Genomic DNA, 57,006 nt, shown 5'->3' with positions numbered 1-57,006 from the left:
CGCTGTGCTGGTAGAGCTGCTGCGCGGCCCAGACGGCCCGCTGTTGTTGGGAGAGCGGGGCAGCGGCCGTCATGATCCGCGCAGGGGAGCCCGTGCCGTAGTCCTGACCAGCTGCGCCGCTCATGCGGACACGTCCTGTTCGAGGACCGGCACGATCCCTCGTTCCGCGTACCGTGCGGACTCGTCGTCCATTGCTTGCCGTGGCATGAGTGTGCTTGCTCCCGTCCGCATGCTTTTGTCATCACGGGTCCGGCTCCGAGAACGGCAGTGGCAGGACCGGCGGTTCCTTTGTCTCTCGCGTGCAGTCCTCGCTGGCGCTCGGAATTCGTTGGCACTTTCCAGGGGAAAGGGAAGTCGCTTTTGTCGCGAGCAGCTCCGCAGTTCTGCGACTGCTCGATTCGGCAGCATCACCCGGCAGGTCTCCGCCGGTCAGCTGTCGAACTCGCCTCATGCGGAGAAGCGGAATCTCCCGAGGCCGTCCGGATGCCTTGGATCATCTGGGGCATTCTGCGGCCGGTGCTGGTCCGTACGACCGGCAGGCAGGATTTCTCCCGGTTGACGAGCTGGTTGCCCGGGCAGTACTCCGATGCCCGGAGTACTTGCCCTTTCGCACACAACCATGAAGGAAACCCGACGATGTTTTCGTGCATCGGTCGCCGGCGTTGTCGGGTGTGGACCCTGCTCATGTAAGTTACATCATGTGTCCATAAGGATTCAAGAGTTATGGTCAGGTGGCTATGGTGCCGCGAATGGCCTTCGGAGCAGCCGCTGCGCCCAATTCCCGGAACATCGGAAAGTTGTTCCGCGTCTTGAGTACCGCACTCGACCCGGAGCCCTCCCACCTCACCTAAGCCATGACGGCTTGGCAGGTACTCTCCACTGCCTCGGCGAGGAGCCGGAGTTCCTTGTCGGTGAGTGACGAGAAGTACGGTACGAGGATCGAGGTCGTCAGTCTCTCGGCCTCGACGCGCTGTTCCCGGACTTCAGCCGGGTCTCGGAACGGCCCCGTGTAGCCCATCCGTTCGGCATAAGCCGGGCCGGTGCGCGGGGGCGCGTGGGTGGCGGCGAGTATCGCGTCGAGCGGTGTCAGCCCGCAGGCCGCGATGGCGCTGATGTGAGCGGCGCCCCGCAGCTCCCGGATCACATGGGTCGTCAGAGCGGCCCGGCCCGGAAGTGAGTCCGGAGCCGGCAGCCGTCGCCAGCCTGCGAAAATCGTGCCGAGCGAGGCGGGAGCCGCATCGACGACCCGGCGGCCCAGTACGTCGACGGTGGCCAGGACGTCACGGTCGATGCTGCCCAGGGCTCGTTCCCCCCATGCCGTGATGATGTCCTTGTAGAGCACGGCGACCTGTTGGTGCGTCAGGCCTTCGGGGACACCGTGCCAGGCCTTCTCCACCTCCGCGAGCGGTTCGAAGGCGATGGCGGCCGCGGCGACCTCGGCCGGGCAACTGCCGAGTACACCGGCGCGGCCGACCACCCAGAACTGGGCGCCGGAGGCGAAGCCGAGCTGCACTCCACAGGCATCGGTCGAATCGGCCAGCATCCAGCGACGGGTCAGCTGCTGAACCGGTTCCTTGATGCGCTCGATGGTCTCGACGGCTGCTGTGGCGGCCATCTGCTTCCCCTCTCACTCGGCTTGTCGTTTCTCACTGGGTTCGTCGGGGACCACATGCTCAGGCCGGCGCGAGCCAGGCCTCCAGCACGCCCGCCAGACGCACCAGGTCGGCGACGGCGATCCGCTCGGTGGCCTGGTGCGCGAGCTCGATGGAGCCCGGGCCGAAGACCGCCAGCTCGTCGGCGAGTCCGGTGTAGCGCAGGGCGTTCGTTCCGAAGGGGGCGGTGGTGGGCTCGGTACCGGACACGTCCGCCAGGAACCGCACGAAGCCGCTGTCCGGGCGCTGGTAGAACGCGGGCGAAGCGGGTCTGCCATCGGGTGTGGTCGGCAGGAGCGAGGTGACCTCGCACGGCAACGGGCAGGAGGCGTGAGCGATCGCCTGCAGACGCTCCAGCACGTCAGCGGGGTCCTCGCCCGGTACGATGCGCCGGCCCACGGATATGGAGCAGAGATCCGGGATCACATTCGTGCCGGTGCCGCCCGAGATGCCGGTGACGGACACGGTGCCGTTGCCCAGTTCTGTGGCCGGCGGGAGGGCCTGCAGGCGTTCGTGCTCCGCGCCGAACGCCGCGATGACCGGTGCCATGGCCTCGATGGCGTTGGCCCCGAGGTCAGGACGCGCCGAGTGGGCCGCCGTGCCGTGCACCGTCACTTCGATGAGCACGAGGCCCTTCAGCCCATGGATGGGGCGGAACTCGGTCGGTTCCGCCACCAGCATCTGGTCGATGTGCAGGCCCTGCTGTTCCGCCCACGGCCGGAACCGGGTCGCGCCGAGCAGCCCTCCGACCTCCTCGCTGACCGATCCGACGAGCAGCAAGGTCGGAGCGGGCCGTAGCCCACGGCGGCGCCAGTCCGCGAGCAGGGCCAGCATGACCCCCATGCTCGCTTTCGTGTCCAGGGCACCGCGGCCCCATACACTGCCGTCCTCGACGCGTCCGTCGAAAGGCGGGTCGGTCATGTGCTCGACGCTTACGGTGTCGGTGTGAACGTCGAGCACGACGAGCCGCTCGGACCGTCCGGGAAACCGCCCGTACACATTGGGACGGCCGGGCAGCACCTCGTCCAGGACGACCTCGTCCGCTCCGTAAGCGTCGAACCGCTCCGCCAGCCGAAGCGCGAGGGCGCCTTCACCGACCGGCCCGTGCTCCTCGGCTCGCGGCCCGGCCTGCAGTGGGTTGACACTGGGGATCCGTACCAGCTCGGCGACCGACTCCGCGAGGGTCAGGCTGTCGATGCCCGTACTCCGCATCAATCGACCCCGAGCGCGTAGAGCCGGGCGGCGAAGTCGAACTGGGCCTGGGTGTCGATGTCGATGGTCAGGTTGGAGGCCTGGTGCCACATCGGCCGCGAGCCGACGAGCCCGAGCGTCGTGGCGACGTGCCGGGTCATGATCGAGCAGGTGAAGCCCAGTTGGTAGTAGGTCGGCAACTCCTGGGACGCACGGTGCCAAGCCCCGAAACCGAACCCCATCGGGTTGAAGTTTCCGTCGAGGAGGTACTCGCGCATCGGGTAGACCACCGTGATGGAGTTCGCGTCCTCGGGGTCGCGGCTCTGCCAGGCCTTGATCACCGCTTCGTGCTCGTCGAAGAACGGGTCCGTCGCGTGGCACCACATGACATCGTCGTCGTCGGGGAGCTGCTTGCAGACCTCGTTCACCACCGACTGGAACGGGTAGGAGTTCTCGGTGAGGTGCGCGGAGCGCGGCAGGAAGGACGCCCCGTACCGCTCGGCCACCTGGCGTGCCGAGGAGTCCTCGGAGGAGAGATACACGTCGCCCGGATCGGCGGCGACGCGGGTCAGCTTCGCCACGAGAATGTCCAGCAGGGACTTCCCGTGCGCGAATTCACGGTAGTTCTTGTTCGGCACCCGGGTGGACGAACGCTTCGCGGGAACAACGAACTTCATGATGTGCTCCTTACCGTGAGGCGGTTTCGAGGTTGTCAGGGATGTGTCGGCGGAGCTCTTCCAAGAGCGGCGGGGACACGGCAGTCAGCGGAAGCCGGCACTCCGGTGACCGCACCAGGCCCTGGCCGGCCAGCCACGCCTTGAGCGGCGCGGGATTCGGCTCTGCGAACAGGAGAGGGATCCAGGGACCGAGCTGGTTCCACTCGGCCAGGGCCGTCCGAAGACTGCCCTTCCGCAACTCGTCGAAAACGCGTACGAACTTCTCGGGGTTGATGTGTGCGGAGGCCAGGACGCCACCGGCGCCACCGAGCGCCACCGACGCGAAGAACAAGTGGTCCTCGCCGGCAAGGACGGCCAGCCGGCCGCTGCCCTCCCGCACCAGTTCGAGCGTCTGCTTGATGTCGCCGGACGAGTCCTTGACACCGACGAGGTGCGGGTTGCGTGCCGCCAGCTCGAACAACGAGTCGTTGTGGAGGTTCACTCCCGTGCGGTACGGAATGTTGTAGACGATGACGTCCCGGTCCGTCTCCGCGAGGACGGCGTCGAAGTGGGCGATCAGGCCGGCCTGCGTAGGCCGGTTGTAGTGCGGAGCCGTGAGCAGGTACCCGTCAGCGGGCTGGCGGTTCCGCCGCCGGACGGAGGCGGCCACCTCTCTGGTGTCGTTGCCGCTCACGCCGACGTAGAGCGGGAGCGTTCCGTCGAGGTACTCGGCCGTGAATGCGACGACAGCCGCGGACTCGTCGGGCGACAGGACCGGTGACTCGCCGGTCGTGCCGAGCAGAACGATCCCGGCGATCCCCGACCCCCGGTATCGGTCCAGTAGCCGTGCGATCGATGCGTAGTCGACTTCGCCGTCGTGGAAGGGAGTGACCAACGGCAGGTAGATGCCGTCGATCCGAGTGTGCCCCATCGTCATGTCACTGCCTCGTGAATAGGGTGGGTGCTGCAGGGAAGAGGCCGGGCGTTTCGCCCGTACGTCGTCAGGACAGGCACGTCAGACGTCGACGCGCGCATGCTCCGTGGTGCGCATCGCACCTCGGCTACGCACGGCGAAGTACCCCGCGACCGCCACGAGCCCTGTGGCAGACAGCCAGTACATGCCGGCCGTCACCTGCCAGGACAGCCCGGTGACCGTGACCACGGCCATGCCCAGCCAGGTGCCTGCGGACTCCGCGGTTCCCCAGGCCAGTCCGGCCGCACTGTACGCGGTCACGCTCGAAAGCCGTCCCCTGACCTCTTCGATCTCCGCGTCGTACATCGGGCCCCAGACCACTTCGGCCAGTGTGAACAGCAGAATCCCGGCGTACCCGACACTCACCGGAGACCCGAGGAGGGCCCCGAACAGCACCATGCTCAGCGCCATGACCAGATGCGCCCCCGGCAGCAGCCCCAGTGCGCACATCCGGGGGTGGCGCGCGCGCAGCCGTTGGACGACGGCCGTGACCGGAGTCTGCAGGATGATGATCAGTACGGCGTTCGCCACGAACAGCAGGGAGACCTGCTGAGGGTCCAGGGAGTCCGCGACGTAGGTCGGCAGCACCTCGAAGACCTGCGCGTACGCCACCCACGTGAGCGAGGTGACCAGGAGGAACACCACGAACGGCCGCAACGTCGGGCCTGCACCCGGGACTTCGGGCGCCGCGCCCGTCGGCCGCGCCACGGGGCGCGGCAGGAGGAGAGCCGAGATCGTAGCACCCAGATAGAGCACCACACCCGCGAGCGGCAGAAGGCCGGGCCAGTGGGTCAGGACCGCGCCACCGGCGGCTGAACCCAGTGCCGAGCCGGCATTGACCGCGAGATTGAGGTGGGAGAAGCCCCGCAGCCGCTGTTCGGCCGAGTACGCGGCGGCGACCAGTGCCTTCAGCGCCGCCGTCGCCGCCGAGAAGGACAGACCGAGGACAGCGGCGAGGAGCAGCCAGACCGGGAGCGAGTGTCCCGGGTAGCCGAGCATGGCCAGCAGTGTGCTGGTGGCGGTCACATACGCCACCAGCACGGAGCGGCGAAGTCCCAGCGCGGTCACCAAGCGGGAGACCAGCAGCCCGCCTGTTCTGCCGAAGAGCAGACAGCCGGCGACGACGGTTCCGCCCGCGGCGCCGCTCATGCCCCGGGTCTGCAGGAGCCACAGTCCGAGGAACGGAAGCAGGGTGAAGTACGCGGCGCTGCTGCAGCCGCGCACCAGGAGGAAGGCCAGGGTGACCCGGCGCGGGACCGTGTCGAGAGCCGCTGCCGACTTCACAGGCCCTCCGCGGGCCGGGATGACGCCTTCCAGGCCATGAGGGACGTACGCACCTCGGTGACCAGGCTTGCGGCCGCGCGGCTGGGCAGCTGTTCGGTCAGAGCGCCGAGCCGGTCGTCGGCGGCCCGGGACTCCGCGGGCGGATCGGAGGTGATGGCCCACAGAGGGCGGATGCGCGCACCGCGACGGCACTTCGCGTCGTAGGACTCGGTTCCCAGGTGGAGCCGGGTCAGGCCGTTCACATAGCAGTAGCGCAGTGGCGCGTACAGCATGAGCTGCGCATACTCGCTCGCCTCGCGCAGCCGGGGATAGTCGAGGCCGAGCAGCCGAAGGGCCAGCTCACGGCCGGTCCGGTAACACAGTGAAAAGCCGGTCAACCGGCTGCCGTCGAAGACCGCGAACACTACGGCCGAACGGTCGAGGTGCTCGGCCTGCCGGCGGAGGAAGCCCCGCAACCGGTCATCGGACATGTCGTGACCGTACTTGCGCTGCACCTGGCCGAGCAGGGGAGCGCCTTGTTCCCAGGTCTCGGACAGCCGCGACTGTCGCACTTCCAGGCCGCTCTCGTCGAAGCGCCGGATCTCCCGCCTGGCGTTGGTGCGCTGCTGTTTGACCGGCAGCGCGTCGATGTGATCGTCGAGTTCCCGGCCGACGAGGTCCACGATGCAGTCCGCGCCCAACAGCTGGACCCCGGGCGTCTTGCTCGGCTGTACGGTGCGGGCTGCCGCTACCACATGACGCGCCGCTTCCGACGGCAGATACGGCCACCACCAGCGGGCGCGTGCCTCCGGGACGTTGTCCAGGGCGGCGTTCAGCAGGACCGCGAGGTCGTCGGGGCCGCCGACCGCGGAGCCGGTATCGGGCAGGAGCACATCCGAACAGAACCCGCGGCGCCCACCGAAGAGCACCATGGGGCCTGGGGCGTCAAGGTGGCCGAGCACACCGGTAGGCCGGTAGTCCGGGTGGCCCTCGTCCGGATTCCAGTGTGCAACCAGGCCGGCGGCCGGCGCACCGCCACGGTAGAGGGCGAGATAGTGCGGATCCGCACCACCGTCCGAGTCCACGAATCGCAGCCAATCAGCGTCGACGTAGAACGATTTGTGGTCCGCCAGCCGATCCCACCCGGCGATCTGCCGTGGGTCGTCATGGTGTTTGAGGGAGGTCACGCGGCGCCTCCGGCGCGCGCTGCGGCCGGCCGGTCGGTCGCGGCGGCCGCCGCGACGAACTCTGGTAATGTGCACGGGCGTTGAGGGTAGGAATGACGATACGTCAGCCTGTACCGACAGCGATCCTCAACCTCTACCCCGGCTCGACCCCGTGGTGTACAACCGGTATGCAGGGCAGCCCCGTTGAGATACATGCCGAAGATCGTGCATGCTTTCCGCGCCGGACGCCAGCCAGTTTCAACGAGATCGAGATCACACTCGCGGTCATTGACGCCCGGTGGCGGTCGGGCTAGCTTCCGTCTTCATCCCTTTTTCCGCGCCTCCATCATCTGCTGTGTATTTCAGCCGTACCCACAGCGCTGAGATCGCAAGGAGCGACACGATCGCGCCGACACCTATGAACCCAGCCAGCTCACTCTTGCCGCTGCCCGACTTCTACGAGCGGGTACTCGTTATCACCGCTCATCCGGATGACGCCGAGTATGCTTTCGGCGGGACGATCGGGCGGCTGTGTGCCGAAGGCTCCGAAGTGCACTACCTCGTATGCACGGACGGATCGCAAGGGGGTGAAGATCCGCATGAGGCGTCCGCCGCACTGACAGCCATTCGTTATGCCGAGCAGCGAACCGCAGCCGAGCTTTTCGGCGTCGACAGCGTGACCTTTCTGGGGCTTCCGGACGGGACGCTGACTCCGACCCTGGCTCTGCGTCGCTCCCTCGTCGAAGCCATTCGTCGAGTGCGACCACGACTGGTACTCACTCATCAGCCCCTGCGCTCCCTCGAATACCCCATCGGCGCCTCCCACCCGGACCATCTCGCCGTAGGCGAAGCCGCGCTCGGTGCCGTCTACCCCGACGCCCGCAACCCGCGAGCCTTTCCCGAACTCCTGGCGGCCGGCCTCGGCCCGCACCGGGTGACGGAGGTCTGGGTTCCAGGGCACGAGCACACCGACTTCTTCGTCGATGTCGGGCCGTACCACGAGCGCAAGATCGCTGCTCTGATGTGCCACGCCAGCCAGTTCCGCACCTCCGTGGATCCGCGCGCTGATGTCGCATGGGTGGTCGAGCGCATGCGTGGCTTCGGTGACCGGGCCGGCTGCGGATACGCCGAGGGCTTCAAACGGATCGTGACCGACACGGCCACCGCTCCGGGGCCGGTGCGGGCCGGCCATGAGCGTTCGGGCGCCTCCTAGACGAAGACCGCCGGTCCGCCCCGTCGCGTGGGCCGTGCAGCTGTGTTACCGCCTCCTCCCTCCAAGCCAGAAAGAATGCTATGACCCGGCACGCCCTGGTTCTGTGTTCCCGTCGCCGCGCCATGCCTGCCCGGCTGTTCGGCGCCCCCGGCATGGAGCGGGTCTCGGTGATCACCGAGACCGGGCACCCGCACAGTTTTCCCTCCGGTGTCGAGATCACGGAGATCGCCGACATCCAGGACCCTGGCGAGGTGCTGAGTGCCGCCATCTCCATCGCCCACCGTGCCGAGATCTCGCACGTCGTCTCGCCCGTGGAATTCAGCCAGGCCGCGGGCGGCTATGTACGTTCCACACTGGGGCTGCCGGGTCTGGGGTATGACGCGGCTCTCGGTTTTTCGAACAAGTACGTGATGAAGCGGCGACTTCGGGAGGCAGGGCTGCCGGTGACCGATTTCGCCCAGGCTCTCTCCCTGGACGACGTACCCGAGGCAGCCGACCGCGTCGGATGGCCGTGCGTGGTCAAGCCGGTGTTCGGCGGCGGGTGCCTCGACATCGTCGTCCTGCAGAGCCGGGAGCATTTCGACGACTTCGCATCCTCGGCCCAGGCCGGTTCGCTCAAAGCCTCCCGCCATCCGCTGATCGTGGAGCGCTACGTTCCCATGGATGCCGAATTTCACTGCGACGCCGTGGTGCACGACGGAGTAGTGGAGTTCGTCGCGCCGTCACGGTACTTCACACCGCTGCTAGGCCAGATCGACAATTTCAGCGGCTCGTACTTCCTGCACGAGGGGCATCCCGATTTCGCTCCCCTACTGGACCTGCACGCCCGTACCGTCCAGGCTCTCGGTATGCGGTCCGGCGTGACCCACCTGGAAGTCTTCAAGGTGTCCGACGGCTTCCTCGTGGGTGAAGTGGCCTGCCGGCCGGCAGGCGGCGGCATTCCCGAGGCCCTCCAATTGCAGTATGGTATAGACATCTGGCAGGCGTTCCTCGATACTTCCATTGGGCGCAGGCCGCAGACCACGGTGCGGCGCAGAAGCGGCATCGTGGTGAACTCCGACTTCCCGACCAGGCCCGGACGTATTACCCGCATCGTTTCCGAAGCGGAACTCGCCGAGCTGCCTGGGGTCATCCGCGCCCGTATGACCATGGGCGTCGGCGATGTCATCTCGGAAGACCTGACTTCCTCCACCAGCCCGGGACTCGTGTTCTACGAGGCGAGCGACGAACAAGAAGTGCTGTCGCGTCTGGAGAACATACGCAACGTCTACTTCTTGGACGCGAGCCCCGTCTGAGCTGCTTCCTTCTCGCAGTTCTCGCTCGCGGCACCATTGATTCGCCGTGCCCGAATCAGGACACGACTGCACCGCGACAGTCGCAGCTCACTTCCTCATGCCCTCCTCGCCATGCAACACGGAAGGGCTATTCGCCAGAATAGTCACGTAGTGGCGTGACTCGATCGAGACCCAGCAGGGTGAAATCGGGTCCGCCACGGGTAAGCACAGGAGAGACGCACATGGAAATCAAGCCGAAGAACCCTGACTCGGAATTCGTTGCCGAAGTGAACGGCGTGGACCTGACCCGCCCTCTTTCGGACGACGAATTCGCCACAATCGACGCATCGTTCAAGCGCTACGCGGTTCTGGTCTTCCCTGGGCAGCCGCTCACCGACGAGCAGCAACTGGCCTTCAGTAAGCGGTTCGGTGCGCTGGAAACAGCTCCGAACTATGCCGGTAAGAAATTGCGGCTGCGGAACGAGTTCACCGACATCTCCAACCTCGACCACCAGGGGCGGGTCCTGGACCCTTCCGATCGACTGACGAAGTACAACCTGGGAAACCAGCTCTGGCACACCGACAGTTCGTTCAAGGCAACGCGGTCCAAGTGTTCGCTGCTGTCGGCGCGTGAGGTTCCGCCGAGCGGCGGAGAGACCCAGTACGCCGATATGCGCGCGGCGTACGACGCGCTTCCGGAGGAGCGCAAGCGTGAGCTCGACGGACTCGTTGCCGAGCACTCCATCGCCACCTCGCGGAAGAAGTCCGGGTTCAGCGAGTTCAACGAAAATATCGCCACTCAACTGCCGCCGGTACCTCAGCGGCTCGTCGACCACTACCCGGATTCCGGCCGTTCGAGCCTCTACCTCGCCTCGCACGCGTCGCACATCATCGGCTGGCCGGTCGAAAAGGGGCGAGCGCTGCTCGAAGAGCTGATGGAGTTCGCCACGCAGGAACGTTTCGTCTATACGCACGACTGGGCGGTCGGTGACCTGGTGGTGTGGGACAACCGCTGCACCATGCACCGCGGCCGACCGTACGACCTCGCACAGCGCCGGGTTCTGCACCGCACCACCGTGTCCGACACCGAGACACCGTTCGACCGCCCGACGGTGGTGAGGGCGTAGTGAGCCGGCCCGCCGGGGTGGTGTCCGCCCGGCGGTGCGAGACCGGCCGATGTCCGGTCTCGTCAGATCTCCGATCCGACGCAGGCACCTGCACCCGTGCCTGCCGCGACGTAGGGAATCGCACATGATCACCGCTGCGCGTACCGTCATCGTCGGCTGTGGCCACATGGGGCTCGGGATCGCCAAGGGGCTCCGTGGCGCATCCCCCGACCGCCGTTTGCTCGCCGTCGACATCAGTGCCGAGCGACGCGAGGAACTCGCGCGGAGCACGGATCTGCACGTCGCTGCCGAACTGGAGACAGCCGACACCGACCTCGTGGTCCTGGCCATTCCGCCACAGGATTTCGATGCCTTCGCCCTGGCCGAGCGGCACCAGTTCGGCCCCGGGACGCCGGTGCTCTCGGTCATGGCGGGACTGACCGCCGACTCGATCTCCAAGGCGCTCGGAACGTCCCAGGTGGTCCGTTCGATACCCAACACGCCTTCCGAAGTCTCCGAGGGCATGTCCGTCTACTACGCGGGCCCGGCAGTGTCGCAGGAAACCCTCGCGCAGGCGGACGAACTGCTCAGCACCATCGGCCGGGCTCTCAGAGTCGACACCGAAGAACTGATCGACGATGCCACGGCGATCTGCGGCGGCGGGCCGGCGTTCGTCAGTTACCTCCTCGACGCCTTCTGCCGGTTCGGTGTGGAACGGGGTTTCACCGAGGCCGCCAGCCGCGAGATGGCGTTCCAGGTGTTCGGTGGTACGGCAAAGCTGGTGGCGGAGGTCGGAAAACCGCCGATGCAGCTGTGCCGGGAAGTGATGACGCCGAACGGCACCACCGAGCGAGGGATCGCCGCGTTCGAAGCGGCCGGACTGCAGGGCTCCTTGCGGGCCGGGCTCTCTGCGTCCGCTCACCGCTCCCGCGAGCTGGCCCACCTCATGAGTGGGGGAGTAGAGCATGGGAAGACCGATGATTGACCTGCTGTCCGGCAGCGGAGACGCGGTAGCGGCCACCCCGTCCGCGCGCGACGTCTACGACGTACGCTTCGACCTCGGACACCACTTCCGCCTTTTCGACCGGCCTGGTGCGTTCCGCGTCAGCCCGGCAGGCCGCGCGCTCGGGAACCACCTGGTCCACCAATTGCGCGAGGATGAAATCACCGGCCGCATTCTGGAGGTCGGCACCGGAAGCGGCGCGATCGCGTTGCTGCTGCGCAGTATGGGTGCCACGTCGATCACCGCCACCGACATATCAGCCGCCGCGGCCGACACGGCCCGGCGGAACGAGCTCGCGAACTTCGGCGACGCGAAGATCGACTTCCGTCATGCCGACCTGTTCCCCGGGCCCGGCCAGGACGGCCGCTACGACCTCATTGTCTTCAACCCGCCCGGATGGCGGGCACCGTCCGACACGCTGAAGGGAAGACTGGAAGGCAAGCGGAACTTCCTCGACCTTGAGGCGATGTTCTACGGTGACCGCGTCCTGCTGAGGTTCTTGCGCCAGTTGCCGGACCACCTGGCGGAGGGCGGGCGAGCGGTCATCGGTCTGAACTCCTTGCTCGGCATCGCCGATCTCTTCGACTCCTGCCGGTCGGCGCACCGGCAACAAGGCGACGTCGCTCTCCACTCGAAGGTTCTGGAACGAACCGAATTCCCGCTTCTGTTCTACACGGAAGAGTGGCGGGAGGTGCGTGACTGCCTGCTCGCCCAGTTCGAGCAGGGGCGCCGGAACTATGCCGCCACCTACACCACCAAAGGTGACGACATCCACTGGTTCTACGAGATAACAGAGGTCACCGTGGAAGCTCTGACGAAAGACCTTGTGAAGAGTGTTCCCGGCCATGAGTGACACGATCACTCCGGCCGCGCGTTCCACCTACGACGTCGTGGTCATCGGCCTGGGCATCATGGGCGCGTCCACACTCTTCCATCTCAGCCGGCGAGGACTTCGGGTCCTGGGCATCGAGGCGCACGGACCGCTGCACGACCTGGGGTCCTCACACGGCCAGACGCGTATCTTCCGCCGCGCCTATTGGGAAGGCGAGATGTACGTCCCGCTCTTGAACCGCTCCTACACAGGGTGGATGGAGCTCGACGACGCGTCCGACGACAGGATCGCCCTGCGGACCGGCGGCCTTTTCGTCGGGCCTCCCGGTTCCCGGCTCATCGAAGGCTCGCGGGAGACCGCCCGGCGCTGTGGGATCCGGCACGAATACCTGGGGGCACGGGAGATCTCCAGGCGATTCCCCGCCTTCCACGTACGGGACGACGCGGTGGCCGTCCACGAGCAGGATGCGCTGATGCTGTTCGCCGACCGGGCGCGGCTGAGCTACCTGTCCCGGGCCGCGGCCAACGGCGCACACATCTGGTACGGCCAAGCCGTGCGTTCATTGCACCCCGAGGCCGGCGGACCCGTCCGCATACGCGGCGACGGCTGGCAGCTGAGCTGTGGCGCGACCGTACTCGCGGCCGGCGGATGGATCGGCGAGTTCCTGCCCGAAGAACTCGGCGACCTGGTGACGCCGATGCGAGTGCCCGTCTACGAGTTCGAGGTGGACCGACCGCGTGCTCGGGATCACCTGCCCGACCGGTTCCCGGTTTTCCTCTACGAGGATGACGAAGGAACGCTTGTCTACGGGTTGCCCAAGTGGCAGGCGGTCGGGGGCGGTTTACGTGTCGGCTTTCACAACCGGCAACTGTCACCTCAGAACGTCAATGACGCCAGACGTCCGCCTACCGATGCCGAACGAATGGACCTGTGGCGGACCATCAGGGGCCTCCTGCCCGGAGCGCAGTACACCGGAAGAGGAACATCCTGTGTGTACACGATGTCGCGTGATCAAAGTTTCCTCATCGGCCGATCACGTGAACTGGACGGCGTCTTCTACGCGAGCGCCTGCTCGGGGCACGGATTCAAGTTCGCTCCGGGCGTCGGCGACATGCTCGCACAACTCGTCACCGACGGGGAATCGGCAATAGACCTTTCGGCGTTCACCCCCGAACGCTTCCGGGCACCTGTTGAGGCGAGCCCGTACTGAAAATCCTTCCTTGCGCCCCGTGGGAATCGGGTGGCTCAAGCAGAAGGAAGGTGATGTGACAGGACAGGGCCCCTGACGCCGGTGTCGTGAATCTCCCTCACGCACCGGTGTTCAGAGGCCCTGTCGGCTCGTCGTCCGTCCATGACCGCGACCCGTCGATGGTCTCGTGGCCGCTCGACTCCCTGGTGCCGCGGGGCCGTGGCGCTTTTCTGTCAGCCACGCCCCTCGGCACGGACACGTCTTCGACCACCCAGTACCTCGGGCCGGACCACCTCGCACAGCCGGCTGGGCGATCCGCCGCCGGGAAGGGGAGAGCCACACTTCGACGGGAAGGCCGGCACCTGCCCGTCGACCACCGCTACCAGCCCCTTCACCGTGTCGGTGTTCCGCTCGTGAAGCGGCGTAGGTAGGCCGTGTTTCTGGCGTGGAGGAAGTCCAGCAGTACGCCCGGTTGTTCGGCTGCCGACTCGGGCACCCAGACCCACATCTCCCGTTCCTCCACCGTGGCTCCTCGCTGAGCCTTGGCCTCGAACCCCTCCAGCCCGAGCCGCACCGTCTCGGCCCCGCGCTCAATGGCCGTGCGAATGGGGTGGTAGAAGCAGGACCAGGGATACGACGGACCGCGGTCCGCCACGTCGTAGTCGCAGCCGTAGGCCATGAAGAGGCTGCTGCGCCGGCCCAGCAGGTGCAGCGCACAGGCGATGAGCCGGCCGTCACGGTGCACGGCAGGCACCCGGACCGCGTCCGGCAGCGCCTCCGCCAGTACGGTGCGAGCCCGGCGGATAGCCTCCGGGTCGGGTTGGCCACCATGTTTGGCCAGCGTCTGCGCTTCCAGAACGGCGATTCGCTCCGCGTTCGCGACCAGGTCGATCTCGCCGGTCGACAAGCCCGAGGTGAGGAGTTGCTGTTCCTCCTGGCGGTACCGGCGCCGGCGCCGGCTCGGCAGCCCTTCCAGGTATGCGTCGAAGGTGGTGCGGCCGTGCAGGTGGAAGGCGGAGGCTGCGGTCGTCACCGCGCTGTGGAATCCCTGTTCGGCCAGAACGCCGCGCAGCAGCTGGTCGCCCGGCCGAACGTACGGGAAGACCACGGCTCCCGCGCCATGGTTCAGCGCTGCCGACCGCGCCTCCTGGACGAGCTGTCCCGTCACGTGCTCGGCTGCGGCGGCGTCCAGCCCCGGGTCCAGGATCACCTCGCTGCTGTCGAAGCCCCTGATCACGTAGCAGCTGCCGAACCGCCGGTCGAGTACGCGCCAGATGGGCTCAGCGTCATCGGCCGGCGCCGCCTGTCCGGAGCCGGCGAGATCGCGATGAGCGCGGCGCGCCCCTTCGGCATCCGGTTCGTCCTCCGCGAGCCGCAGCACGCTCTCCGAGCCGATGAACTTCCAGGGGTGGCTGGCCAGTCCGGTGCGGGCAGTGGTGAGGGCCCCGTGCAGGGCGCCACGCAGCGTGCCGGACACCCGCACGGTCACCACGAGGTTCTGTCCGGGCTCCAGGTATTCCCGGAAACGCAGATAGCCCCGGTCCGCATCGATATCGAGGTCTTGGGTCAGAGTGTCCCAGGCGTCTGGCGGTATCTCGCTCATGCTGTGCAGAACATCTATGGTCATCGCTAAGCAGTGTCCCTCGTCTGTCCGCCTGCCTGTCCAGGGCATCCGCTGCCGAGCCGGAAGCCCGGTACACCTTATGCGCTCGCGGCATCGGATTCCGAGAGCAAACCGAAATTCAGCGCCATGCACCCTAGTTGGAGTGCCCTGGCCGGGCGTGACCGATGGGCCGATGCGACCGTGCGGGAGAGTGCGGGCGCTCGGCCGTGACGCGTGGATGATGACGTGAGGATGCTGATCGGGCCGCTGCCACCGCTTCGGCCGGAGCGGTTGCGGGACCGCGCCCGGCAGCGGGCCGGATGTGTTTGCCGGGCCTCGTGCGCATTCTGCACCATGCCACGGCCTGACAACTCGCCCTCCGGCAGCTGGGGATCCATCCCGCGCCGCCGCGCTGCCCGGTGACAAGGGCTACGCCTCCGCCCCCTCGCCGAAGCGAGCTCCGCAAACGGTGCGCGCTGCCGGCCATCTCCCGCGAAGCACCCCGGACATCAAGGGGCTGGGCGCTGGAGGCGCCCGGAGAAACGCCGATCACGTTCGTGCTACGAACATAAAGGAAGGTGTCGCCGGGAATGGCTGACACGTACCCTTGCGGACCGGGCCGCCCAGGCGTTACGGGCAGCGCAGACATGGACGAGCCGTGTCATGATTCCAGGACCAGGCGTGGCTACAGCTCATATGCCCGGCTTGCCGGTTCACCGGTGCCAGGTTGCTTCTTCTGCCGCATCGGGCAGGAGGTTCGAGGCAACCGTAAACGCGAACTGCACGATCGTGTACGGGGGGAACATGCAGATGCCGTCGAATGGAACGCCCCAACCGGATACTCGGTGGAGGGTCGGCGACGCGTCTTGGGCGAGTCTTGAGCAGTGGGGCAGTTCCTTGTCACTCGCCACCCTCGAAGAGGAGGCTCATGCGGTTCAGATGAAGCTGGGCGAGATCCGGTCAGGGCTGGCGCAGCTTCGAGCGGTTCGGGAGGCCCTTGGCAAGAGCAGCGAGCATGGTGACGAAGTATGCCGGGTCACCGGACTGCACGAGATCAACGCGCTGCTCACCGCCGCCGCGTCCGACTGCCGCGACAGCCTGGCGACCGCTCAGCCCAGAGGGCCGCGGCGACCAGAGGTCCTGGAGCAGGCGCTGCCGAGAGACGTCGCGATGCTGGAGCGTGGCGTCCGCATGCGCACCCTCTACCAGCATACGGCACGGTTCAGTGCACCGACCCAGGCCTACGTGGAGAAGGTCACCGCTCTCGGCGGAGAGGTCCGCACCCTGGCAGAGTTCTTCGAACGGTTGATCGTCTTCGACCGAACCGTGGCCTTCATCCCGGACCCCGACGACCAGCATGCCGCCGTGATGATTCGGAACCCGGCGGTGGTGCAGTTCCTCATCGGGGCGTTCGACCGGGTCTGGCTGACCGCCCTGCCGTTCAGCTCGGCCTATGAGAGCCGCACGGAGGACGGAATCGTTTCGGCCATCCAGCGGTCCATCGCCCGTCTGCTGCTGCACGAGGAGAAGGACGCGGCCATCGCGCGGCGGCTCGGCATCAGCGAACGCAACTGCCGGCGCCACATCGCCAAGCTGATGCAACAGCTCGACGCTCGCAACCGGACTCACCTGGGCTATTTACTGGCATCGTCCGGCATGCTCACTCCTGAGGCCGGAGCGGACGACGAGACCGATCCGACTCCGTGAAGGTGCCGCCTCCGGGCGGCGTTCCGTTCAACACTTCCGACGGCCGGGTGAAGGGTTCCGGCACGCCGGTGAATTCCAGGGACGCACCCTCTTCCCCGCAGCTCTTCGTATTGCTCAGTGCGGCCAGCTAGGAGGTTCTTCCCTTGCCGGCAATGTGGAGGGGTGAGTCGAGGCAGGGGCGCATGGCCGGCTGACGGAGTTCGGTATTCGAGAATCAACGCCTTTTTGTCGAGAGTGCCGCCCAAGGCGTCGGCTGCAGTCGCTGTACGGCGTCCGGTCGTGAGGGTGAGCCAGGGGTCGCCACCAGTTGTGCCATCCAGATGGGGGAAAGCATGAGCGTGGAAACACTGGGCACGGGCAATGTCGCCGAGCTCAGGGAAGTGGGATTCGCGCGGTCCGCCGCCGAGGGCTTCCTGAGGAGAGGCGGCAGGCCCGAGTCCGACCTGCTCCGCAAGGAACTGTGCGAGCGGTACGCGGGTATGTCGGGGGGCCCGCCGGGCCGAACGCGAACAGGTGCCGCCGCTGCGGCCGGGCCTTCTACGTTCCATGCGGCGGTACCGACACCTGACTTCCGGTCGCGGGGGACGCCGAGCCGGACGATCCGGCCCCGCCGGACAGGCCTTGACGTCCGCTTCCCCGGCTTCCCTCGGCAGCATTCTGTCCCTGCTGCGTCCGGGAAACGTCCCCGGATCGGTTGCCTACCTGTCGTGGTGCATGACGCTGACCCATTCAGCGTCACCACGGCGTGCTAGGCCCTTCCCGCCGTGTCGATCGTGCTGTCCGTGTTCCGGGGCGACGAGATCCCGGGCACGCTCGGAGCGATCGGCGACTGGTCTCGCTGATCGGCGCCTGAGCGGCGGCCAATCGGCAGAGCCATTGATTACGCAATTCCGTTCCTGCACCGACGCGAGAAAGAAGAGACGCACGATGCTTGCTCGATGCCCCTCTCCGGCCACGTCGCAACCTGCGGTCCGCCCCATGTGCCCCTCGGCGTCATCCGTGAGCGACGACGACACCGGCTGGGGGTTGATCGGCGCTCCGGTACCGGGGGCGGATCCCGCAACCGCTTCGCCACGGTGACGGACGCGCTGTAGCCGGCGCGAGGACCCGCCGAACCGCCCTGCCCCGTCGACCTGGTCGGCGGGGCAGTCGCGCTAGGGCGTTTCTGATGGATCTCCGTGGGGGACGGAGCGGCGTTCGGTGCGTGCGCTCGGCGTACGGTGTGAAGGGTCATGTGGCGGAGCCACCTGTCCCTTTGCGCCGTGCGGCGAGGGTGCGTGCCGGGCGTCGCGATGCCGCGGAGATCCATCAGAAGCGCCCTAGGGGCCTGAATGTCCGGGATGTGGTCGGACGCGGTGCATTCCCGTCACGGTCGCGCACAGCAGCAGCGAGGCCGGTGGCCATGATGACGGCGCGTGCGCCCCGCATGAATCCGGCCACGTCGCCGGTGAAGCGGATCGCGATGGGGCTCGGGGTACGAGCCGCGTAGCCGGCAAGCGAGAAGCCGTCGAGCTCCGTGCTCTTGCCGGCCCCGCTGGACGCTGGGGCGACTCCAGGTCGAAGGGGCCGTCGTGGACCGGTGCGACGAGCGGGAGATGTACGTCTTCCAGCCTGCTCGCCCGTCAGTCCCCTGTATTGGGGACCGCGAACCGTGGGGGCGGTCAACAGCGCTGGTTGAAGCGGCCGTTGGGGAGGCGAGTGTATCCCGTCGGGGGGGGGTGCGTCGGTGGGACGCATGGCATCCGGTTTCGGCGGGGATCCCCCGGTTTATGCCAGTGGCCTATCCCTGTCGGTCCCAAACATGATCCCCACTCTGCCTGGCCGACCGAGGGGGCCGGGGCAAGACTGGCCCCGCTGCTGCGTGGAGCTGTCGTACGTACCGCGCGGCAGTGGCGGGTCAGCACGCCACCACCAGGAGATGACATTGCACGCGAACGTCCTGTTGTTGCACGTCATGAAGAACGTCCTGCCGGACCATATCCGCACAGCCGACGAGATCGGTCACCTTACGGTGATCACCGAGCCGGGGCATGTGCAGCAGTACGGTGCCGACGTGGACGTCCATGTCGTCGAGAGTGTGCAGAACCTGGAGGTGATGCGGGCGAAGGTGCTCGAAATCCTGCGCGAGCGCCGCATCGACCGTATCTTCGCCCCGTTCGAGCTCGGCCAGTCGGCGGCAGGGTATCTCCGCTCGTACTTCGGTCTGCCCGGTACCGGCCTTGACGTGGCCAACAACTTCTCCAACAAGTACGCGATGAAGCAGCGTCTCGCAGCCGGCGGACTGCCCGTCGCCGACTTCCGGTTGGCGGCCGGGCTCCACCAGGTCCCCGAGGCGGCCGATCGGCTGGGCTGGCCGGTGGTGATCAAGCCCGTGATCGGTGGCGGTTCCATCAACGTGAGCGTCATCGACGGGCCCGAAGACTTCGAGCGGTTCTGCCGGACTCCAGCCGCCGAGCGCATCCGGGCGCTCCCCGTGCCGCTGCTCGCCGAGCGGTTCGTGCGCATGAGTGCCGAGTACCACTTCGACGCGATCGTCGAGGACGGCCAGGTCCTCTTCTCCGTCGGCTCCCGCTACTCCTCGCCCGTCCTCGCCCGCGACAGCTTCCTGGGCTCATGCATCCTTCCGGCCGACGACCCCAACCGCCGGCGCATGACGGAGCTGCACGCGCAGGCGGTGAACAGTCTCGGGCTGGATTCCGGTGTCACGCACATGGAGTTCTTCGAGACGCCCGACGGTCTGCTCGCGGGCGAGATCGCATGCCGGCCCGCAGGCGGTTCCTTCCCCGAGTGCATTCGTATGCACACTGGTGTCGATCTCTGGCGTGCCTGCCTGGAGCTGCAGCTGGGGCTCACTCCGAAGCTTGAGCTGAAGGCCGAGGAGGGGGTGCTCGCCCACTGCCACCTCCCCGTGTCTCCCGGGCTGATCGTCGAGCAGACACCGGAGGAGGAGCTGGCCGCGTTGCCGTCCGTCGTCCGGGTCGACATGCTCCGGAGGAAGGGCGATGTCGTCCCGGCCCACCTGAATTCGGCGTCCGCCAGTGCCGTCGTCTATCTCCGGGGCGACAGCCCGGAGGAAGCCGAGGCCGCGATGCGGCGCGTCGTCGAGGCGTACCACATCGAGATCGTGCCGGAGAGTTCTTGACGGCGCGGCCCCGATCTCCGCGGATCAGCCCGTCACCTCCGGGTATTCCGTGACATTCGATATCGGCGCCTCGTGGCGGTTTCCACTGTCCTCCCGATCAGATCCTGCTGTTTGCTGATCGCTCGCAGGTCTCCTCTTCCGCCACGGGCGATGACGACATCGCTCCCGGGAAGCAGCGCCAACAGGCAGAACTTCCCACGGACAGTGATCGCGACCGTAACCCGCGGATCGCGCTCGGCCCACTCCTGCTTCGAAAGTGTCCATGCCGTACAGCCGAACCCCTGTGCATGCTCAGGTGGACCACACTCAACGCGCCGGACTTCGACTGGAGCCGTTCCCAGGCGTCTTCTACAACGTACGACGCCCTGGCGCGGCATCCGCTTTCGTCACCACCTCCACGAAGGTGGAGGAAGCGGTCCGGCAGACCTCCGACGTTCTTGCCACGCTCCCACCCCACCACGTTCTGCGCCTGGTCATGCCCCCCGAGGGCTCCGACCACACCGACTCCGGGCGCCTGCTGCGTGTATGGCTGTCCCGCGGAGTACTGCGGGTCGACACCCGCCCCGCGCTCTACGCGTACGAGCAGCGGGAGCCGTCCGGCGCGGTGCTGAGCGGCCTGATCGGCGCACTGCGCGGCGGCCCTCACTCGACCGACGGGGTGGCCCCGCACGAGGACGTCGCGGCGCACGCCGTGGACCGCCTCGCCACGATGCTCGCCGGCCTCCGAGCCGATGTGGAACCCCTGATGCTGTGGTATCGCGGCACGGGCACCGTGGCGTCGGTCATCGCCGCCGCCACCGAGCGCCCTGCCCTACTGGAGGCGATCACCGATCGCGGCACCGTGCACCGGTTGTGGCCGGTCACCGACGAGCGGGAGATCGAGGCCGCCCAGCGCGAACTGGCCGCGAGCCGGGCTGTGATAGCCGACGGGCACCACCGCTTCTCGGCCCACACCCAGCTGCGGGAGGACGCCCAGGCGCACCGCCGGCTCGCCGGTTTCTGGGACCACAGCCTGGCGCTTCTCGTCGACACCGAGCAGCACCCGATGACACCGCACGCCTTCCACCACGTGATCCGCGAAGTGCCTCTGGCCGGCGCGCTGGAACGGCTGGGGCCCGCGCATCCGTACGAGGTCTGCGAGGGAACGCTCGCCACCGCCCTCGCACGGCTGGCCGACCTCCGGGACCACCGGGTCGCGCTGTTGAGCGACGGCGAGCAACACTGCCTCATCCGTCTCGGGCCGACGTCGGCCGAAACGGATCTCACCGATGCCGAGGTGGCGAGACGTCGCCTCTTCCCCCGGCTGCACGGCAATGCGGCGACGCGCACCGAACGTATCGGTTCCGCCGCGCAGGTCGTGGCCGAAGCGGCCGATGTGGGCGGAGTCGCCGTACTGCTCAATCCGCCTGACGAAGCCGACATCCGACGCGCGGCCCTCGCAGGACGCCGACTTCCCAGAAAGTCGACCTATTTCCCGCTCAAGCCGCCGCTCGGCCTTGTCATGCGTGTGCACATGTCTCCAGAGCCGCAAACGATGAAAGAGGAACGATGTCCCACCCTTCCCCCGAACTGACCGCCAAGCATGAGGCCGTCCATGTCGTCGTGGCGCCTCCCCGCACCGCCTCGACGGCCTTCGCTCGGGTGCTCTGGAACAATCCGACCGTCGGTTACTACGCGCACGAGCCCTTCGAGGCCGGTTACTTCGACGGCCACGGGCCCGAACACGCCTGGGAATCCGTGCGGGGCGCCGTGGACCTGTCCGCCGTCGTCGGCGCCAAGAGCGGTGATTCCCTGCTGATCAAGGAGATCGCCTTTCAGGTCGGCGAACGCATCGGGGAACTGCTTGCCGTGGCGACCTCCGTGCCCGTCTTCCTGATGCGCGATCCGCGCCTGACGATCAGCTCTCGGCGTGAGGTGAAGCGCAGGGCGGGAAGTCCGCTGGAGTTCCCCCTGGACGAGACGGGCTGGCACGCGCTCGAACGGCACATCGCGCACTGCCGGGACAACGGCATCGACTATGTTCTCGTGGACGCCTTCGACTTCCGCTCCCAGCCGGCCTCCGTGATGAGCCAGGTCAGCGCACGCCTCGGCCTCGACTTCGACCCCGCCCAGCTCGTCTGGGAGCCGCGCCCGGACATGGCCTTGAGCAACCACCGCACCTCGGGCGTCGACCACTTCTTCACCCGTGTGCTGAACAGCAAGGGCATCGAACCGCCCGTGGAGACCGTCCCCGATTTCACGGAATTTCCCGAGGAAGGCGGCCTCCGGGCCCACGTCCGCTGGGCCGTGGACCTGTATCAGCACCTGCTTGAGGACCCCAAGCGGATCCTCCCGCGGTCCTGACGGGGGTAGTGCGCGCCATGCGGGTCGAGATACCCAGACGATGTCCCTCCACAGGCAGAGGTGGTTGAGCGCGACATGCCTACGATTCACTCTCCGGACGAGTTGTTCATCGACGACCTCTTCGTGAATCTGCAGCCGATCCTCGACAGGCAGATACTGCTCAAATGCGAGGGTTTCAATTTCGCCGGTTCGGTCAAACTCAAGGCCGCGACCTCCATGGTGGAAGCTGCGGAGCGCGAGGGCCGACTGCGGCCGGGCTCTGTTCTCGTGGAGTCCTCCTCGGGGAATTTGGGGGTCGCCCTGGCGGTGGTGGCCGCCAGCCGCGGTTACCAGTTCGTCTGTGTCACCGACCCGAGATCGAACCCCACCACCCGGGCCCTGATCGAGGCCGTCGGCGCGCGTGTAGTCCTGATCACCAAGCCCGACGCCGTCGGCGGATATCTCGGCTCCCGTATCAGTTACGTCCAGGAATTCTGCCGGCAGAACCCCGCTGCCGTCTGGTTGAACCAGTACGCCAGCCCCCACAACTGGCGTGCACACTACGAGCTCACCGCCCCCGCCATCGACAAGCACCACCCCGTTCTCGACTACCTGTTCGTCGGCGCGGGCACGACAGGCACCCTGATGGGCTGCGCCCGTTACTTCAGGGAGCACCGGCCCGAGGTCCGCATCGTGGCGGTCGACAGCGTCGGCTCCGTGACGTTCGGAGGCTTACCCGCCCCGCGGTACATCCCGGGCCTGGGCACCAGCAGGCGGCCGGAGATCCTCGACGAGGGGCTCGTGGACGAGATCGTCTTCGTCGACGAGGCGGACACCGTCACCACCTGCCGTGAACTGGCCGGCCGTGGCTACTTGTTCGGAGGGTCCACGGGAACGGTGGTCAGCGCCGCTCGGAACCGCCTGCCCGAAGGAGGGGACGCCATTGCGGTGGCCATCGCCCCCGACCTCGCCGACCGCTACGCCGACACCCTTTACAACGACGCATGGGTGATCGAGACCTTCGGCCCGCTTGAGGGCCTGCATGCCGCAGACCCCCCGAAACTTCCGCTCTAGGCCTCCTGCCGCGTTCTCGCCCGGCAGCCGTAACCTGATCCACGACGGAGAAACCCAGTGAACGTGCCCGCCCCGCACCTCAGCCTCACCACGCCACCGTCCGCCACCTCCCCACGCCCCCTGGGTGGCGCCACCGTCTGGCTGACCGGACTCCCGAGTGCCGGCAAGACGACCATCGCCTCCGCCGTCGCCGGACGGCTGCGTGCCAGTGGCCGCCTCGTGGAGGTGCTCGACGGCGACGAGATACGTACGTTCCTGTCCGCGGGCCTCGGCTTCAGCCGCGCCGACCGGCACACCAACGTGCAGCGCGTCGGTTACGTCGCCGACCTGCTCGCCCGCAACGGCGTGCTCGTCCTCGTCCCGGTCATCGCGCCGTACGCCGACAGCCGTGAGGCGGTCCGCAGCCGCCACGAGGCGAGCGGCACTCCCTACCTCGAAGTGCACGTGGCGACTCCGGTGGACGTGTGCTCCGTGCGCGATGTGAAGGGGCTGTATGCCAAGCAGGCCGCGGGTGAACTCAAAGGGCTCACCGGGGTCGACGACCCGTACGAGCCGCCGGCCGCCCCGGATCTCCGCATCGACACCCAGACACTGACCGTGGACGAGACGGTGTTGTCGGTGTGTGATCTCCTCGCCGCGAGGGGGTTGGTCTGATGCCCACCATGGTGGCACCTGGGGGCGGCCCCGACACTCTGCACCGGCCCGGTCACCTGGACGCGCTGGAGTCCGAGGCGGTCCACATCTTCCGCGAGGTGGCGGGCGAGTTCGAGCGGCCGGTGCTCCTCTTCTCCGGCGGCAAGGACTCCATCGTCATGCTGCACCTGGCGCTGAAAGCGTTCGCGCCGGCGGCCGTCCCCTTCTCGCTGTTGCACGTCGACACCGGGCACAACTTCCCCGAGGTTCTCGACTGCCGCGACCGTGTGGTGGCCGCCCATGGGCTGCGGCTCCACGTGGCCTCCGTACAGGACTACATCGACCGCGGTGTGCTGGTCGAACGGCCCGACGGTACCCGCAACCCGCTGCAGACGTTGCCGCTGACCGAGAAGATTCAGGCCGAGAAGTTCGACGCGGTCTTCGGCGGCGGGCGGCGTGACGAGGAGAAGGCACGCGCCAAGGAACGGGTCTTCTCGGTGCGGGACGAGTTCTCGCAGTGGAACCCGCGCCAGCAACGTCCCGAGCTGTGGAACCTGTACAACGGCCGCCACGCGCCCGGCGAGCACGTCCGCGTCTTCCCGCTGTCGAACTGGACGGAGCTGGACGTGTGGCAGTACATCGCCCGGGAGGACATCGAGCTGCCGAAGATCTACTTCGCGCACGAGCGCGAGGTTTTCCAGCGGGCCGGGATGTGGCTGACCGCCGGAAAGTGGGGCGGGCCGAGGGACGGCGAGACGGTCGAGAAGCGGCTCGTGCGCTACCGCACGGTGGGTGACATGTCCTGCACCGGTGCCGTCGATTCGGACGCGGTGAGCCTGGAACAGGTGATCGCAGAGATCGCCGCGTCCCGGATCACCGAGCGCGGCGCCACGCGTTCCGACGACAGGCTGTCCGAGGCCGCGATGGAAGATCGTAAGCGCGAAGGGTACTTCTAAGCATGAGCACGACGACCGAGGAGCTTGCGGCCACCACGTTGCTGCGCTTCGCCACCGCCGGTTCCGTGGACGACGGCAAGTCCACCCTCGTCGGACGGCTGCTGCACGATTCGAAGTCGGTCCTCGCCGACCAGCTCGAAGCTGTGGAGCGGGCCTCGGCGAGCCGCGGTCAGGACGCCCCTGACCTCGCGCTGCTCACCGATGGCCTGCGCGCCGAGCGTGAGCAGGGCATCACCATCGACGTCGCCTACCGTTACTTCGCCACGGCCCGGCGCCGGTTCATCCTGGCCGACACCCCGGGGCACGTGCAGTACACGCGCAACATGGTCACGGGCGCCTCGACGGCGGAACTGACGGTGATCCTGGTCGATGCCCGCAACGGCGTCGTCGAGCAGACCCGTCGGCACGCCGCCATCGCCGCCCTGCTGCGGGTGCCGCACGTCGTCCTCGCCGTGAACAAGATGGACCTGGTCGACTACCGGGAGCCGGAGTTCGCGAAGATCGCCGAGGAGTTCACCGCGTATGCCACCGAGCTCGGTGTCCCGGAGATCACCGCGATCCCGATCTCCGCGCTCGTCGGTGACAACGTCGTGGAGCCGTCCGCGAACATGGACTGGTACGGCGGCCCGACCGTTCTGGAGCACCTGGAAACCGTTCCGGCTGCCCATGACCTGAGCCACTGCCCCTCGCGGCTGCCCGTACAGTACGTGATCCGTCCGCAGACCCCTGAGCACCCCGACTACCGGGGCTACGCCGGCCAGATCGTCGCCGGTTCCTTCCGCGTCGGTGAGGCCGTGACCGTGCTGCCTTCGGGCCGCACGTCGAAGGTGTCCGGCATCGACCTGCTGGGCGAGCCGGTGGACGTCGCCTGGGCCACCCAGTCGGTGACCGTCCTGCTGGAGGACGACATCGACGTCTCCCGCGGCGATCTGATCGTGCCCACCGCGGACGCCCCGGCGACCACGCAGGACATCGAGGCCACGGTCTGCCATGTCGCCGACGCGTCGCTCACCGTCGGCCACCGCGTGTTGCTCAAGCACGGCACCCGTACGGTCAAGGCGATCGTCAAGGACATCCCGTCCCGCCTCACCCTCGACGACCTGTCCCTGCACCCACACCCGGGCCGGCTCGTCGCCAATGACATCGGCCGCGTGAAGATCCGCACCGCCGAGCCGCTGCCGGTCGACTCCTATGCGGACTCCCGTCGCACCGGCTCCTTCATCCTCATCGACCCCAACGACGGCACCACCCTCACCGCCGGCATGATCGGCGAGTCGTTCGCGACCCCCGAGCCCGCCAAGACTGAGGACGACGACGAGGGCAAGGGCGATGGGTGGGCCTTTCTCGGATGAACTCCTCCGATTCCGCCCTCATATCCGCCCGAAGCGCCGTTCGCCGCACCGTGGCGGTGATGGCCGTGCTTCCCCTCCTCGCCCTCGCGGCCTGCGGCTACGGCTCCCAGGCCAAGGACAACGACACCGTCAGGATCGCCGCCGGGGCGAAGAAGATCGACGGTCTGGACTCCGTGCGGATCGGCTACTTCGGAAACCTCACCCACGCGACCGCGTTGGTGGGCCGTAAGCAGGGGCTCTTCCAGAAGGAACTCGGTGCCACGGAGGCCAAGTACCAGATCTTCAACGCCGGCCCGTCGGAGATAGAGGCCCTCAACTCCGGGTCCGTCGACATCGGCTGGATCGGTCCCTCTCCCGCGGTCAACGGCTACCTCAAGTCGAACGGCCGTAACCTGCGCATCATCTCCGGTTCGGCGTCGGGCGGCGTAAGGCTCGTCGTGAATCCGGAGCGGATCACGTCCCTGGAGGACGTCAAGGGCAAGAGGATCGCCACGCCACAACTCGGCAACACCCAGGACGTGGCGTTCCTCAACTGGGTCTCGGAGCAGGGCTGGAAGGTCGACGCGAAGAGCGGCCGAGGCGAGGTCTCCGTCGTCCGTACCGACAACAAGATCACGCCGGACGCCTACAGGTCCGGCTCGATCGATGGCGCGTGGGTACCCGAGCCGACCGCGTCCATGCTGGTCGCAGAGGGTGGCAAGGTGCTCCTCGACGAGGCTGACCTGTGGCCCGGCAAGAAGTTCGTGATCACGAACGTCATCGTGCGGCAGGACTTCCTCAAGGCTCATCCGAAGGCCGTGGAGGCAGTCCTGCGCGCTTCGGTGAAGGCCAACCAGTGGATCAACGACCACCCGGACCGGGCGAAGGCCGCAGCGAACAAGCAGCTGGAGGCGGATTCCGGCAGGGGCCTTCCCGCGGATGTCCTGGACCCGGCGTGGAAGTCGATCCGGTTCACCGACGATCCGCTGGCCGCCACCCTCGACACCGAAGCGCAGCACGCGGTCGAGACGGGCCTGCTGGAGAACCCCGACCTGAACGGCATCTACGACCTGACGCTTCTCCAACGGGTCCGCAGAGCCGAGGGCGAACTCCCGGTCGACGACGCAGGTCTCGGCGCCGGCTCGTGAGCACCAATCCCCGATGAGTTCCCAGGAGGTGACGACCATGGCAACCGCCCTGGCCACGGCCGCCGACACGGCTACGTCCGTGGAGCACGCCGCGCGTATCGACCACGTCTCGAAGTCCTTCGCCGGTCCCGCCGGACAGCAGCTCGTCCTCGACGACATCACGCTCGATGTCGCGCCCGGCGAGTTCGTCACCCTCCTCGGAGCGTCCGGCTGCGGCAAGTCCACCCTGCTGAATCTGGTGGCAGGCCTCGACAAGCCCAGCGCGGGCAGCATCGTCACCGACGGACGCCCGGCGCTGATGTTCCAGGAACACGCGCTCTTCCCGTGGCTGACGGCGGGCAAGAACATCGAACTCGCCCTGAAGCTCAGGGGCGTACCCAAAGCCGAGCGGGGCGGCCGGGCCGAGGAACTCCTCGGACTCGTCCGGCTCAAGGGCGCGTACGGCAAGCGGGTGCACGAGCTGTCCGGTGGTATGCGCCAGCGGGTCGCCATGGCCCGGGCGCTTGCCCAAGACAGCAAGCTGCTGCTGATGGACGAGCCGTTCGCCGCGCTGGACGCGATCACCCGGGACGTGCTGCACGACGAGCTGACCCGCATCTGGAGGGAGACACAGCTGTCGGTGCTGTTCGTCACGCACAACGTGCGTGAGGCGGTCCGCCTCGCCCAGCGGGTCGTGCTCCTGTCCTCCCGCCCGGGACGCGTCGCGCGCGAGTGGACGGTCGGCATCCCGCAGCCGCGCCGCATCGAGGACGGCGCAGTGGCGGAACTGGCCCGGGACATCACCGAAGAACTGCGTGGGGAGATCCGCCGACATGGCCAGCACTGACACGACCGCTGCCAAGGACGGGACCTCCCTCGCTGGACTCGAAGCGGGGCTGGACGCCCTGGAGACGGTCCAGACGGGCCGTACGCCGTTCCGCAAGACGCTGACGCGGAAGGTCCTTCCTCCGGTCGTCGCCGTCGCCCTGGTGCTGGGGGCCTGGCAGCTCCTGGTGTCATCCGGTATCGCCGACGACCCGGCCACACTGCCCGCGCCGGCCGCCGTGTGGGGCGAACTGCGCGCATCATGGCTGCAGGGCACCCTCCACCAGTACGTCTGGACGTCCGTCTCGCGCGGCCTGCTCGGCTTCCTGCTGGCGCTCGCCATCGGTACGCCGCTGGGGCTGCTCGTGGCACGGGTCCGGTGCGTGCGGGCGGCGATCGGGCCGATCCTGTCCGGCCTGCAGGCCCTGCCGTCGGTCGCCTGGGTGCCGCCCGCCGTGATCTGGCTGGGCCTGAACGACCGGATGATGTACGCGGTGATCCTGCTCGGCGCGGTCCCCTCCATCGCCAACGGTCTGATCTCCGGCGTCGACCAGGTGCCCCCGCTGTTCCTACGGGCGGGGCGAACGCTGGGCGCGACGGGCCTGAGGAGCACCTGGCACATCGTCATGCCGGCCGCGCTGCCGGGCTACCTGGCCGGCCTGAAGCAGGGCTGGGCCTTCTCCTGGCGTTCCCTGATGGCGGCGGAAATCATCGCTTCCTCACCTGACCTGGGCGTCGGCCTGGGCCAGCTCCTGGAGAACGGCCGCAACACCAGTTCCATGTCCCTGGTGTTCTTCTCCATCCTCCTCATTCTGTTCGTCGGCATCGCCATCGACCTGCTCATCTTCAGCCCGCTGGAGCGGTGGGTACTGCGCAGCCGCGGACTGCTCATGCGGAACTGAGCAGTTGCGGCGCAGGGACGCTCGTCCGAGCGCGCGGCAAGAAGTCAGCATGTCCACACCAAGAAGATCGACACGTTCAGCGAATCTCATCCAAGGGGATCCATGTTCACGTTCGAAGTCGTACCGGGCGAGGTAGCGCGACAGCAGTTGGACCAGCACCGCGATGAGATCGTGGACATCGTCGAGCGGACCTACCGGGAACACGAGGCCGGTGAGACCATCAACCCGGACAGCTACTTCCTGCGGTTCCCCGAGAAGCCGGATTCCCGCATCATCGCGCTCCCCGCACTCCTGAGGGCCGATGTCCAGCTCGCCGGGATCAAGTGGATAGCCAGCTTCCCCAAGAACGTACCGGCCGGCCGGCCCAGGGCCTCCGCCGTCCTGATTCTCAACGACTACGAGACGGGCTACCCGATCGCCTGTCTGGAGGCCGCCCACATCAGCGCCACCCGCACCGCCGCCTCGGCGGCCGTGGCGGCCAGGGCCCTGCGGCCTACGGGACTCACCGGCGGACGGATCGCGGTGGTGGGCGGCGGAGTCATCGCCCGCAACATCTGCGCGTACCTCCACGAGGTCGGTTGCCGGCCGGACACCTATCTGGTGCATGACATTCATGAGCCCTCGGGCAAGTCCCTGGTCGAGCACCTGCAGACCCAGGGCCTGTCCGCGCGGTTCACGCCGGTGCTGGAGGATGCCCTGGAGGCGGACGTCGTCGTGTTCGCCACCACGGCTCTGGAGCCGTACGTCACACGTCCGTTCCGCCCTGGTCAGCTGGTGCTGAACATCTCGCTGCGCGACCTGTCCCCCGAAACGGTCCTCGGCGCACACAACATCCTCGACGACGTGGACCACTGTATGAAGGCGAACACCTCGCCGCACCTGGCGGAACAGCTCACCGGCAACCGGGACTTCGTCACCGGCACCCTGGCCGGCGTCCTCAACGGTGACATCACCGTCGACGAGAGCAAGCCGGTCATCTTCACGCCCTTCGGGCTGGGCGTGCTCGACATCGCCGTCGGCGCTCACGTACTCGACCGGGCACGGGCGGCGGGGCAGACCACGGACATTCCGGGGTTCTTCGGCGAAACCAGCCGGTGGTGAGCCGGATGTCTCCTTCCGCCGAGAACGGCCGCCCCGGCGCGAGCATCGCGATCGTCGGCATGGGCTCACGTGGACTGGGCGTCCTCGAACGACTGGTCAGCAGATGCCTGGCCGAGCCGTTCGACATCACCGTGCATCTGGTGGACCCGCAGCCCCCGGGCCCCGGTTTCCACCGTGCCGACCAGCCGGACTACCTCCTGCTGAACACCGTGTGCGCACAGCTGACGGCGTTCGCCGACCCCGCCATGGTGACCGGCCCGGCACCGATACCGGGCCCGAGCCTGTACGACTGGTGCCTCGCGCGGGACCTGCGTGTACAGGATGACGGGTACACCGTACGCCCCGGCACCGGCCGGGCGGTCCGGCCAGGCGACTACTTGCCCCGTCGCCTGCTCAGCGAATACCTGGCCTGGGCTGCCGAACGCATCCTTGCCGCCGCTCCCGAACGGCTGCGCCCGGTACGGCACCAGGCGTCGGCCACCGGCGTGGTCCCGGTGGACGGCCGGGAACGGGTCATCCTGGACGACGGAACCTCGCTCGTCGTGGACGTGGCCTTCCTCACGGTCGGGCACCACACGCTCTATCTGCCGCAGCGCCAGGAGACCGACCCGGCGACCATCACCTGTCCGTATCCGCTGCCCGACGCGGTCGAGGACGTACGACCCGGTGAACGCGTCGTCGTGCTGGGCGTGGGCCTGACAGCCATGGACGTGATCGCGAGCCTCACCCTCGGCCGCGGAGGCCGGCACACGGCGGGCAGGAACGGCGAGGCGCGGTACGTGCCCAGCGGCCGGGAACCGCAGATCATTCTGGCTTCTCGCAACGGCCTGCCCTACCGCAGCCGCCCCGCCCTCAACGCCGGGCGGGTCCGCTGCGAACCACTGGCCCTGACGCCGTCGCGGATCCGGGAAATGCGCGAGGGCCGTCCCGGCGGCCGGCTGAACTTCGCCGAGGACATCGTCCCGCTGGTCGAGGCCGAGATCGACCTCACCTATTACCGGTCCTGCCTCGCCCTGCACACCGGTGACCCGGACGCGGCCCGGCGGGAGTTCGCGGAACTGGTGCGGTCGCGGGGCGTCGAGGCACTGCTCGCGCAGGCCGGCGAGCGGTTCGGGCCCTCCCCGGTGAGCGGGCTGCTCTCCGGTGCCGCCGCGGCCCCGTCCTCGTGGCCGACGTACCAGGATTACGCCGACTGGTTCGTCGCCCGGATCGCCGACGACCTCGCGGAGGCCCGGGCGGGGCTCGGCCGCAGCGCCGTCAAGGAGGCGCTGGAGGTCCTGCGGGACCATCGGGACGTGCTGCGTGCCGTGGTGGATCCGCCGGGTCTCGACGACGAGTCGCTCAACGACTTCTTCGGCGACTTCGTGTCCCTGGTCAACCGCACGGTCATCGGGCCTCAACTGGAGCGCTCGGCAGAGCTCCTGGCGCTCATCGACGCCGGTGTCGTACGTCCGGCCCCGGGCGCGCAGACCCGACTGCTCCGCTCGACGAGCGGCGGCGCGGCGTGGACGCTGGAATCCACGACGCTGGGCGCCCTGCACCGCGTGGCGGCCGACCGGATCATCCTGGCCCATGTGCAGGAACCGGCGGCGGACGAGGCCGAGGGCTCCCTGCTCGGCGGGCTGGTCAAGGCGGGGCGGCTGCGCACTCTGCGGCACCGGGGCACGAGCACGCCCGGCCTGGACGTCACCCGCGAGGGCCGTGCTGTGGACGGCACGGGTGACGTGCAGGAGCGGATCTTCCTCCTGGGGCCCCACACCGAGGGATCGAGCTACTACAACCACTACGTTCCGTCACCGGGAGTGCCGAGCCGTGCGCTGCGGGACGCCGAACTGGCCCTGGACGCCGCCCTGGCGGCCTGTGCGCCGTCCCGCCCCACCGACCCTGAGGGGCCGGCCGCACCTGCCGCTCGCACGGGCCCTCGCCGGAGCTGGAGCAACGCATGCTGAGCGACGCTCTCATCCGCCTGAGGCGGATGAATGAGCTCTCGTCGGCCTTCCGGCTCCTGCTGGCAGCTTCGTTCCTGATCCCGCTGGCGGGATTCATGGTCATGCCGTTCATGTCCTTCTTCCTGCACGACCGGATGAAGATGGACCTGCAGGTCGTCGGTTTCGTCATCGCCGTGGCGTCGTTCGTGCAGATGTCCGGTGGCGTGATCGGGGGGTACGTCGCCGACAGGTTCGGGCTCAAGCGGACGATGGTGCTGGCCCTGGTGATCCGCACGGTCAGCTTCCTGCTCTTCGTGGTGTCGATGGCGGTCCCCGCGCTGTCGATACCGGCGCTGCTGCTGTCGGCGGCCGGAGTGGCGCTGTACCTCCCCGCCAACAAGGCCTATGTGGTGGGGGACTGCGACCCGGACCGCCGTCCCCTCTTCCTGTCCCTCAACAACGCCGCGCTCAACAGTGGTATGGCCCTCGGCCCGCTCATCTCCGGCCTCTTCATCATGCGGGCGCCGATGGCGGTGTTCGCCGTCGCGTCCGGGATCTTCGCCGTCGTCACCCTGCTGCACGTCAGGGCCCTGCCCACCGAAGCCGTGACCGCGCGGCCGCCCGGGGCACGGCAGGAGCGCGGCGGCTCGGTGAAGTTGCTGCTCATCCCGCCGGTCATCACCGCTGTGTTCGGCTTCTACGCGTACATGTTCTTTCAGAACTACCTGAGCCTGTACGTCGTGGCGCACTACTCGTCGACCGTCTTCGGCCTCCTGCTGCTGATCAACGGTCTGCTGGTGGTCGCCGTGCAGCCCGTGCTGGCGAAGCGGATCGACAGCCTCGGCTTTCCCCTCGCCGTGGCGCTGTCCTTCGCACTGTTCGGTGGCGGCCTGCTGCTGATCGGGGGTGCGGACCTCGTCGCCGTCATCGCGGGGGTGATGCTGATCAGTCTGGGGGAGGTCCTGCTCTTCCTCAAGAGCGAGTTGGAGGCGCTGCGGTACTCGCCGGACAAACCGGGAGTCGCTTTCGGCAACCAGCGCCTGGCCACGGGCATCGGCACGTTCGCGAGCGCGTGGGCAGGCGGCTGGTTCTACCAGCGGGCCACGGAGTCCTCGGGCGGCGACAGCCGATTCTGGGTCTACTGCGCCGTCCAGACGCTGGTCGGCGGGCTGATCGCCCTGGCCGTGTCCCTGCTGTTCCGGCGGGAGCAGGCGCCGGCCGCCGAGCAGGCCGCCGCATCCGACCGGGCCGTCGAGGATGCCACCGGAGCCGAACGCGGCTCCGGCCGGGGCTGACCCCGCTCTGTCGGTCGGCCCGGTGACCCCCTCGGCCGGGCTGCTCAGCCCGGAGCGGGCCGCGGCGATGTGCTGCATGCCCTCTTCCCGTCGGCCGTAGCCGCACCAGAACAGCTCACCGGTGGACACGGGAATGCACCGGACAGACGCTCCGGCGAACGCGGCCGCGGCGATGCCGCCCGAGGTGAGCCGCTGGGTAGAGCGTCAGGTACCTGCCCTTGCCTTCGGCACGCCAGGTCCACGGCGGCCGAGCTCGCGGGTGCGGGCGTACCACTGGATCCCACGGGGAACCAACGACACCGGCTCCTTCGGCTGCCGGTCCGAACCTGCAGACCACCGGGCCGAGCCCCGCTCAGGCTCAGGGAGGCGTGAGGGTGTCGATACGGGCGGCGAGATCGGGGTGAGCTGCGGCCAGATGAGAGCGGGCAGCGGTCAGGGGGGCGATGAGGTGCAGGGGATCGTCGTGGGCGAGGGCCGCGTGGAGCTCGCCGAGCGGGTGGCGGGCGGCCGGCGGGAGGTCGGTGAGGGCGGTGATCTGACCGGCGAGGCGGCGCAGGTCGGCGGCGTTGGCGCGGGCCCAGGCGGCGGTCGTGCGTTCGGCGGCCCGGGCCTGGCGGGTGGCCGTCACACGTTGCTCGCCGGTGGTCCCGGCCGGGCCGGGACGGCCGCGCAGATACCGGCGCTCGGCGGCCTGGCGGCTGGCGACACCGAGGGGACGGGCGAGGTCCGCCCAGCTGGCTCCCGCGTTACGGGCTGTTTCGATCAGGCCGGTCTCCCACCCGGCCAGCTGCTCGCGCACCTGCCGCAGCAACATCAGGGAGGCCAGCGCCTGCTCCGGTCCAGGGCCGGGGTCTCCGGGAGTGTCCGGGGACTCTTGCTGGGCGTCGCGCAGGGCGTCGTCTATGGCGTTGAGGGCCGCCGCGGCGGCGAGGAACGACGCCGGGCTGTGGGCGTTCGTGCTGGTGGCGGACGGCTGGTCGGCTGCGGTCACGGGCACCTCCCTCGGGTCGTCATCGTGTAGACGACATCATGTTTGTCATCCATCGGATGACATGTTACAACGGTGGTGTGCGTGAGGCGCATTGGCAGCAACGGCCTTGACCCGCTGGAGGTGTTTTCACGATGTTGATGCGCACTGATCCCTTCCGTGAGCTCGACCGGCTGGCGCAGCAGCTGATGGGCCCGGGCACCTGGTCCCGGCCGTCGGCGATACCGATGGATGCCTACCGTCACGGCGACCAGTTCGTGATGGCTTTCGACCTTCCGGGCGTCACCACGGACGCGATCGACATCAATGTCGAACGGAACATACTGACCGTCAAGGCCGAGCGGCGGCCGACGGCGCAGGCCGACGACGTGCAGACGGAGCTGTCCGAACGCCCGCTGGGTGTCTTCTCCCGCCAGATCGTGCTCGCCGACACCCTCGACACCGAGCACATCCAGGCCGACTACGACGCGGGCGTGCTCACCCTGCGCATTCCGGTCGCCGAGCGCGCCAAGCCCCGCAAGATCTCCATCGGCGACGGATCCGGCCGCAAGGAGGTCTCCGGCTGACACCGGCCGGACGGGTGCGGAGGGCGGGCGCCCGATCTCCCCCTCACCCCGCTCTCCACACCCCCGTCAGCAGTCCGAAGACGAGAGGGTGAGGGCCGCGATGACTCTGCGATGCGAAGCGTTCCTCGGCCAGGTCAAGGAACGCGGCGAGTACGACACTCCGGAGGAAGCCGAGCGCGCAGCCCGTGTGGTGCTCGCCCTCCTCGGCGCACACCTGGTCGGCGACGTCCGCGCCCAACTGGCGGCGCGCCTGCCCGAGGCGTTCGCCCTGATCCTGCTCAACCCGCTGCAGAGCGCCGAACCGCTGTCCCCGGAGCGGTTCGTCCGCGCAACCGCCGCGTGGATCGAGGGCGCCACCGAGCAGACCGCGGCCTGGGACGTCAGCGCCGTGCTGTCCACCGTCGCCGACGCCGCCGGCGAGGAACTGCTGGGCCAGGTCCTGCTCCAACTCCCGGCCGGCTACGACCTGCTCTTCGGCCGCCCCCAGCCCACCTGACCAACCCGCACGCCGGTGCCCGAACACCGGCCACAGCAAGAAAGGCAACCACCCCAGTGCTCTCCGACCGGTACGCACCGCCCCAGCAGCTGTACGGGACGGCATACGGGCAGATGCTGGAGAAGGTCCGCTACCAGGGCGCCTACCCCACCCGCGAGAGGGCCGACGAAGCCGTCCGCCTGGTCCTTGCCGGACTGGGACGCCAGCTCACCGGCGACGAACGCGTCGACCTGGCCGCCTGCCTGCCCCCGGAAGCCGCACGCGTGCTGACCGCACAGATCCCCGACCCGCAACCGTTGACCGGCTGGGCCTTCGTCAAAGACCTCGCCACCCGCACCGGCGCCTCCCTGGCCACCACCCGCTGGGACACCGGCTCCGTCTTCTCCGCCGTCGCCGCCTACGCCGGCCCCGACCTGATCACCCGCATCCTCCACCAGCTCCCCACCGGCTACGCCCTGCTCTTCGGCCGCGCCGAACTCACCCAGGCCGCGTAGACGCCGACGTGCGCGTCGAGGCGGGGCGACGACCGCCGCGCCGCTGTCCAGCCTGAACACTTCCGGCAACGTGCGGCCACGCGAAGGGCACGCCACATCGAAGGCGGGCTGATGCCGCTTCCGCCGGAGACGCCGAGGTCTCGCTGTCCTCCGACGAAGAGGACAGCGACCTTTCCATGACGGGAACCACCCCGACAGGGGCCTCCTGCTCGGGCCCCGTGCGGAGCGTGACAAGGAGGATGTGGTTCGCGAGCGATCTGTGCCTGGTGCCCATGGACCACGTTCCGCTGCCGCTGAGGGTGGCGGATACAGCACTGGCGGACGCCGAGAAGCTCGCGGGCACCTTGTCCCCGGTCGCCGTCCCGGCCCCGTCCTCACGCAAGGTCAGTCGCGCGCCGCTCGGCAGGCCCTGAAGATCGGGTTCGGGTTTCCTGCGGCGGCACGGCGACCAGTGAGGACAGATGGCCGAGGGAACAGGCACGCGCGCGACACTGGCCCACACCGCGTGCAGCGGCTTACCGTCGCAGTGGTCGCTGAGCGGTCGCTCAGTGGTCGGAATAGCTGAAATCGCCTACGGTCCAGGATCTGACGTCCTCGATCGCCACGCGGTACCTTCCGCCCTTCTCCGGGTTCCCGACCGTGCCCTACAGATCCGGGCGACATGGGAGTGCAGATGCGTAGGCGGCCCGTTCGTCACGGGGGAGTCGAAGACGGCGGCGGAGAACTCGCCCACGCGGTCCCAATTGTAGGTAAGAGCGGCTGTTGGTGAGGGGGTATAGACCCTCGGGGAGGTCGTAGCGGGGTGCGAGACCGACCGTGTCCGAGGATCTCTCGCATTGGTATCGGGGGCGCCTGCTGGGCGGTCCGTTCCGGCCGTTCGACCCAGGTGAGCGTGACGCGCTCGAACGGGAGATCGGGCTGCCCCTGCCGCACGCGTACCGCTCGTGCTTGGAAGCTGCGGGCGGCGGGAGACTGGACTACTCACTCCGTCTCCCGGCTTGTGAGCCGGAACCGCTCCAAGGCTTCGGCGGCCTCTACCAGTCGGGCCGCGACGCCGCCGGTGAGTACGGGTGAGGCACTGTCCTGGGCGAGTACCGACGCAGCCGTGACGGATGGCTCGCCGAGCACATCTCCCTGACCGGACTGCTGCCCGTCGCCCGCAACGGCGGCAGCGTTGTTGCAGGGCTCCCGCCCACCGCAACCACTCAGCCGCCTTCTCCTACGACGCCGTGCGCCCGCAGCACGTGAGTGCCCGGCCATCGCCGGAGGCTGGTACGTAGACTTCGGCCAATGGCCATAGGTTTTGCGATCTTGTACGTGCTGCTCGGTGTGTTCATCCTGTTCGACGTCGGCGGGTTCATCTCCCGACGGTGCGAGCGGGTGCAGCGCAAAGCGGCGGAGCGGCATCGCGAGATGATGGCTCGCCACGGCCACCTGCAGACCACATATGTGGCGGGACCGCTCGCGCAGCCGGCGGTCCTCCGCGCCCTCGGGCTGCCACTGATCGCTCTGGGCGGCCTGCTGTTGCTGCTGCACTTGGGCTGACATGCTCCGGGCGGCCTGCGCACTGTGCGTTCCGGCTGCGACTGGTCTGGAGGAGCGCGGGAGGCCCCCGATGAACTCGCGCACCGTCGTGGGTAGACACAGCGGCCTGATCAGCGAAGTTTCTATCCAGACGACGAAGACAGCCGATCGTGTGCCGATGAGACCCGAAGTACTGGCATTTGTCACCGCTGGCCCGCTGCCTGACCGGAACGCGAGCGATGAAGGGATCGACGGACGGGCCCGGCTCTGAATCCTTGGTGTCCTCGGCATCCCGCCCCTCGGCGGACCTGGCGGCGACGACGGCCAAGGCCACGCTGCCAGCGGCGCCGCCGGCGGCGAGGAGTTTCCCCTGGTGCTTTTTGAACAGGTTCTTCGCGTTCTCGGCGAAGGAGGCCGGCACTCGCTTCAACGCCTCCACCCGACCCATGACCAGGCCAGATACGCCCTCGCTGCCTGATGCCGATCTCGCTCAGAACGAGCCGCACCCGAAGGGGAAGCCGCCCCACCGGCGCCCCGCCTGCCCGGCTTCGCCTATTCGTCCCCGTCCCCGTCGCCGGCGCTGTAGCCGCGCAGCAGTGCGCTCAGGATGCCGGTCAGCCGGGGGGCGACGTCGACGACGGCGTGGGCGAGGTCCGGGTCCGACTCGTAGAGACGGCGCAGTTCGGTTCCCGGGGCGGCCATCTGCCACAGCGCCCCGGCCATCGAGGTGGCCGTGGCGACGACGTCGCCGGCCTGCGCCGGGCTCAGCGCGACCACCCGGCACAGCGCCTCGCTCACGGCCGCGACCTCGGCGAGCGCCGTCACTTTGAAGGTCCGAACGCTCTCCAGCGAGACGTTACGCTCCAGGTTCATGGGCGTGTGGGCGAGCAGGTCGCAGAACAGGGGCCGCGCCACCAGCGACTCGGCCAGCAGCCCGGCGACCGCGTGCGCGCGTGACTCCAGGCCCGCACCGTGTACGGCGGTCGCGGAGCCCGCCGCGTGCACGGCAGGCGTGAAGCCCTCCGCGGGGCCCTTGGCGGCGCTGTCTGCGGAGCCCTCTGTGAGGCTGTCCGCGTCAACCTCGTCATCCTCGCCCGGCGGTACGTCGGCGAGCTGCCCGCGTACCGCCTGGGACCACTCCACCCACCCGGTGGCGGCCAGGCGCAGAAAGATCTCTTCCCGGGTGTCGAAGTAACGGAGCATCGCCGACTTGTGCATGCCGACTTCCGCGGCGATGTCGGTCAAGGTCACCGACCGGATGCCGTGCGCCGTGGCCAGGCGGGCCGCCGCGTCGAGGATCGCGGTCTCACGGGCGCGCTTGGCCTCGGGGCTGCGGGCTCTTGAGGGCTGAGGGGGACCGGCCATACGGACACCCTAGAGCAACTGGGTTGCGTTATTAGCGAAACGCGGTTGCGCTAATAACGCAACCGTGTTTTGCTAACGCCATGGCAATCCAGACGTGGTTCATCACCGGTTCGTCCCGCGGCTTGGGCCGCTCCCTCGCGGTCGCCGCCCTGGAGGCGGGTGATCAGGTCGCCGCCACCGCCCGCAAGCCGGAACAGGTCGCCGACCTGGTCGGACGGTTCGGCGACCGAGTCCTCCCGCTCCCGCTCGATGTGACCGACGCCGCCGCGGCCACGGCCGCCCTCGACGCCACCCGCGACCGCTTCGGCCGCGTCGACGTGATCGTCAACAACGCCGGCTACGCGAACATCGCCCCGGTCGAGACGGCACCGGAGGACGACTTCCGCCGCCAGTTCGAGACGAACTTCTGGGGCGTGTACAACGTCTCCAAGGCGGCCCTGCCCCTGCTGAAGGCGCAGGGCGGCGGCACCGTCGTCCAGTTCTCCTCCGTCGGCGGCCGGGTGGGCGGCAGCGCCGGGCTGGGCTCCTACCAGGCGGCCAAGTTCGCCGTCGACGGCCTCACCCGCGTGCTCGTCACCGAGACCGCCCCGTTCGGCATCCGTTACCTGGTCGTCGAACCGAGCGGCTTCGCCACCGACTGGGCCGGCTCCTCCATGGAGGTCCAGGACACCCCGCCGGAGTACGAGGCGACCGTCGGCGCCTTCCAAGACCGCGTCCGCGACAGCCGGACCGCCGGCGACCCGGACCGCGCCGCCCGGATCCTGCTCCGCGTGGTCAAACGCGACCACCTCCCCTCGCACCTGCTCCTGGGCACCAACGCGGCCCGCATGGCGCTCGACCACTCGCGGCAGCAGACAGCCGAAGCCGAGGCCTGGGAGGCCGTCTCCCTCTCCGCCGACTTCGGCGCGGAGTACCCCGTCCCGCTCCCGGCCGACACCGAGTAGCCGGCCCAGCAGTCAGGTGCCCGACCGAACCGGCCCCCTCGGCCGAGCGGCCGGTACCGCCGCCCCGGCCGCTGCGGCGTCCGCGCTCGCCTTCGCCGTGCTCCAGGCCGTGGAACAGGTCCTGCTGGAGTACCGCAGCAGCGCGCCGGCGTGGCTGGACCGCACCCAGGAGACCGAAGCCGAGGCGCAGCGGGCGTACAACACCGAGCAAGGCACCGCACGTTCAGCGCCCGCGCCTTTCCCGAATCCGCCCCGGACATGAACCGGCACCGATCGAATCGGCCCGTGCTCGGCGCCACCACCGATGCCGCCGCCCTGCGCAGGGCCTGAGCCGAACGCACCGCCCGGAAGGAAAGGGCTACGGATTCCGTGCCGCGGCTGGGACACACCGCAGACACGGTTTCACGATCTGCTGGGTTGATGGCTCGCCGTCCCGGCGACTGGGGAAACGATGACGCCAGGAGTGCGATGAGCGACCAGCCGCCACCGGAGCTGCCGCCCGAGAAGGGCCCAGCATCACCGCGCTCGTCACGACCACGGGCGCCACCGCGGACTCCTGCGCCAGCCGGCAGCGGTCACCGGCCAGTTCCAGGAGGCAGTCACCGTTCAGTGGGCCGCCGGCCAGGTCGTCGTCCAGCGCCAGGAACCCGGCGTCCTGACTCTCTGCGTGGGTGAAGGTGATGATCAGATAGCCCGCAGCCGGGTTGCCGAAGGTGAGCTCGTTGATCCGCCGGAACTCCTCCAGCCGCTAGTCAGCGAACACCCTCCGCAGGCTGCCCACGCCCCATTTCGGCAGCGGGCCGAATTCCTCGAAGGTGATGCCGTCTGCCAACTGAACGGTCAAGGCTCTTTCCTTACGTCTCCTTCCCCAAGGCTGCGAGCCGGCCCGCCGGAAGGACGAGACCGCGAGGGCGGGGAAGCAGCGGGAGGGGAGCGGGGGGCGCCCCGGCGGCGCGGGCCGTCGGGGCGGTTGGTCTACCGCGCCGCCGCGCCGCGCGGGCCCGGTGCTACTTGAGCATGCGGGCCGCCCGCACCCGCTGGAGGTGGATCACGACGTCATGGGACTCCGCGAGCCGGATCTGCGGGGCGTCCGCGATCCCGGGGTAGGTGGCGCCGATGTTCTTGACGGTGTGCGGCGCGGCGAGCCAGGTGCGGGCCGCCGCCGGGGCGTTGCGCAGGTCCACCACGAAGTCACGGTGGCGTACCCGGTCGAGGGTGTGCTCGGTGGTGCCGGGCGCGGCCGGGCCGACGGTGAAGCGGCGTACGCCGCCGTCCTGACCGGAGGCGTTGAACGAGCCCCGGTCGAAGGTGAGACCGACGCTGAGGTAGCCGCCGCCCAACCGCTCACGGAGGAATTCGCCCTGGACCTTCGGATAGCTGCCGGGGGCGTAGGTCTTGAGGGCGATGTGGCCGTTGTGGGCGGCGAGCAGGATCTTGTCGCCGGTCCGCTGCTGCCACCAGGCGACGTTCTCCGCCATGATCCGGTCGCGGTGGAGCATGGCGTCGCTGATGCCCTGGGGGTCGTCCCAGTCGAAGGCGAACAGTGTGGTCATCTGGTGGATCGCGGTGGCGTGCTGGACGGCCCAGGCGTGCGCGTCGGCGTCGGCGCCCGTGCCGGGCCGCTGCTTGAGCAGGTCCACCGCCCGGCCGGTCCGCTCGGCGAGCTCCTTGCGTTCGGCCAACGGCTTCGCCAGGTAGGCGTTGACGTACGTCTCGGCGTCGGTGGCGGGCCGCAGGCCCCGGTGGCTGTAGAGGTCTGAGCGGGAGTCGTTTCGCGTTGTGTTGGGGAGTCGTTGAGTTCGTCTTGGCATGATCAATCGCGATGACTTTTGATGTCGCTCGGTGTTGCCCGTCTTACCTTCTTGGTGGGTTCGAACTGGTCATTCGTAGGATCGGCGGACCCCAGGGGCTCTGGGTATGGCTCGTTGCCCGTTGCAGTCGGTATGGCCTAGGCAACTTGGCCGCCCGGAGCCCCGCGACGACTCGACCACCAATTGGGAATCGCGACTCGATCGCTTCGTAAGACAACGTCGGCGAGGTCGTCTGCGGGTCCGGTATGACGACGAGCTGACGGAGGGAAGCGTGCCCGAGATCAGGGCCGAACTGGACATCGGCAAAAAGCATCACCACGCCGTGGTGATCGACGCCGACGGGAAACGGTTGTTGTCCCGCCGTGTCATGAACGACGAGGCCGAGCTGCTCCAGCTGCTCGGGGACGTCCTGGAAATATCCGGCGATGTGCTGTGGGCCGTGGACATCAACACCGGCATCGCCGCCCTCGCGACCGGCCTCCTGCTCGACCACGGCCAGCCTGTCGCCTACCTCACCGGCCGGGCCATCCACCAGGCGTCCACGACCTATCGTGGCGAAGGCAAGACCGATGCCCGCGATGCCTTCATCATCGCCGACCAGGCCCGCATCCGCCGCGACGTGAGCATGCTCCGCCCCGGCGACGACATCGCCCTCGACCTGCGGCTCCTCACCTCACGGCGCCTGGACGTGGTCCACGACAGAACCCGTCAGATCAACCGACTGCGGGCCCAGCTCCTGGAGTTCTTCCCCGCACTCGAACGGGCCCTGGACCTGACGAAGAAGGGACCCGTCCTCCTTCTGACCGCCTACCAGACCCCGGCCGCAATCCGCCGTATGGGCGCCAGCCAGCTGGAGACCGGGCTCCGCAACCGCAAGGTCAAGGGGGCCGGCGCGCTAGCGGCCCGGGCAGTGGAAGCCGCCCGGGCCCAGATGACCGCCCTGCGCGGCGAGGAACTGGGCGCCGAGCTCGTAGGCCGCCTCGCCCACTCGGTCGCTGCCCACAACACCGAAGTGACCGAACTCGACGCCCGGATCGAAGCGCGCTTCCGCCAGCACCGCGACGCCGAGGTCATCCGCATCCTGCCCGGGATGGGCCCCACCCTCGGAGCCGAGTTCATCGCCGCGACCGGCGGAGACCTCACCGCCTTCACCGGCCCCGACCGCCTCGCGGGCTTCGCCGGCCTGGCCCCGGTCCCCTGGGATTCCGGGAAAGTCAGCGGCAACTTACGAAGGCCCCGCCGCTACCACCGCGGCCTCTACCTCTCCGCCCAGGTCAGTGTGTTCTTCTGCCCGGTCTCGAAGGCTTACTACGACCGGAAGAGGAAGGAGGGCAAGGGGCACAAGCAAGCTGTCCTTGCCCTGGCGCGTCGGCGCGTCAACGTTTTGTGGGCCATGATCCGCGACCACATGCCCTTCCAGACCGCCCCGGCTCTTGTTATGGCCGCTTGACAAGCAAGACCTCGGGAAACGGCACAGAGGCTGGATGCTGCAGAACGAGCCTGGCTTGATCGGTGTAAGCGTGCCGATCGGTGCTCGTACTCGCGCGTGTGCTCAGGTAGTGAAGTTCACGTCGACGACCTGATAGACGGCGCTCTCGTTGTCCGCGGAATTCCACACCCCGAGGATGACGTGGTAGCCGGTGTGGTAGCCCTCCAATGGAACCATGCGTTGGAGCGAAGTGCGCCTTTTGCCCTGAGCGTCGTGGTGCAGGATCGGCAGGAGATAGAAGGAGTCGCGGGTCAGGGGCTTGTCAGGGTCCCAATTATCCTTGGTGATGAAGAACTCGAACGACCGAGTGGGCACGGGCTCGGTCATCTCCCAGACGAACTCGGCTTCCCTGAACCGCTTGGGGATGTCCAGCTTCGGCCAGCGCGTGCTGCTCTGTTCGTCCAGAGCGCTGTAGCGAGCGTCGCCTGCGCTGGCGATCTTCCCGTCCTCCGGCCCGCCCCGGGGGAAACCTCCGGGGCCTTTGACCCCAGTCGCGGCGAACCTCGCGTCGTCCCCCGCGTTGATGTTCTCACCCCGCATCGCCCTGACAGTACGGCTGGGAGGGACCGAGATGAATCCGAGCACAAGCACTCCAGTTGATCATGGGATAGGCCAGCTCCTGCCTACCCTGACCGCATCCTCGCCATCCACAACGGCCCTCAGATCACCCTTATGGGGACTGCCGATCGAACAAGACCCGCCGACGCCGCATGGAACCGCCCACGCGATCGACTCGGCCCGAGCACACCCCACCCTGTCCTGAGCTTGGCAGCCGACATTGGGAAGTTGTATGTCCTTGGCGTAGAGGAAATGCGCTGTCTTGGCCCGTTCCGCCAGCCGGAAAAGGTCACGCTGTGAGCTGCTCAGCTGGCCTTGTTCTGTTCGCCCTGGGCCTTGGTGTGAGCGAGGCGGTAGGAGTCGGTGCCGGTCTCGATGATGGCTCCGTTGAAGGTGAGCCGGTCGACGATGGCCGCGCAGAGCCGGGGATCGGTAAAGGTCTTGGTCCACCCCGAAAACGACTCGTTCGAGGCGATCGCGACGCTGTTCTTCTCCTCGCGTTCGGTCAGCACCTGGAACAGCAACTCCGCCCCACGGCGATCGAGTTCCATGTAGCCGAGCTCATCAATACATAAGAGATCGACGCGTCCGTAGCGGGCGATGGTCTTGGAGAGCTGTTTCTCATCGGCGGCCTCGACCAGCTCGTTGACGAGTTTGGTGGCCAGCACGTAGCGGACCCGGTAGCCGTGCAGTGCGGCCTCGGTGCCCAGCGCAATCAGCAGGTGGGACTTGCCAGTGCCGGAGTCCCCGATCAGGCAGAGCGGTTCGCTCTTCTTAACCCATTCGCAGGTCGCCAGGGTGTTGACGGTGGCGGGGTCGACGTTCGGGTTGGCGTCGAAGTCGAAGGTCCGCAGGGACTTGTCCCGCGGGAACGCGGCCGCTTTGATGCGGCGCTCGGAACGGCGCCGGGCCCGGTCGTCACACTCGGTCATCAGCAGCTCGGCCAGGAAGGCGCGGTAGGACATCTGGTCGCGGGCCGCGGCATCGGCCAGGTCACCGAACTGCTGGCGGATGGAGGGCAGCCGCAGCATGCGGCATGCCTGGTCGATCGAGGCGGCGGCGGCTTCTTCGGTCAGTCCGCGCTTGCGTGGGCTCATGATCCTTCTTTCTCGTGTCCGGCCCTGCGGGCGCGGCGGTTCAACAGTTGGTCGTACTGGGCCACCGACGGCAGCGGGCGGTTGTCCGGCGGCAGGTGGGACAGCCTCCAGTCGGACAAGGACGTGACCGTCGCCGCGGGCCCCTCTGACTGGCCTGTACCAGGGGCCGGGGCGGGCAGTTCCCCGGTGTCGCCCTCTGCGGCCTTGCGGGCCTCCAGCGCGACCGCGTCAGCCGTCAGCGCACCCGCCCTGATCGCGGCGGCCAGCCCTGCGACGACGTGTTCGTGTTCCATGTGCCGGGCCAGGAGCAGGACCTCGATCAGGGCCCGGGTGCCGGCCGCGTCCCCGTGTGCCGCGCAGGCAGCTGCCCACCACCGGTCGTGGACCGGGGTGAACCGGCCCGCCGAACGGGCCTGTTCCAGCGGCGTCGAGCCCGGAAAAGCGCCGGGCTTGCGCAACAGCGCCTCCAGGTAGTGATCGAGCACGAGCCGGGAGCCGCCCCGGCCGCTGAGCCGCTCGTGGCGGGCGACCTCGGTTCGGCCGTCGTAGACCACCAGGTCATTGGCGTGCAGCAGGACCCGCAGCTGCCGGCCGATGAAACGGACCGGCACCGAGTAGGTGTTGGAGCGCACGGTGATCTGTCCGAAGCGGTTGACGCGCGGGGCGAACCACCGTCCCGTCTCGAACACCTCGGTCGGCAGCGGCCTCAGCAGCGGCTGTTCGTGGGCGAAGGACTCACTGATCGTGCGGGTCCGCGAGCGCAGCCGGCGGCCCTCGTCCTGAAGGTCCCAGCGGTCCACCAGCTCGTTCAGCTCCGCCAACGAGGCGACTTCGGGGACCGGAACGAAGTGGTTGCGGCGGAAGTACCCGATCTGCCCCTCGACGCCGCCCTTCTCGTGGGCGCCCTCGATGCCCGGCCGGCAGTAGAACGCCTCGATGCCCCAGTGCGAGCGGAAGGCGGTCCAGCGGTCGGACTCCACCCGGGCCCGTCCCAGTCCCAGCACCCGCTCGACCGCGGCCCGCAAGTTGTCGTAGGGGATCTTCCCGCGCGGAATACCGCCCAGCCGCCTGAAGGCGTGCTCGTGGCCTTCGAGGAACGCTTCTTGCCCGCAGGAGGCGAAGATCCGGTGCACCGCCTTGCCGGAGTAGGACAGCCGCAGCGAGAACAGATAGACCCTGGTTGGCACCCCGGCCAGCACGATGTGCACGTCCCCGAAGTCGACTTCCGCCTCCACCCCAGGCAGATGCCGCTGCGGGATGAACATCGCCTCCGGGCCCACCCCGGCCTTCCGGCGGATCTCCTTGCGCCGGTCCTTCACATACAGCCGGACCATGCAATACGAGATGTCGCGGGCCTGGTGCCCCTCGACCAGCCGGTCGAAGATCCGCTGCGCGGTGTGCCGCTGCTTGGGCGGCGCATCCAGATCCGCCTTCAGCATCGAGTCGATCAGCGTCTTGTACGGGTCGAGCCGCGATTCCTTGCGCCGCGGCTTCTTCCTCGGCTCCGGCCACTTCCCGTCCAGAGCCCGCCGCACCGTCCGCCAGGTGACGTTATGGACCTGCTGCAACGACCGCATCGACATGCCCAACAGATGATCCTTGCGGATCGCCGAGTACAACTCGACCTTCGACTGCGAGTTACCCACGTGGCCCCCAGCGGCAGCAGCACACCCCACGGTCCCACCGCAAGCCCCCGACTGACGTCAAAACAAACCGACATCGCAATGTCGGTCAGAACGCGACACCCACACTCACCGCGAAACGACTCCCCAACTCATCGTCATAGCCACCCCGGTACAGCTCGGTGAGCTTCGGGGTGAGTTCGGGGCGGGCCTTGGCCGCGTAGGCGCTCCCCTTGTCGTACAGCGCGGCACCGGCGAACCCACCGTCGTCGCCGACGAAGCGGACCGGGTCCTTCGGGTGCTTGACGTTGTACGCGCGTATCCACTGGAGCAGATCGCGGTACTCGGCGTTGTTCCACCACCGGTAGTCGCCCCGGAACTCCTCGTCCATGATCTGCTTCAGGTCGCCCTTGCCGCTCGTGAGGTAGGCGTCGAGCCGCAGACCGGTGCTCCACGGGGCTTCGAGGGCGAAGGCCCGAAAGCCCTTCTCCTCGACCAGGTACCGCAGGACGCGGTGTTTGACGGTGAAGAACTCGTGCGAGCTGTGGGTGGCCTCGCCCAGGCCCACCACCCGGGCGTCGCCGACCATCCGGCCGAACGGGCGGAGGTCGGCCAGGCCGCCGCGGGGCTCGGTGGTGCGCAGCGGGTGGGCCACCCGGCCCAGGGCCGCCTCGGGGGAGCGGAAAGCGGCGGCCGCGGCCTCCTCCGGGCCGGCGGGCGCGTCGTCGGCGGCGACCGATGCGGCGGCCGATGGGACGGCCGGGGCGGGCGGGGTGGCGGCGGAGGCGGCCGGCGCGACGGCCAGGGTGGCACCGAGCGGGACGAGCAGGGCGGCGAGCAGGGCCTTGTGCGTGTTCATGGGCCCAACTCTCGCCGCGCGGGGGCGCCCCGGACCATCCACCGCGCCCCCCGATCGGCCGGGGGGCTAGGTACACCATCGATGGGCGGGGGGCTGGGATCCCGATCTCGGTCGTGGCCGCAGCTCAACCGTAGGCACTACACAGTGCTACGTGTCCGTCCGCCGTAGCTGTACGAGAACAGACCCAAGCCTGTCGGCCCTGCCGCCGACACTCCGGCCGGACAAGCCACGGCCGCTCCCGCCGCCCTGCGTCGACGACGAGGAGAACGCGAGGCTGGGCATCACCGTATCCGGTACGCAGGTACGCGCGAACGGCGCCCAACTCGTGGAATTTGGGTCGCCTGATGGACGTGGGCGTGATCCGCGTCGCCATCGACAGCACGTTCGCACTCGCAGACGCCCAAGCAGCACACAAGCGCGCCGCCCAGGGGCATATCCAAGGCAAGATCGTGCTCACGGTCCCTTAAGCCTGGACGGCGGGCCGGAGGCGAGAAAAATCCAGTGCGGCTTTCTCACTCCCCGGCTGCCCGAAGTTCACCCGTCGTCGGCGGCGTGGTTGTCGCGCAGGGGCCGCAGACCACCGGGCAGGTCGGGGAGCTGGAAAGAGTACCGCCCCGGCACGTTGATGTAATGGCGCACAAACGGGGGAGCCGGGCGACGTCCTCGTCGCGGGCAGCGAAGCCGTCGCCCGACGCGGCATGATGCGCCCACCGAATACTGCAAGGACGGAATACCGCCTCTTCCCCAGTGCACCGACACATCCACACCACCCCAAACACCGATCCCACAGCTACCTGAAACCGGCCCGCGGCAACGCAGGCAACGCCGACACGTCGACGGCGCCGTGGCCCCGGTGCGGGAAACGGGGCACGGCCGCGCGGGGCCAGGCGCGGTGGTGGAAGTTCCTCAGCCCTGTGCGGTGTGCTGCCAGGGGCGCACGAAGTCGTGGAGGGCCTGCTGTGCTGCCAGGGCGATCACTGGATCGTCGGCCGGAGTGCCGGCAGGGTGAAGGAGGTGGTCGAGCCCGGGAAGGATCCGCAGTCCCGGGCCGGTGGTGCGGGCGGCGGCGAGACCCGACAGCAGAGCGGGCATCGTCCGGCAGGGCACATTGGTGTCCTCGGTGCCGCACGTGACGAGCGTCCGTGTGCCGGGCGCGACACCTCGGGCGACGGACGGCGGGAAGAGGGCGTCATCGCTGCGGACGAAATCCGAGTTGACCGGCCCGAACATGCCCTTGAGGAGGGCGGCGACGGACGGCAGCAGCACCGAGGTGTCCACCGGGCGCCGAGCGCGGAAGTCCGCGACGGCCCTGGCCACGCCCCGGTTGTTCCGCCACGCCTGCCGTGCGGTGAGTTGCCCTGCGGCAACCGCCCGGTTCAACGCGTCCGCCAGCTGGAGGCGGACCAGGTCCAGCAGCCGCATGCTCTGCGGGGCGATGAGTGCGAGCCCGGCCGGCTTCTGCTGTACGGCGCGGTCGACGAGCAGTGCTTGCAAGCCACCCTCACTGTGCCCGACCACGAGCAGCGCCTGCGGGTCTGCGTCAGGCTGGGCGCGCAGGGTGTTGTACGCGGTCACCGCCTGTCGGGTGTAGGCGGCCATGTCGGGAGCGGTGTCGCGTCCGCCCAGGCCGGTGCGTCCGGTGCCGTATTTGTCGAACCGCAGGCTCATCACACCGTCACTGCCGAGGACGTCGGCCATGCGGGCCAGGGTGTGGGGAGTGAGGCCGGGCGGCTCGTTGCCGTTGCGGTCGGTCGGGCCGCTGCCGGGAAGCAGCAGCGCCGCGGCGAGCTTGTGGCCCGCACGGTGGGCGGGTATGTGCAGCGTGCCGTACGCGGTGACACCGTCCGCGGTGAAGTGGATCTCGCGGTCCACGGCGGGTACGAGGGCGGCTCGGGAGGCCGTGGTCGCCGAGGCCGTACCCGGTACCGGCCCGGCCGTGACGACGGCGACCGTCGCCATGAGCACGGCGAGCACTCTGCCGCGCCAAGGGGTGCGTAAACGCATGTGTTCTCCTGAACGATCCGAAGTTGTCAGAGAAAGCGGGGGGAGGGGGAAGTAGTGTCCGGGGCACAGGGCACCAGAGCCGGACCGTGCGGTCGTCGTCGAACCGGCCACCCTCGTGGTGCCGGTCGGTCAACATCCGCGGCACCCCATGCCACACGTGAACCGGGATCAGGCACCGCGCCGTCCCCGCCCGCGCCCCGGAGCCGAACGACCACGGGACCAGCCGCCGGGTGGCCGCGACGACGTCCGTGGTCGGCACGGAGGCGTCCAGCAGCGCACGGCGCAGCGCCCCGCGCTGGTACAGAGTGCGCCGTCCGGTCGCGTCAGCTCGCTCATCCGCGCATCGTAGTGCGGAGGCGTCGACCGGGCAGGGCGGGCTTCCGGTGCCGTGCGCGGGCGCACTGACCGCATTGGAGAGTCCTGGGCCCTATCTCCGCCGATGTTGGGTCCACCCGCTTCGACGGCATCGCCGCCATCATCGTCCACACCAAGATGACCCAGGGCATCGGCCGCGCAAGGCATCTGGTTGCGGGCTCCTCGGCATCGCTCCCGCCGAAGCGGCGCATGAGAAACCGGACGTCGTCCGGCGTGGCGATGAGACGGCACCTTGGGAGGTGCTTCCCTCGCTATGGCGTCGAGTAGGCGTCACAGTCGGCAGCCGGCACGACGCACGTCTTCCCGGCCGCGATGGCCGGGCGGCTGCCGGGCCTGTAGCCACCCGGCAGCTGACATCGTCTCGTCCCGGCCGCCTCGCCAACCGCATGGCACGGGGCCACTGCCGGTGCTGGGTCGGCCGGGCGTCCATGGGCGCTCCCGTACGATGATCCGGAAGTGATCGACGGGGTGGGAAATCCACGCATGGGTGACATCGACATCAACAGCCATGCTGTGCGGGCGACGGGCGACGGGCGACGGGCGGCGATGTGAGCGCGCTGTCCCGGGAGGTGGCCCGCAAGCTGGACGGCTCTCTGGAGGAGAACCAGGCAACGGGGCCGGCGGATTCCGTCTGGGGCTGGGAGTGCGCCCAGCACCTCTACTCCTGCGCGCTGACGTGGGAGGCGCACATGGTGGGCCTGGCGAAGAAGATAGGGGAGCTGGGCGAGCGGCTGCAGGAAAGCGCCGGCAGTTACGACGCCCAGGATGAGGAAGCGGCTTCACGGCTGCGGCGCGGCCTGAACGACCTGGGAAAGGCATGAGCGGCCAGTGGTGAACTACGAGGCTGTGATCAACGCCCGGCCCGAGAAGTGGCACAAGGCCGCCGAAGAATGGGTGACGCCGGCCAAGCACGCGTTGCATGCCGCCCAGGACATCCGGGACAACGGCTCCAAGCCGCTGGCCGACAACTGGACCGACGAGGTGGGCCAGAAGGCCGCGAAGGACCTCGAGAAGCTGGCCGGCCAACTGGAGTCGGCCTACGACATCCTGCTCGGCGGGAAGATGCTGTGCGAGGCCGTGGCCGACAGCATGGAGACCGCGCTGAGCTCGGCGCGCGAGATCAACGAAGTCGCCCAGCGCCACAGCCTGCGTATCGGCGCGGACGGCCTGCCCGAAGGCGCGCCGATGCCCGGTGAGGACCCCGGCAAACTGCAGGCACGGGAGTGCATCGTGGCGCTGCGCGACCATGTGCTGCAGCAGGTTGGTGAGGCCGACAACACGGCCGCCGCAAAGTTCGCCATGCTGACCGAGCAGGTGAACCTCGCCGACCCGGACGAAGCGCTCAAGGTACAGAACAAGGCCTCGCAGGCGGAGATGGAAATCCTCGGCGCCGAGATTCCCCGTGATGCCGGGGCCATGACCCAGCGCATGTGGTGGAACGGCCTGAGCGAGAAGCAGCGGCACGATCTGATGCCGGCCGACCCGGTCGCCCTGTCGAAACTCGATGGCCTGCCGGAAGACGTCAAGCGGGAGATGCGCGGCACGGACGGCAAATTCGACCGGGTCAAGATGGTCGAGTACGTGCTGCAGAACTGGGACCAGAAGGACGACGTCGACTTCGGCGACAACTGCACCAACTTCGTCTCCGAATCACTGGCCCATGCAGGGACGAAAGAAAAGGAGTCCATCTGGGGCACCCGGGCCGACGACACCTGGATGAAGGGCAACCCGACCGAGATCGACCTGCCCGGCTTCCGCGATGTCGACCGCTCCCTGGGCTTCTCCAAGACATGGGCGGGTGCGGAGAACCAGCAGAATTTCCTGCTCGATCACGGCGGCGAGGAAGTCCCGCGCGATCAGGTGCGTCCCGGCGACATCATCTACTACGAGCAGGCCGGCGACATCGACGAGATCGGCAAGGGCAATACCCACCACGCCGCTGTCGTCACCGCTGTCATGCCGGACGGCGAGATCAAGTACACCCAGCACAGCGATCCGTACCGCAACGTCAGCCTCGACGGACGCCTGCCCGACACGGAAAAGACCGAAGGCAAGCAGAACGTACGGATCGTGCGACCCCACCCGGTCTGGTACTGATGAGCGATCCGATACCTCACACGGCGCCGGCTCCGGGGGGAGCCGTCACCGGCCCAGCACGCACTGCCTTGTGGGTACCGGTCCTGGTCGCCCTCGGCATCGCAGGCATCGTGGCCCACGACGCGGCGGAAAAGGCCCACCTGAAGGCTGAATGGGCACATTGCGGGGACCTGCCGCTGACCTGGCAGATGTACGCCTCCGCCTACGGGGCACTGGCCTGCGGCCTGGGATCTGTCGTCCTCCTGGTTCTGCTGGCGATGAGAGGGGAAAGGCACGGCAGCGCATCGCTGAGAGGCTGGCGTGGCGGCGTCGCACTGGCCTCCGCTCTCCTGGGGCTCCTGCCTCTGCTCGCCGAAATCATCATCGTGTGGCACCTGTACCAGCCAGCCCCTGGCGGCACTATCAGCTGTGTGTGACTCACCGCCGTACGGCGCTCCTGCTTGTTCCCCGCTGAAGAGGCCAGTGGCACGAAGACGGCCGGCTTCTCCGGCGCTGTGAGTTCGCCGAGCGCGCCGCCGCCGCTGCGGGAGACCACGACGTCCGCAGGCGCCAGGACGTCGGGAAGCTCCGGCCCGACACATCCCGTCAGGTAGTACCGGCCCCGCAGCGCGTCCGGCAGCACCGCCGCGTGTCTGCTCAGGCCCTCTACGTTGTCCGCGCGATCCCCGGCCCGGACGCCCTCGCCACCGTGGAGGCGGTCGGGACCAAGGCACCCGCTATTACGGCACGGCCCCCTTCTACGGGGCCGGGCTCGCCGAGGAGCGCCTCGGCAAGATCCTGTCGGGCCAGCCCCGCGACTCTTACGCGCTGCTCAAGCGCCTGGGCACCGACCGCCTCGACATCGTCTGGGTCCAACATCGCTCAGGACGTCCACGGCGATCGGTGGGTGCAGAAATGCGAAGAGACCCGCACCGGAGCCTTCCGCGTGCTGTCCCGGCCGTCGGGGGGCATCAAGCAAGGCTTGGAGCCTGGGCGTCAACCGCACCGAGCGATCGCGATCACCTCGCCCTCGCCCTCGACGAGCCACAGCCCGACGGGCTCCTCCTCGCCGGCCGCTACACGCTGCTCGACCACGAGTACGCCCAGCAGCGGTTGCTGCCCCTGGTCCACGAGCAGGGCGTCGACATGGTCGTCGGCGGCTCTTACAGCTCCGGCATCCTCTCCGGCGATACCCACTTCGAGCACCGGCAGGCACCGCCGGAGATCATCGAACCTGTTCCGCCCGTTCCTTTCGCGGGGCCGGGGTCGCGGTGCGCTGGATGGGGATCACCGGCGTTTCCGCAGGTGCGGGAAGCTTGAAGACCACGCTGCGGTACGTCCAGAAACGGAACAGCGTGGCGGTTCCAATACCCAGGAACTTCCAGAAGTTGTTCTGAACCGGACCATTCAAGTCAAAGGCGTAAGTGGCCACGTAAAGTACGCCGTTCTCGATGACCAGGCCGACCGCACTGAAGGCCGCGAACAGCAGCAACTCCCTTGTGCGGCTGCCCCGTTCGCGGTCCCGGTAGGTGAAGTACCGCAGCCCCGCGTAGTTGAACGCGATGGCGACGACCGTGGCGATGACGCTGCAACGGACGACCGCGAGGCCGGTCGCCGCGCGGCAGATATTGAAGGCGCCCAGGTTCACCAGGACGCCGAGCCCGCCCACGGTGCCGAACTTCGCGAGCTCGCCGATCAGGCGGTGCAGGCGCCCGCGGGTGCGGTCGTGCGCAGAGCTAGTGGTACTCATAAGGCCTTACTTGGTACTAGAAGGCGGTTTGCCGGTTTTGGGGGCCATAGTGTAAAGGTTTCCAAAACAGTTGTAATGTTAACCTACATTTGAGGGGGAACAGCGAGTGACGGAAGCAGTGCTGCTGGTGGGCGGTCGGGGCACACGCCTGCGGCCGCTGACGGTGAACACACCCAAGCCGATGGTTCCGGCGGCCGGGGTGCCGTTCCTGGCTCATCAGCTCGCACGGCTGAAGGCCGCGGGGGTGGAGCACGTGGTGCTCGCGACCTCCTACCTGGCCGAGGTGTTCGAGCCGTACTTCGGGGACGGCGCAGCGCTCGGCCTGCGGCTGACCTACGTCACCGAGCGGGAGCCGCTCGGCACGGGCGGCGCCATCCGGTCCGCCGCCACGGCTCTGACGTCGGGCCCCGCGGACCCCGTGCTCGTCCTCAACGGCGACATCCTCACCGGACTCGACACGGCGGACCTGGTCCGCCGGCACGAAGCGGCGGGGGCGGCCGTCACTTTGCACCTGACCCGGGTCGATGATCCGCGTGCCTTCGGGCTGGTACCCACCGACGCGTCCGGCCGGGTGCTCGCCTTCACCGAGAAGCCCACCAGCCCGGAAGAGATCGTCACCGACCAGATCAACGCCGGCTGCTACGTCTTCCGGCGGGACGTCATCGACGCGATCCCCGTCGACCGTCCGGTCTCGGTGGAGCGGGAGACCTTTCCCGGTCTGCTGGCCGACGGGGCGCACCTGCTGGGCGTCGTCGACCGCACCTACTGGCTGGATCTGGGCCGGCCCGAATCCTTCGTGCAGGCGTCGGCCGACCTCGTACGCGGTGTGGTCGCCTCTCCCGCCGTGCCGGGACCGCCCGGCGAGGCCTTGGTGCTGCCGGGGGCCGAGGTCGCCGACGGCGCCAAGCTCGGCGGCGGCACCGTCGTCGGTGCGGGCGCCGTGGTGGCCGCTGACGCCGTGGTCGAAGGATCGATTCTGCTCAACGGTGCGCAGGTCGAGGCCGGCGCGTGGGTCGGCCGCAGCCTCATCGGCGCGGGCGCCCGGGTCGGCGCGCGCACCGTCCTGGACGGTGCGGTGGTCGGCGACGGCGCCGCGGTGGGTGCCGACAACGAACTGCGCAACGGAGTCCGGGTGTGGTGCGACACGCGCCTGCCCGACGCCTCCGTGCGTTTCTCCGCAGATTGCTGAGCCCGGCCACCGCCCGCTCCGCACCTCCCTTTCACGGAACGACGAAAGCAACCGATCACGTGTCTGCACCATCCGTACCCGCCTCGGCCACCCCTGCCTCCGTACCGGAGGCCGTGCCGAACCCCGCGCGGCACCCCGCCGCGCTGCCCGACGCCTGGGCCCGTACCGCCCTGACCATCGTCATGCCGACCTACAACGAGGCGGAGAACCTGCCCGGCATGGCGGAGGCGCTGCTGGGACTCGGGCTGGAGGGCCTGCGCCTGCTGGTCGTCGACGACAACAGCCCCGACGGCACCGGGAAGGTCGCCGAGCAGCTCGCCGAAAAGTACCCGGGCCGTATCGACGTACTGCACCGGACCGCCAAGGAAGGCCTGGGCCGGGCGTACGCGGCGGGCATGACCCGCGCCGTCGAGGACGGCGCCGACTACGTGCTCCAGATGGACGCCGACGGCAGCCACCCCGTCGAATACGTGCCGCAGATGCTGGGCAGCGCACTGTCGACCGGCTCCGGGCTGGTCGTCGGCAGCCGGTACGTGTGCGGAGGCCGGCTCGCCTCGGAGTGGGGCCTGCACCGGCGGCTGCTCTCCCGCTGGGCGAACCGTTACGTCAGCGCGGTGCTGCACACCGGGCTGCGGGACGCCACCGCCGGGTTCGTCCTGTGGCGGGCCGACACGGTCCGCGCCGCCCGCCTGGACCAGGTGCGCTCCGGCGGCTACAGCTTCCAGGTCGAACTGAAGTACCAGGCCGTCAATGCCGGGTTCACCGCCCTGGAGATACCCATCCACTTCGAGGAGCGCCGCATCGGTGCCTCCAAGATGACGGCCGCCGTGCAGGTCGAGTCCGCCATCATGCCGTGGCGGATCCGGCTCGCCGGGGTACGCACGCCCGGACGCGGAGCTCAGCGATGAGCACCGGTACCGAGCTGGCCGGGCACCAGGCCGATGGCCTGGCACCCGGCCGGATGCCCCTCCCGCCGCCGGCGACCACTCCGCCGCCCGTGGCCCCGCAGCGGCCCTCGCACCGCCGCGCCGGCCGCAGGGTGGCGGGCCTCACCCTGCCCTGCCTGGTGGCCGTGGTCTTCGTCGTCCTGCACATCTTCGCCTTTCCGGCCTCCCTGTTCTCCAACGACTCCTACCGCTACGCCCGCCAGGCGTACGAGTACCTCGGTGACACGCGCCCGGAAGCGCAGCACAAAGCGCTGGTGGCGTACTGCAAGGACGAGGCCAACCGCAAGTACCGCGGTCAGCTCCTGGACGAGATGAAGTTCAAGGAGCCGCGCGACCCGAAGGCCTACGCGCGGTGCATGAAGGGCAGCGCGGCGACGGGGCTCAAGCCCAACGACCCGCGCTACGAGGAGATATTCGAGACCCGCCCCCTCTATCCGCTGCTCGCGGCCCCCTTCGTGGGGCTCATGGGGGCCAAGTCGGGGCTGAGCGCGGTGTCCCTGATCTTCACCACCGCCGGCGGCTTCTTCACGCTGGCCGCACTGCGCCGCATCGGTCTCGGACCCAAGCTCGCCGTACTCGGCCAGATCCTCTTCTACGCCACCCCCATCGCCACCTGGGGCACGCTGCCACTGGCGGAAGGCCCGCTGCTGGGCATGCTGGGGGCGATGCTGTTCGGCGCCGTCTCCCTGATCCAGGGGCGGATCCGCACCGGGGCGGCGGTGTACGCGGCCGCGCTGGCGGTGTCGGCCGGCGTGAAGTACTCCAGTGCCCAGATGGCGGCCGCCCTCATGACATGCGCGGCCGTCGCCATGCTCGTCTTCGTGCGCCGTACCCGACACCGCGGCACCTGGTGGCTGCTCGGTCTCTCGGCCGGCACGGCAGCCGTCACCACGCTGATCAGCAAAGTGTGGCAGCTGCCCGGCACCACGGCGACCCTGCAGGACACCTTCAGCAAGCACTGGACCACACCCGAAGCGGCCACTCCCTGGCAGGACCTCTTCGAGCTCAACCGCCACTTCTGGTGGCAATGGGCGCAGCACCAGGCCCTCGCGCCGATGCTCGTCCTCCCGCTCGGACTGGCCCTGTGGGGACTGTGGCGCCGCTCGGCACCGCTGACCCTGATCGTCACCGGTCTCGGCCTCACCGGCATCGCCACGGTCGTCGCCCACCCCGTCTACTTCCAGTCGGAACGGCTGTACGCGGCGGTATGGCTGATCGTCGTCGTCGGGCTGCCCGTCCTGGTGCACGAGGCCGTCGAACGCGCGGTGCTGCGGCGCTGCGCGAGCCCTGCCGAGGCGCTCGAACGCAACGCCGCGGACGCGCCGCGGCCCTGAGGCCCTCCACCACGTCACGGGGCGTGGGGGGGGGGGGCGCGGGCGGGGCGCCCC

51 protein-coding genes and 4 pseudogenes (1 of these 55 only partly in view) are annotated in these 57,006 nt (G+C 68.6%); 36 read left to right on the top strand and 19 right to left on the bottom strand.

Annotated elements, in window-relative coordinates:
* From AB0L45_RS07610 to AB0L45_RS07580, 7 genes are all read right to left on the bottom strand, one after another.
* Positions 1-124 carry the 5' portion of an amino acid adenylation domain-containing protein gene (locus AB0L45_RS07610; RefSeq protein ID WP_365837161.1) on the bottom strand. 3,050 nt of this gene lie to the left of the window's left edge, so 124 of the gene's 3,174 nt are visible here — the first part of the coding sequence; it begins with the start codon at positions 122-124; its stop codon lies off the left edge, out of view.
* 723 nt (positions 125-847) lie between these two features.
* Positions 848-1,615 carry a hypothetical protein gene (locus AB0L45_RS07605; RefSeq protein WP_365837159.1) on the bottom strand — a complete coding sequence of 256 codons (768 nt, stop codon included), beginning with the start codon at positions 1,613-1,615 and terminating at the stop codon, positions 848-850.
* 58 nt (positions 1,616-1,673) lie between these two features.
* On the bottom strand, positions 1,674-2,864 hold the full coding sequence (locus tag AB0L45_RS07600; RefSeq protein WP_365837157.1) for a M20/M25/M40 family metallo-hydrolase: 1,191 nt from the start codon (positions 2,862-2,864) through the stop codon (positions 1,674-1,676).
* Positions 2,864-3,520: a hypothetical protein gene (locus AB0L45_RS07595; protein ID WP_365837155.1), complete on the bottom strand. Its 657-nt coding sequence runs from the start codon at positions 3,518-3,520 to the stop codon at positions 2,864-2,866. The genes AB0L45_RS07600 and AB0L45_RS07595 overlap by 1 nt, the downstream gene beginning before the upstream one ends.
* 10 nt (positions 3,521-3,530) lie before the next feature.
* Complete coding sequence (dapA, locus tag AB0L45_RS07590) at positions 3,531-4,436, bottom strand: 4-hydroxy-tetrahydrodipicolinate synthase (RefSeq protein ID WP_365837153.1); 906 nt, start codon at positions 4,434-4,436, stop codon at positions 3,531-3,533.
* Positions 4,437-4,514: 78 nt separating this feature from the next.
* Positions 4,515-5,756, bottom strand: a complete 1,242-nt coding sequence (locus AB0L45_RS07585; RefSeq protein ID WP_365837151.1) for an MFS transporter — start codon at positions 5,754-5,756, stop codon at positions 4,515-4,517.
* Positions 5,753-6,922 carry a GNAT family N-acetyltransferase gene (locus tag AB0L45_RS07580; protein WP_365837149.1) on the bottom strand — a complete coding sequence of 390 codons (1,170 nt, stop codon included), beginning with the start codon at positions 6,920-6,922 and terminating at the stop codon, positions 5,753-5,755. Before AB0L45_RS07580 ends, AB0L45_RS07585 begins: the two co-directional genes overlap by 4 nt.
* Positions 6,923-7,256: 334 nt before the next feature.
* On the opposite strand from AB0L45_RS07580, the gene AB0L45_RS07575 reads away from it, so the two are divergent.
* The 6 genes from AB0L45_RS07575 to solA all read left to right on the top strand — a co-directional run bounded on the left by AB0L45_RS07575 (position 7,257) and on the right by solA (position 13,539).
* Positions 7,257-8,114, top strand: coding sequence for a PIG-L deacetylase family protein (locus tag AB0L45_RS07575; protein ID WP_365837146.1), 858 nt, complete (start codon positions 7,257-7,259; stop codon positions 8,112-8,114).
* A gap of 80 nt (positions 8,115-8,194) precedes the next feature.
* Positions 8,195-9,409, top strand: coding sequence for an ATP-grasp domain-containing protein (locus AB0L45_RS07570; protein WP_365837144.1), 1,215 nt, complete (start codon positions 8,195-8,197; stop codon positions 9,407-9,409).
* A 221-nt stretch (positions 9,410-9,630) separates the two neighbouring features.
* On the top strand, positions 9,631-10,515 hold the full coding sequence (locus AB0L45_RS07565; RefSeq protein ID WP_365837142.1) for a TauD/TfdA family dioxygenase: 885 nt from the start codon (positions 9,631-9,633) through the stop codon (positions 10,513-10,515).
* Between the two features lie 124 nt (positions 10,516-10,639).
* Positions 10,640-11,479, top strand: coding sequence for a pyrroline-5-carboxylate reductase (gene proC, locus AB0L45_RS07560; RefSeq protein WP_365837140.1), 840 nt, complete (start codon positions 10,640-10,642; stop codon positions 11,477-11,479).
* Positions 11,472-12,350: a class I SAM-dependent methyltransferase gene (locus tag AB0L45_RS07555; protein WP_365837138.1), complete on the top strand. Its 879-nt coding sequence runs from the start codon at positions 11,472-11,474 to the stop codon at positions 12,348-12,350. The genes proC and AB0L45_RS07555 overlap by 8 nt, the downstream gene beginning before the upstream one ends.
* Positions 12,343-13,539, top strand: a complete 1,197-nt coding sequence (gene solA, locus AB0L45_RS07550; RefSeq protein WP_365837136.1) for an N-methyl-L-tryptophan oxidase — start codon at positions 12,343-12,345, stop codon at positions 13,537-13,539. Before AB0L45_RS07555 ends, solA begins: the two co-directional genes overlap by 8 nt.
* 370 nt (positions 13,540-13,909) lie before the next feature.
* Here solA and AB0L45_RS07545 read toward each other — a convergent pair whose 3' ends face one another.
* Positions 13,910-15,121 carry a GNAT family N-acetyltransferase gene (locus AB0L45_RS07545; protein ID WP_365837134.1) on the bottom strand — a complete coding sequence of 404 codons (1,212 nt, stop codon included), beginning with the start codon at positions 15,119-15,121 and terminating at the stop codon, positions 13,910-13,912.
* A gap of 897 nt (positions 15,122-16,018) precedes the next feature.
* Here AB0L45_RS07545 and AB0L45_RS07540 point away from each other — a divergent pair.
* The 14 genes from AB0L45_RS07540 to AB0L45_RS07475 all read left to right on the top strand — a co-directional run bounded on the left by AB0L45_RS07540 (position 16,019) and on the right by AB0L45_RS07475 (position 33,464).
* On the top strand, positions 16,019-16,828 hold the full coding sequence (locus AB0L45_RS07540; protein ID WP_365837132.1) for a helix-turn-helix transcriptional regulator: 810 nt from the start codon (positions 16,019-16,021) through the stop codon (positions 16,826-16,828).
* A 1,918-nt stretch (positions 16,829-18,746) separates the two neighbouring features.
* Positions 18,747-19,970, top strand: coding sequence for an ATP-grasp domain-containing protein (locus AB0L45_RS07535; protein ID WP_365837130.1), 1,224 nt, complete (start codon positions 18,747-18,749; stop codon positions 19,968-19,970).
* 295 nt (positions 19,971-20,265) lie between these two features.
* Positions 20,266-21,543 carry a DUF1015 family protein gene (locus tag AB0L45_RS07530; protein WP_365837128.1) on the top strand — a complete coding sequence of 426 codons (1,278 nt, stop codon included), beginning with the start codon at positions 20,266-20,268 and terminating at the stop codon, positions 21,541-21,543.
* Complete coding sequence (locus AB0L45_RS07525; protein ID WP_365837126.1) at positions 21,519-22,313, top strand: hypothetical protein; 795 nt, start codon at positions 21,519-21,521, stop codon at positions 22,311-22,313. The genes AB0L45_RS07530 and AB0L45_RS07525 overlap by 25 nt, the downstream gene beginning before the upstream one ends.
* Positions 22,314-22,388: 75 nt before the next feature.
* Positions 22,389-23,366: a 2,3-diaminopropionate biosynthesis protein SbnA gene (gene sbnA / locus AB0L45_RS07520; protein ID WP_365837488.1), complete on the top strand. Its 978-nt coding sequence runs from the start codon at positions 22,389-22,391 to the stop codon at positions 23,364-23,366.
* A gap of 120 nt (positions 23,367-23,486) precedes the next feature.
* Complete coding sequence (gene cysC, locus AB0L45_RS07515) at positions 23,487-24,020, top strand: adenylyl-sulfate kinase (RefSeq protein ID WP_365837486.1); 534 nt, start codon at positions 23,487-23,489, stop codon at positions 24,018-24,020.
* 8 nt (positions 24,021-24,028) lie between these two features.
* Entirely contained in the window at positions 24,029-24,955 is a 927-nt protein-coding gene (cysD, locus tag AB0L45_RS07510; RefSeq protein ID WP_365837124.1) for a sulfate adenylyltransferase subunit CysD, read from the top strand.
* A gap of 2 nt (positions 24,956-24,957) precedes the next feature.
* Positions 24,958-26,307, top strand: a complete 1,350-nt coding sequence (locus AB0L45_RS07505; RefSeq protein WP_365837122.1) for a GTP-binding protein — start codon at positions 24,958-24,960, stop codon at positions 26,305-26,307.
* 20 nt (positions 26,308-26,327) lie between these two features.
* Positions 26,328-27,434, top strand: a complete 1,107-nt coding sequence (locus AB0L45_RS07500) for an aliphatic sulfonate ABC transporter substrate-binding protein (protein WP_365837484.1) — start codon at positions 26,328-26,330, stop codon at positions 27,432-27,434.
* A 37-nt stretch (positions 27,435-27,471) separates the two neighbouring features.
* On the top strand, positions 27,472-28,260 hold the full coding sequence (locus AB0L45_RS07495) for an ABC transporter ATP-binding protein (RefSeq protein ID WP_365837120.1): 789 nt from the start codon (positions 27,472-27,474) through the stop codon (positions 28,258-28,260).
* The gene (locus AB0L45_RS07490) at positions 28,247-29,140 is read left to right on the top strand and encodes an ABC transporter permease (RefSeq protein ID WP_365837118.1); all 894 of its coding nucleotides are present in this window, start codon (positions 28,247-28,249) and stop codon (positions 29,138-29,140) included. Before AB0L45_RS07495 ends, AB0L45_RS07490 begins: the two co-directional genes overlap by 14 nt.
* Before the next feature lie 102 nt (positions 29,141-29,242).
* Positions 29,243-30,241 carry a 2,3-diaminopropionate biosynthesis protein SbnB gene (gene sbnB, locus AB0L45_RS07485; RefSeq protein ID WP_365837116.1) on the top strand — a complete coding sequence of 333 codons (999 nt, stop codon included), beginning with the start codon at positions 29,243-29,245 and terminating at the stop codon, positions 30,239-30,241.
* Between the two features lie 5 nt (positions 30,242-30,246).
* A complete protein-coding gene (locus AB0L45_RS07480) occupies positions 30,247-32,190 on the top strand; it encodes an FAD/NAD(P)-binding protein (RefSeq protein ID WP_365837114.1) in 1,944 nt (647 codons plus the stop codon).
* Positions 32,184-33,464, top strand: coding sequence for an MFS transporter (locus AB0L45_RS07475; protein WP_365837112.1), 1,281 nt, complete (start codon positions 32,184-32,186; stop codon positions 33,462-33,464). Before AB0L45_RS07480 ends, AB0L45_RS07475 begins: the two co-directional genes overlap by 7 nt.
* Before the next feature lie 358 nt (positions 33,465-33,822).
* Here AB0L45_RS07475 and AB0L45_RS07470 read toward each other — a convergent pair whose 3' ends face one another.
* On the bottom strand, positions 33,823-34,455 hold the full coding sequence (locus tag AB0L45_RS07470; protein ID WP_365837110.1) for a type III effector protein: 633 nt from the start codon (positions 34,453-34,455) through the stop codon (positions 33,823-33,825).
* A 131-nt stretch (positions 34,456-34,586) separates the two neighbouring features.
* On the opposite strand from AB0L45_RS07470, the gene AB0L45_RS07465 reads away from it, so the two are divergent.
* From AB0L45_RS07465 to AB0L45_RS07450, 4 genes are all read left to right on the top strand, one after another.
* Positions 34,587-35,018 carry an Hsp20/alpha crystallin family protein gene (locus AB0L45_RS07465; RefSeq protein ID WP_365837108.1) on the top strand — a complete coding sequence of 144 codons (432 nt, stop codon included), beginning with the start codon at positions 34,587-34,589 and terminating at the stop codon, positions 35,016-35,018.
* A gap of 100 nt (positions 35,019-35,118) precedes the next feature.
* On the top strand, positions 35,119-35,514 hold the full coding sequence (locus AB0L45_RS07460) for a DUF2267 domain-containing protein (protein WP_365837106.1): 396 nt from the start codon (positions 35,119-35,121) through the stop codon (positions 35,512-35,514).
* Between the two features lie 56 nt (positions 35,515-35,570).
* Entirely contained in the window at positions 35,571-36,008 is a 438-nt protein-coding gene (locus tag AB0L45_RS07455) for a DUF2267 domain-containing protein (protein WP_365837104.1), read from the top strand.
* A gap of 239 nt (positions 36,009-36,247) precedes the next feature.
* Positions 36,248-36,421, top strand: coding sequence for a hypothetical protein (locus tag AB0L45_RS07450; protein WP_365837102.1), 174 nt, complete (start codon positions 36,248-36,250; stop codon positions 36,419-36,421).
* A 132-nt stretch (positions 36,422-36,553) separates the two neighbouring features.
* On the opposite strand, the pseudogene AB0L45_RS07445 reads toward AB0L45_RS07450, so the two are convergent.
* Positions 36,554-36,744 (bottom strand): annotated as a pseudogene (locus tag AB0L45_RS07445) (hypothetical protein); the annotation flags it as partial.
* Between the two features lie 554 nt (positions 36,745-37,298).
* Between AB0L45_RS07445 and AB0L45_RS07440 the strand changes: the two are divergent.
* Positions 37,299-37,553, top strand: a complete 255-nt coding sequence (locus AB0L45_RS07440) for a hypothetical protein (protein ID WP_365837100.1) — start codon at positions 37,299-37,301, stop codon at positions 37,551-37,553.
* A 531-nt stretch (positions 37,554-38,084) separates the two neighbouring features.
* Here the strand turns inward: AB0L45_RS07440 and AB0L45_RS07435 are convergent.
* Complete coding sequence (locus AB0L45_RS07435; protein WP_365837098.1) at positions 38,085-38,897, bottom strand: TetR family transcriptional regulator; 813 nt, start codon at positions 38,895-38,897, stop codon at positions 38,085-38,087.
* A gap of 80 nt (positions 38,898-38,977) precedes the next feature.
* On the opposite strand from AB0L45_RS07435, the gene AB0L45_RS07430 reads away from it, so the two are divergent.
* Positions 38,978-39,841 (top strand): SDR family NAD(P)-dependent oxidoreductase, encoded by an 864-nt coding sequence (locus AB0L45_RS07430; protein WP_365837096.1) that lies wholly within the window; start codon positions 38,978-38,980, stop codon positions 39,839-39,841.
* A gap of 16 nt (positions 39,842-39,857) precedes the next feature.
* Positions 39,858-40,103, top strand: a complete 246-nt coding sequence (locus AB0L45_RS07425) for a hypothetical protein (RefSeq protein WP_365837094.1) — start codon at positions 39,858-39,860, stop codon at positions 40,101-40,103.
* Positions 40,104-40,848: 745 nt separating this feature from the next.
* On the opposite strand, the gene AB0L45_RS07420 is transcribed toward AB0L45_RS07425, so the two are convergent.
* Positions 40,849-41,652: an erythromycin esterase family protein gene (locus AB0L45_RS07420; RefSeq protein WP_365837092.1), complete on the bottom strand. Its 804-nt coding sequence runs from the start codon at positions 41,650-41,652 to the stop codon at positions 40,849-40,851.
* Between the two features lie 271 nt (positions 41,653-41,923).
* Here AB0L45_RS07420 and AB0L45_RS07415 point away from each other — a divergent pair, with 271 nt between their 5' ends.
* Entirely contained in the window at positions 41,924-43,102 is a 1,179-nt protein-coding gene (locus AB0L45_RS07415; RefSeq protein ID WP_365837090.1) for an IS110 family transposase, read from the top strand.
* Positions 43,103-43,204: 102 nt separating this feature from the next.
* On the opposite strand, the gene AB0L45_RS07410 is transcribed toward AB0L45_RS07415, so the two are convergent.
* The 4 genes from AB0L45_RS07410 to AB0L45_RS07395 all read right to left on the bottom strand — a co-directional run bounded on the left by AB0L45_RS07410 (position 43,205) and on the right by AB0L45_RS07395 (position 47,277).
* Positions 43,205-43,726, bottom strand: a complete 522-nt coding sequence (locus AB0L45_RS07410; RefSeq protein WP_365837482.1) for a lytic polysaccharide monooxygenase — start codon at positions 43,724-43,726, stop codon at positions 43,205-43,207.
* 278 nt (positions 43,727-44,004) lie between these two features.
* The gene (istB, locus tag AB0L45_RS07405) at positions 44,005-44,799 is read right to left on the bottom strand and encodes an IS21-like element helper ATPase IstB (RefSeq protein ID WP_365837480.1); all 795 of its coding nucleotides are present in this window, start codon (positions 44,797-44,799) and stop codon (positions 44,005-44,007) included.
* Complete coding sequence (istA, locus tag AB0L45_RS07400) at positions 44,793-46,442, bottom strand: IS21 family transposase (protein ID WP_365837088.1); 1,650 nt, start codon at positions 46,440-46,442, stop codon at positions 44,793-44,795. Before istA ends, istB begins: the two co-directional genes overlap by 7 nt.
* An 85-nt stretch (positions 46,443-46,527) precedes the next feature.
* Complete coding sequence (locus tag AB0L45_RS07395; RefSeq protein ID WP_365837086.1) at positions 46,528-47,277, bottom strand: erythromycin esterase family protein; 750 nt, start codon at positions 47,275-47,277, stop codon at positions 46,528-46,530.
* Between the two features lie 320 nt (positions 47,278-47,597).
* On the opposite strand from AB0L45_RS07395, the pseudogene AB0L45_RS07390 reads away from it, so the two are divergent.
* Positions 47,598-47,744: pseudogene (locus AB0L45_RS07390) on the top strand (zinc-binding dehydrogenase); the annotation flags it as partial.
* A gap of 439 nt (positions 47,745-48,183) precedes the next feature.
* Here the strand turns inward: AB0L45_RS07390 and AB0L45_RS07385 are convergent.
* Positions 48,184-49,281 (bottom strand): alpha/beta fold hydrolase, encoded by a 1,098-nt coding sequence (locus AB0L45_RS07385; RefSeq protein WP_365837084.1) that lies wholly within the window; start codon positions 49,279-49,281, stop codon positions 48,184-48,186.
* A 923-nt stretch (positions 49,282-50,204) separates the two neighbouring features.
* Here AB0L45_RS07385 and AB0L45_RS07380 point away from each other — a divergent pair.
* The 3 genes from AB0L45_RS07380 (at position 50,205) to AB0L45_RS07370 (ending at position 52,169) form a co-directional block, all read left to right on the top strand.
* Positions 50,205-50,477 carry a type VII secretion target gene (locus AB0L45_RS07380; protein WP_365837082.1) on the top strand — a complete coding sequence of 91 codons (273 nt, stop codon included), beginning with the start codon at positions 50,205-50,207 and terminating at the stop codon, positions 50,475-50,477.
* 7 nt (positions 50,478-50,484) lie between these two features.
* Positions 50,485-51,753 (top strand): amidase domain-containing protein, encoded by a 1,269-nt coding sequence (locus AB0L45_RS07375; protein WP_365837080.1) that lies wholly within the window; start codon positions 50,485-50,487, stop codon positions 51,751-51,753.
* 110 nt (positions 51,754-51,863) lie between these two features.
* Complete coding sequence (locus tag AB0L45_RS07370) at positions 51,864-52,169, top strand: hypothetical protein (RefSeq protein WP_365837511.1); 306 nt, start codon at positions 51,864-51,866, stop codon at positions 52,167-52,169.
* A 20-nt stretch (positions 52,170-52,189) separates the two neighbouring features.
* On the opposite strand, the pseudogene AB0L45_RS07365 reads toward AB0L45_RS07370, so the two are convergent.
* Positions 52,190-52,405: pseudogene (locus tag AB0L45_RS07365) on the bottom strand (glycosyltransferase); the annotation flags it as partial.
* Here AB0L45_RS07365 and AB0L45_RS07360 point away from each other — a divergent pair.
* Positions 52,382-52,971, top strand: a pseudogene (locus AB0L45_RS07360) (aldo/keto reductase); the annotation flags it as partial. The pseudogenes AB0L45_RS07365 and AB0L45_RS07360 overlap by 24 nt on opposite strands.
* Here the strand turns inward: AB0L45_RS07360 and AB0L45_RS07355 are convergent.
* Positions 52,958-53,482, bottom strand: coding sequence for a GtrA family protein (locus tag AB0L45_RS07355; protein ID WP_365837079.1), 525 nt, complete (start codon positions 53,480-53,482; stop codon positions 52,958-52,960). The pseudogene AB0L45_RS07360 and the gene AB0L45_RS07355 sit on opposite strands and share 14 nt — an antisense overlap.
* Before the next feature lie 106 nt (positions 53,483-53,588).
* On the opposite strand from AB0L45_RS07355, the gene AB0L45_RS07350 reads away from it, so the two are divergent.
* From AB0L45_RS07350 to AB0L45_RS07340, 3 genes are all read left to right on the top strand, one after another.
* The gene (locus AB0L45_RS07350; RefSeq protein ID WP_365837077.1) at positions 53,589-54,671 is read left to right on the top strand and encodes an NDP-sugar synthase; all 1,083 of its coding nucleotides are present in this window, start codon (positions 53,589-53,591) and stop codon (positions 54,669-54,671) included.
* Positions 54,672-54,853: 182 nt separating this feature from the next.
* Positions 54,854-55,579 (top strand): polyprenol monophosphomannose synthase, encoded by a 726-nt coding sequence (locus AB0L45_RS07345; RefSeq protein ID WP_365837479.1) that lies wholly within the window; start codon positions 54,854-54,856, stop codon positions 55,577-55,579.
* Positions 55,576-56,952 (top strand): hypothetical protein, encoded by a 1,377-nt coding sequence (locus AB0L45_RS07340; protein ID WP_365837075.1) that lies wholly within the window; start codon positions 55,576-55,578, stop codon positions 56,950-56,952. Before AB0L45_RS07345 ends, AB0L45_RS07340 begins: the two co-directional genes overlap by 4 nt.
* Positions 56,953-57,006: the final 54 nt, after the last annotated feature.

Origin of the sequence: Streptomyces sp. NPDC052496, assembly GCF_040679095.1 — a bacterium.
Lineage (GTDB): Bacteria > Actinomycetota > Actinomycetes > Streptomycetales > Streptomycetaceae > Streptomyces.
This window is presented reverse-complemented; position numbering and strand designations above follow the sequence as displayed.

What these genes read in the sequence shown, in the direction of transcription:
- AB0L45_RS07395 (WP_365837086.1), bottom strand. Translation starts at nt 47,277, where the DNA reads ATGAACACGCACAAGGCCCTGCTCGCCGCCCTGCTCGTCCCGCTCGGT.
- proC (WP_365837140.1), top strand. Translation starts at nt 10,640, where the DNA reads ATGATCACCGCTGCGCGTACCGTCATCGTCGGCTGTGGCCACATGGGG.
- dapA (WP_365837153.1), bottom strand. Translation starts at nt 4,436, where the DNA reads ATGACGATGGGGCACACTCGGATCGACGGCATCTACCTGCCGTTGGTC.
- AB0L45_RS07570 (WP_365837144.1), top strand. Translation starts at nt 8,195, where the DNA reads ATGACCCGGCACGCCCTGGTTCTGTGTTCCCGTCGCCGCGCCATGCCT.
- AB0L45_RS07525 (WP_365837126.1), top strand. Translation starts at nt 21,519, where the DNA reads ATGTCCCACCCTTCCCCCGAACTGACCGCCAAGCATGAGGCCGTCCAT.
- AB0L45_RS07545 (WP_365837134.1), bottom strand. Translation starts at nt 15,121, where the DNA reads ATGAGCGAGATACCGCCAGACGCCTGGGACACTCTGACCCAAGACCTC.
- AB0L45_RS07435 (WP_365837098.1), bottom strand. Translation starts at nt 38,897, where the DNA reads ATGGCCGGTCCCCCTCAGCCCTCAAGAGCCCGCAGCCCCGAGGCCAAG.
- AB0L45_RS07605 (WP_365837159.1), bottom strand. Translation starts at nt 1,615, where the DNA reads ATGGCCGCCACAGCAGCCGTCGAGACCATCGAGCGCATCAAGGAACCG.
- AB0L45_RS07480 (WP_365837114.1), top strand. Translation starts at nt 30,247, where the DNA reads ATGTCTCCTTCCGCCGAGAACGGCCGCCCCGGCGCGAGCATCGCGATC.
- AB0L45_RS07420 (WP_365837092.1), bottom strand. Translation starts at nt 41,652, where the DNA reads ATGCCAAGACGAACTCAACGACTCCCCAACACAACGCGAAACGACTCC.
- AB0L45_RS07355 (WP_365837079.1), bottom strand. Translation starts at nt 53,482, where the DNA reads ATGAGTACCACTAGCTCTGCGCACGACCGCACCCGCGGGCGCCTGCAC.
- solA (WP_365837136.1), top strand. Translation starts at nt 12,343, where the DNA reads ATGAGTGACACGATCACTCCGGCCGCGCGTTCCACCTACGACGTCGTG.
- AB0L45_RS07345 (WP_365837479.1), top strand. Translation starts at nt 54,854, where the DNA reads ATGCCGACCTACAACGAGGCGGAGAACCTGCCCGGCATGGCGGAGGCG.
- AB0L45_RS07490 (WP_365837118.1), top strand. Translation starts at nt 28,247, where the DNA reads ATGGCCAGCACTGACACGACCGCTGCCAAGGACGGGACCTCCCTCGCT.
- AB0L45_RS07340 (WP_365837075.1), top strand. Translation starts at nt 55,576, where the DNA reads ATGAGCACCGGTACCGAGCTGGCCGGGCACCAGGCCGATGGCCTGGCA.
- AB0L45_RS07430 (WP_365837096.1), top strand. Translation starts at nt 38,978, where the DNA reads ATGGCAATCCAGACGTGGTTCATCACCGGTTCGTCCCGCGGCTTGGGC.
- AB0L45_RS07450 (WP_365837102.1), top strand. Translation starts at nt 36,248, where the DNA reads ATGTGGTTCGCGAGCGATCTGTGCCTGGTGCCCATGGACCACGTTCCG.
- AB0L45_RS07535 (WP_365837130.1), top strand. Translation starts at nt 18,747, where the DNA reads ATGACATTGCACGCGAACGTCCTGTTGTTGCACGTCATGAAGAACGTC.
- AB0L45_RS07475 (WP_365837112.1), top strand. Translation starts at nt 32,184, where the DNA reads ATGCTGAGCGACGCTCTCATCCGCCTGAGGCGGATGAATGAGCTCTCG.
- AB0L45_RS07460 (WP_365837106.1), top strand. Translation starts at nt 35,119, where the DNA reads ATGACTCTGCGATGCGAAGCGTTCCTCGGCCAGGTCAAGGAACGCGGC.
- sbnB (WP_365837116.1), top strand. Translation starts at nt 29,243, where the DNA reads ATGTTCACGTTCGAAGTCGTACCGGGCGAGGTAGCGCGACAGCAGTTG.
- AB0L45_RS07555 (WP_365837138.1), top strand. Translation starts at nt 11,472, where the DNA reads ATGATTGACCTGCTGTCCGGCAGCGGAGACGCGGTAGCGGCCACCCCG.
- AB0L45_RS07505 (WP_365837122.1), top strand. Translation starts at nt 24,958, where the DNA reads ATGAGCACGACGACCGAGGAGCTTGCGGCCACCACGTTGCTGCGCTTC.
- sbnA (WP_365837488.1), top strand. Translation starts at nt 22,389, where the DNA reads ATGCCTACGATTCACTCTCCGGACGAGTTGTTCATCGACGACCTCTTC.
- AB0L45_RS07600 (WP_365837157.1), bottom strand. Translation starts at nt 2,864, where the DNA reads ATGCGGAGTACGGGCATCGACAGCCTGACCCTCGCGGAGTCGGTCGCC.
- AB0L45_RS07385 (WP_365837084.1), bottom strand. Translation starts at nt 49,281, where the DNA reads ATGCGTTTACGCACCCCTTGGCGCGGCAGAGTGCTCGCCGTGCTCATG.
- AB0L45_RS07595 (WP_365837155.1), bottom strand. Translation starts at nt 3,520, where the DNA reads ATGAAGTTCGTTGTTCCCGCGAAGCGTTCGTCCACCCGGGTGCCGAAC.
- cysD (WP_365837124.1), top strand. Translation starts at nt 24,029, where the DNA reads ATGGTGGCACCTGGGGGCGGCCCCGACACTCTGCACCGGCCCGGTCAC.
- AB0L45_RS07495 (WP_365837120.1), top strand. Translation starts at nt 27,472, where the DNA reads ATGGCAACCGCCCTGGCCACGGCCGCCGACACGGCTACGTCCGTGGAG.
- AB0L45_RS07465 (WP_365837108.1), top strand. Translation starts at nt 34,587, where the DNA reads ATGTTGATGCGCACTGATCCCTTCCGTGAGCTCGACCGGCTGGCGCAG.
- AB0L45_RS07565 (WP_365837142.1), top strand. Translation starts at nt 9,631, where the DNA reads ATGGAAATCAAGCCGAAGAACCCTGACTCGGAATTCGTTGCCGAAGTG.
- AB0L45_RS07440 (WP_365837100.1), top strand. Translation starts at nt 37,299, where the DNA reads ATGGCCATAGGTTTTGCGATCTTGTACGTGCTGCTCGGTGTGTTCATC.